This is a genomic window from Rhodococcus sp. G-MC3, assembly GCF_030063335.1.
GTDB lineage: Bacteria > Actinomycetota > Actinomycetes > Mycobacteriales > Mycobacteriaceae > Rhodococcoides.
This window is the reverse complement of record NZ_JASISW010000012.1, coordinates 114434-169760: the sequence shown is the minus strand read 5'-3', so window position 1 is coordinate 169760 and position 55327 is coordinate 114434. Positions and strand designations below refer to the sequence as shown.

Sequence of the window (55327 nt, the reverse complement as noted above, 5' to 3'; positions counted from 1 at the left end):
GGGCCCTGCGGGCCCCCGGGCACCCGATGACAGGAAATACACCCCCCATCGGGCACCGAAACACCGCAGCCCTGCCGCAGGATCCATCACCGACAAAATAATTCAGCAACAGGCTCCCTGGGACGTAATTCCACTCACGTGCGCGAAGCGCCTAACCCAAACGCTGCTTCAGCGCCTCGAACTCGTCCTTGATGCCGGTGGGGAGCTTCTCGCCGACGAAGTCGAACCACTCCTCGATCAACGGGATCTCGGCCTTCCACTCGTCGACGTCGACGTTGAGTGCCTCGGCGACATCCTGCGTGGTGGTATCGAGGCCGTCGATGTCGAGCGCCTCGGGAGTCGGAACGACCCCGATCGGAGTCTCGACGCCGGCAGCCTTGTGCTCGATACGCTCGACGATCCACTTCAGAACGCGCGAGTTCTCGCCGAATCCTGGCCAGAGGAAGCGCTTGTCGTCGCCGCGGCGGAACCAGTTGACGTAGAACACCTTCGGAAGCTTCGACTCGTCGGCGTTCTTGCCGAGGTCGATCCAGTGCTGGAAGTAGTCTCCGACGTTGTAGCCGAGGAACGGAAGCATTGCCATCGGGTCGCGGCGGATGGTTCCCACCGTCCCCTCGGCTGCCGCTGTCTGCTCGGAGCCGACAGTGGCACCCATGAACACGCCGTGCTGCCAGTCGCGAGCCTCGGTGACCAGCGGAACCGTCGTCTTACGACGTCCACCGAAGAGGATCGCCGAGATCGGCACACCCTTCGGATCGTCCCATTCGGCGGCCATGGACGGGCACTGGGCCATCGGCACGCAGTAACGCGAGTTCGGGTGCGCAGCCAGGGAATCCGACTCGGGCGTCCAGTCGTTGCCCTTCCAGTCGATCAGGTGTTGCGGGTCGCCTTCGAGGCCCTCCCACCAGACGTCACCGTCATCGGTCATCGCGACGTTGGTGAAGACGGAGTTGCCCTGGTCGATGGTCTTCATCGCGTTGGGGTTGGAGTCCCAGTTGGTACCGGGAGCAACACCGAAGAAGCCGAACTCCGGGTTTACGGCGTAGAGACGGCCGTCTTCACCGAAGCGCATCCAGGCGATGTCGTCGCCGATGGTCTCGGCGCGCCAGCCCGGGATGGTCGGCTGGATCATCGCGAGGTTCGTCTTGCCACACGCAGACGGGAATGCCGCCGCGATGTAGTACGCCTTGTCCTCGGGCGAAATCAGCTTGAGGATCAGCATGTGCTCGGCGAGCCAGCCCTCGTCGTGAGCCATCGCCGAGGCGATGCGCAGCGAGTAGCACTTCTTGCCGAGCAGAGCGTTGCCGCCGTAGCCGGAACCGAAGCTCCAGATCTCGCGGTCCTCGGGGTAATGAGTGATGTATTTGGTGTCGTTGCACGGCCATGCCACGTCGGCCTGACCTTCGGCCAGCGGGGCTCCGAGCGAGTGCAGCGCCTTGACGAAGAAACCGTCGGTGCCGAGCTTGTCGAGTACCGCGGCACCCATGCGAGTCATGACGCGCATGGAGACGACGACGTACTCGGAGTCGGTGATCTCGACGCCCAGTTTCGGATCGTCGGCACCAAGCGGTCCCATGCAGAACGGAACGACGTACATGGTGCGACCGCGCATGGATCCGCGGTACAGATCCGTCATGAGATCACGCATCTCCGACGGGTCCATCCAGTTGTTGGTGGGACCGGCGTCGATTTCGCGCTTCGAACAGATGTAGGTACGCGACTCGACACGAGCCACGTCCGACGGATCCGAGTTGCCGAGGAACGAGTTGGGCTTCTTCTCGTCGTTGAGGCGAGTGAAGGTGCCTGCGCTCACCAACGCAGTGGTGAGGCGCTCCCACTCCTCGTCGGAACCGTCAGCAAATACGACCCGCTCCGGCTCGGTGAGTTCTGCTACTTCCTGCACCCACGCAAGGAGTTCCTTGTGTTGGGTGGGAGGTGCGGCGTCAGTGCCGTTCAAACCGGGAATGGTCGCTGAGGTCATCTAAACTCTCCTGGGGTGAGCCGGAACCAGATCAATATCCAACGCTGGAGGGCAGTACAGCGGTTGGAACAGATCCGATCATCCCCTCTCGGTGGGGAGCTGCCCGATCACTCGATCCGCGTATACAGCATCATACTGACGACGTCAATTCGAGGACACGGGCGCCGGGTGTCCTGGTCCCAGGTTAACGCCGAGTGACGCCAATCCGGAACCGGGGTGTTGTCCGATTGGTCACAAGAACGATTCAGTTACTGGAAAGTAGGGGTTCAGAGCCTCCCACCTGCCGTGATTCCTTGTGTGGACATTAGAATCTACCGCCCGAAATCAGTCGAAAACGTCACCGGAGGATGTGCGCTCCCACCGTGCCGTTCCGTCTGCGACACGAAAAATCTCCCACGAATCGTAATGGCCGCCACGGCCGACGGCTGTGAACGTATCGATCACACCGTCGCCGTCGACATCCACGGCAACCGTCATTCCGTCCTCGGTGTAGTGAACGCGGGTCTCGGCGTATCCGTCCGCGTCGACATCGAAGACGTCCAGAGATACAGCGTCAGTCGCCAACGCACCGTGCCCGACTAGTTCCGAAGGGTCGGCAGGGCCCGCAGGTCGGGCGGGGTCGGCATCAAGGAAGAACGCGTCGCCGAAGTCCATGGTTGCCGCCCCGATCGTCGAAGTAGTGCAGCGGCCGGATCCCCCGCCTACATGTTCAGACGCATCACGGCCGCGTCCGGTTCCACCGAATGTGGACTACCTCGACGGCACCGCTCGAACGCGACCCCCGAATTTCTCCACTCCCCGGTCGAGTGTCGACAGATCCCTGTCGCACGCGGCAAGAACCGACGCTCGATGGTCCGCGACGGCCCGCAGTTCGGCGTCGAGCCGTTCGAGTTCGGACTCGGCCGCCACCGAAGCCGACAGAGCAGTCGAACGATCCGCGGCAGCGAGCGCCGTCTCCGCCGCCAACATCCGGGCCAACGCGCGTTGTTCGAGAGAGGACTTGGCGCTCGCTGCAGCGTCGGCGACCCAGGTTCGCGTGTGAGCACGGTCGGCGACGAGCCTTCTCGACCGCACCAACCACCACGCGCAGAAGGCACCCAGCACCAGCGATACCGGAATCGCCGCGATGTCGAATGCCGGGACCATCGACAGCGGCGACACCACGATCCTGCCGAGACCGACGCCTGCGGATGCTCCGACGACGATCATCATCTTGTCCTCGACGCCTGTGCGCCGCATCGGCGGATCGAGAGTGACGACAGTCGAGTCGGCCGGCGCGAGCAGGTCTGCCGAGAGTCCGAGGTCGTCATCGATCGCCTGCAGCCGATCGGTCAGCCGCGAGTCGAGACCGGAGACCGTTCGGGCCAGCCGTGCAGACAGATCATCCTGCAGGTGGCCCAAACCTGACCGCTTCGAGGTATCGATGGACTCACGTGCAGCAGAACCGAATTCGCGGATGTGCTCGTCGATGTCGTGGATTGTGTCCGAACGCGTCAACTGCAGGCGGTTTCGGAGCGCCCCCGCACGCTCCGCCCGTCCTCGATCCCGTACGTCGATGAGCCTGGCGCGCTCTGCCCGCAGTCCAACAGTTGCCCCGACGCCCGTCACCGCCCGAGCCTTGTCGACGATCCGCCCCCTGGCGCCTGCCGCGGCGTCGCGTACGGCCGCGTTGTATTTTCGCTCTCGCAGAACATGATCCGATTGCCCGAGCCCTGCCTCGACGAAACGAAGCACCCCGCGAAGCCCGGATTCTTCGGCGAGCGCTGCGCGCATCTTCGGATCGAAGGCGATACGCGCGCGTTCGGCGAGTTTCGCGGACGTGGGAAGAAACGCGACATCGACCGATCTCGGGACGTGCTCGTCGACCGCTTCGGAAACGGCACGCTGGACATCGCGCCAGTTGCGATGGACGTCGATCTTGTTGACGAGCAGGCCGGTGGTGGTGGACTCCAGTACCGGCGCGAGGTCGGCGAGCGCAGCACGGCCCAGCGGTGCGGAAGCATCGAGAACGAACAACACCACCGCGGCCGACGCCGCGTCGGGAGCTCGCCGGACGGCCGCACCCGCCAGAAAATCGAGCTCGTCGGCAACCGCCCCGACACCGGATCCGCTGGTCCCGGTGATGAAGACGCCTGCCGGGGCAGCCCGCCTCCCTGCATCGATCACATCGGCGCCTGCTGTGAACCAGCGCCTGACAACGCTGTCCATGTCGGCCGGAACATCCTTCATGGCGTGCTCAATCTGAGGTAACCCCGCGCGACTGCGAGCGATGCGCGCGCGTGCCCTGGATCGCGGGCGCTCTGCCACCGGTCACGCCACATCTGCACGGCGGGAAGCGACGGTTGTGGGTCTTCCGGTTCGCGCAGCACCCGCAGAGCCGATCGCATGATCGCGACGACCGCCTCGTCGGATGCGAGGTACCGCTCGAACTCGGTCACAAGCGGATATTGAGCGGCCAACTCGGTCAGACGGTGAAGCAATTGCCCCTGCCGGTCCACGTGCACCGCGTCCACTGCACGTCGGACCGCGCGCGCTGCGTCGTCGATTCCGCTCTTGTCCGACAGCAACAGGCGCAAAGTTGCGTCGTCGGTCGCAGGGTTGGCGCGAAGGGCGTCGACGACGAAGCCGATGCCACGGGTCTCGATCGACTCCACCAGCTCGACTCGAACTCGACGAGAAACAGGAAGCGTCGCTCTGAGAAAACGATCCGGAGTCAGTAATGCTTCCGCGCACACGTCGGGAGTCATCTCCGGCGCCGCAGCTCGAAGCGGATCGAACGTATCCGGTCTCCCGCGCATCACGTTCGCTGCGATGGTGCCCATGACCGGATGCACCGTCATACCGACCGCCGCGGACAGCGCCGCGGCGACGGAATCCAGGTCGTCGACCGTATCGGCCTTGGCGAGCACCGCCACGACCTCGGGAGAGGAAGCCAGCACGTCGATGTCGGCTTGTTGCGCCCCGCTCGTCAGCACATGGACGAGAACATCCCCGTCGAGGATCGGATCGGGGGCACGCGGGACATCGATCGAGGCCGTTTCGACGATCTCCACGTCGTCAATACGAAGATCCCGATGCAACTTCAGTACAGCGCGCACCGAGGATTTACCGACGCCGGTTCGACCGGACACCTGGACCCGAACACCGGAGAAACAACGATCCACGGCAGCATCGACCTCACGCCCGAGTTCCGCGTCGCGAATCGAGATCGAATGTGCGATTTCGCGCACCCGCTCCGACGACACTGCGTTCATATGAATCCCCCGTACTTCCCGTCCGAAGCGCTCGAAAACATCCGGTCCCCACCGTCGCGCTGCGCAATTCTGGCACAGGCGACCGACAATGTGTCCGCAGAAGCAGGCGGCTGGCCTGCACGAAAACCTCAAGTCTCAACTTCAACTCGAGACCCGCCTGTCACACACTCGCTCGATGGGCGACAATGGAGCAGTGAACGACGCACCAAGCACTACTCAGAACCTCGACACAGGTGACGCCAAGCCCGAAAATCGGGGGTCACGGCTTTACCCACGAGTGACGAGTTTTCGCTCTCGGCGCGGCGCACTGACAGACGCTCAGCAAACGACTTGGGACTCACTGTGGCCGCGAATCGGCCGTGACGTCGCCGACGACCGCATCGACGTCGACGCCTGGTTCGAACGTTCCGCTCCGACGATCCTCGAGATCGGCTCCGGGACAGGCACCGCAACGACGTTGATGGCCAAGGCCGAGCCGCACGTCAACCTCATGGCCGTCGAGGTCTACCGACCCGGCCTCGCACAGACGCTTCAACAGATCGAACGCGAAGACATCGAAAACATCCGGCTACTGCGCGGCGATGCCATGGATGTGCTGGAGAACATGCTGACGTCGGAGTCGTTGACAGGTGTCCGCGTCTTCTTCCCCGATCCGTGGCCCAAGGTGCGCCATCACAAGCGCAGGCTGCTGCAGGGGCCGACGTTCGCGATGATCGCGGATCGTCTGAAGCCCGGCGGCGTGCTGCACGTCGCCACCGACCATGCCGATTACGCGGAGTGGATCGCCGAGGCAGGGAACGCCGAGCCTTCCTTGACCGTTCTCGACTGGGAATCTCCGATGACACACGAGCGACCTGTCACCAAGTTCGAGGGCAAAGCCCAACTTGTAGGCAGCTCGGTGACGGAGTTGATATGGGGGAAGAGTCCACGATGACGTACACCGGAGATGCTCCCGACGCATTGCTCACCCCCATCCCCAGCCTCGACACGAGTGATTCTCGACACAACAAAACGGTTCTTCTCGTGTGGGATGCCCCGAACCTCGACATGGGTCTCGGCGCCATTTTGGGGGGACGCCCTACCGCTGCATACCGCCCGCGGTTCGATGCGCTGGGCAGATGGCTGCTTCAACGCACCGCGGAACTGTCCGCCGGCGAACCGGCAATCCTCGAACCCGAGGCCACGGTATTCACCAACATCGCCCCTGGCAGCGCCGATGTAGTTCGCCCATGGGTCGAAGCGTTGCGTAACGTGGGTTTCGCGGTGTTCGCCAAGCCGAAGGTCGACGAGGACAGTGACGTCGATGCCGACATGCTCGACCACATCGAACTGCGTAATCGTGGGGGTGGGCTTGCAGGCGTCATGGTCGCGTCCGCGGACGGTCAGGCGTTTCGTGAGCCGTTGGAAAGCATCGCTGCAACAGGCGTGCCCGTGCAGGTGCTCGGATTTCGCGAGCATGCGAGCTGGGCGGTCACGTCGGAGACACTGGAGTTCCTCGACCTAGAGGACATCCCCGGTGTCTTCCGTGAGCCACTACCGCGGGTGAGCCTGGACTCGCTCCCGGACGAAGGCGCATGGTTGCAGCCGTTCCGCCCACTGTCCGCCCTTCTCGTCGGGCGCCAAGGAGTTTCTTAAGTGTTCGCCAGATGGGGAGATCTCGTCTACCGCATGCGGTTCACGGTCATCGGAGTCATGGTGGCCGCCCTTCTGGGGTTCGCAGCGTACGGTGCAGACCTGAACGACCACCTGAGTCAGAGCGGATGGGACGATCCAGGCTCCGAGTCGGCCGAGGCAGCGCGTCTCGCCGACACGACATTCGGGCGTGACAAACAGGGTGACGTGATTGTCCTGTACACCGCGCCCGAGGGCAAAACCGTCGACGACCCCGACTTCAACGCCAAGGTCACCGACAGCCTCAACTCTCTCGTCTCCGATCACCCGGAGCAGATCGAGAAGATCAACGGCACGTACTTCAAGTTGAACGGCGTGGTCAGCGCGAATGCGCTGGCCACCGAGGATCGAACGCACGCGATTGCCAGCGTCGCGATGCTCGGCGCCAACGACACCGAACTGACCAACAACTTTCAGGCCGCGAAGGACGCCTTCTACATCGACGGTGTCGACGTGCAGGTCACCGGACTCCAAGCGGTGGCGGGCGCGCTGCAGTCCACGATGGCAGGCGACATTCACCGTATGGAATTGCTGGCCATTCCGGCCGTCGCAATCCTGTTGTTCTTCATCTTCGGCGGCGTCGTCGCTGCCGCCTTACCACTCATCATCGGTGGTCTGACCGTCGTCGGCGCCAATGGCATCGTGAAGATGTTCACCAACTTCACCGAGATCAACAGCTTCGTAGCGCCGGTGGTCTCGCTTGTCGGCCTCGGGCTCGCCATCGACTACGGGCTCTTCATCGTGTCCAGATTCCGAGAAGAACTAGGGGACGGTTACACACCCAAACAGGCCGTCCGCCGCTCCGTCATGACCGCAGGCCGAACCGTCGTCTTCTCGGCGACGATGATCGTCGCCAGTCTCGGCGGACTTCTGCTGTTCCCGCAGGGATTCCTCAAGTCCGTCGCCTACGGCTCCATCGCCACGGTCGCCCTCGCCGCACTGACAGCGATCACGATCCTGCCTGCGATGCTCGCTGTCCTCGGCACCCGCGTCGATGCTCTCGGTCTGAAGTTCATGCGCAAGACCAAGTCGTCGGAGGAAATCGAGAACGGCGTCTGGGGCAAACTGACTCGGTGGGTCATGAACAACCCGCTCAAGGTCGTCATCCCCATCGTGCTCGGGCTCGTTCTCCTGACTCTGCCGGTCGGCAACATCAAATTCGGCGGCATCAACGAGACGTACCTGCCCCCTGACAACGTGACCCGCCAGGCCCAGAACGAATTCGACGAACTCTTCCCCGGCCAGCGCACCGAACCGATCAAGCTCGTCGTCGAGAACGCACAGGGCGCCAACCTCGGCAGCATCACCAGCCAGGCGAACGGCGCGCCGGGCCTGATCGAGAAGTTCACTCCGAACGGCGCGAGCAAAGACGGCATCATCGTCTTCAAGGCAGGCCTTGTCGACCGGAACGATTCCAAGCCCGCCATCGACTATCTCCGCAGCATCGACGTTCCCGACGGGGCGACGGTGATGGTGACGGGCACCCCGGTCATCGAGCAGGACTCGATCAGCGCGCTGATCGACAATTTGCCGCTGATGGCGCTTCTCGTCGTGTTCATTGTGACCCTTTTGATGTTCTTGACCTTCGGATCTTTGGTGTTGCCCATCAAGGCCGTGCTCATGACGACGTTGGGGCTCGGCGCAACCATGGGAATCCTGACGTGGATCTTCATCGACGGCAACGGCGCAAGTTTCATGAACTTCACCCCAGGGCCGATCATGGCGCCCGTGCTGGTGTTGATCATCTCGATCGTGTTCGGGCTGTCGACCGACTACGAGGTGTTCCTCCTTTCACGCATGGTCGAAGCGCGAGAGAAGGGTGCGAGCACCAGCGAAGCCATCCGCATCGGAACCTCGCATACCGGGCGGATCATCACCGCTGCAGCCCTCATCCTCATCGTTGTGACCGGCGCGTTCGCCTTCTCCGATCTGGTGATGATGAAATACATCGCCTACGGCATGATTGCCGCGCTGATCATCGACGCAACGCTGATCCGAATGTTCCTCGTGCCTGCGACGATGAAGCTTCTCGGCGACGACTGCTGGTGGGCACCACAGTGGATGAAGCGAATTCAACGCAAGCTCGGTCTCGGCGAGACGATCCTCGAGGACGAGTTCATTCCGATGGACGTTCCAGAACTGGCAATGGCGGGCGCGGCCCCTCTGTCCCCAGCGATGCCGCCCAACACCGCTTCACCACACCGTCCCGCGCCGCGGCGCAACGAACCTCTCACCGAGCCGATTCCCGTCGTTGCACCGGTGGGATCCGGTCCGATCCGCGCGACGCACACCGCGCAGGAAAACGCGCGCAGATCTGCAACCGGGAAGCCTGCGCATGCCCCGAAGGACGAGCATTCGATACCCGAGGTGAAGCGCCAGGTGCCTCCTCCCCCGGCGCCCGAGCCCCGACCTGCGGCTCCCGACCCACGACCTGCGGCACCGCAGCCCCGCGAGGCCATGCCGACAAACGGTTCGAACGGCAAGCACCCCATCACGCCCGATCCCCGGTCCATCGAGGGCTGGCTGGCCGATCTGCGAGCGCCGACCGACAAGCCACGCAACGAGCCCGCCCGTTCGGATACTCGACGCGCCGACGCCCAGAGGTCGGAGTCGCAGAGCTCGGAGTCTCAGAGCTCGCAAACCCAGAGTTTCGAGGCCCAGAGTTCCGACAAGCAGGCCCCCGAGAAGACGCCGGAAGATCGGCCCGTCGTCCGCTCGCGAGACGAGTCCGTGTCGAACGGGGCAGCAGCATCGGGTGGAGCCTCGGCTCATACCGGGTACTACCCGCACGGTCGGAACGGATCGAGCAGCACCGGAACCAACGGCTCCAGGTCCAGCCGCAACGGCTCGAACGGCTCTGCATCCAGCAGTTCCAGTTCCACCCCTCGGCCGGGTTACAGCATCGGCGCAGACTCGAGCGGCACTTCGGGCAACTACGAGCGCACCAACAACGGCGGGGTCCGAGGCTATTCGTCGCCGAGCAACAGCACATCGAACGGAACCGGCTCCAACGGCTCGTCCGGCGGTGCCAACGGGAACGCGCGCGACGAACACCCCTCCAGCACGCCCATCAAGCCCACTACATCCAGCTCACCCCGCGCTCGCTACGACATCACAACGAGGAACGCACCCCGCCCAGCGGAGCCGGCTCCTCCCGAGCCCACTGCCGCCGAGCCCACTGCCGCCGAGCCCACTGCGCCTGCCTCCGAACCGACTTCGTCCCGATTGACCGGCCCCGCGCGGGAGCATCGAGAGTCACCGGCACCCCGGTCGTCCCGACGCGGCGCGGACACTCGGAGCGCCGAAGCCAGTGAATCCGACGCAGACAGTGGTCGCCACCGCGGCGGAGACGGTCGTCCAGCGTTGAGCGTCAGTGACCTGCTTGCGCGGGAAAAGCGGAAGTAGTTCGCGTGGGAAGGGCCAGCTCGACAGGCGTCGGGCTGGCCCTTTCGTGTATCGGCAACACAATAGTGCTCACCCGTTGTCCCATGTCACAGTAAAGAGTTGGAACGAGATATCGTCACCACCCGTTGCCTAAAGGACTGTGACAGTCTCACCACCGCAATTCCCACCACCGACATCGAGGAGCCGCTGAGAGTGTTCGCCGCATGGGGAAATATCGTCCATCGTTGGCGCTACACAGTCCTAGGGGTGATGGTCGCCGGACTCCTGGCGATGGCGGCCTACGGAGTCGGTTTCGAGAATCACCTCAGCCAAGGTGGGTTCGACGACCCTGGTTCCGAGTCGGTCGAAGCCGCTGAACTCGCCGACGAGACGTTCGGACGCGACGCCCAAGGCGACGTGATCGTCCTCTACACCGCGCCCGAGGGCAAAACCGTCGACGACCCCGCCTTCACTGCTGCCGTCACCGGCAGCCTGAACACGCTGGTTGCCGCACATCCCGATCAGATCGCGAAGATCAACGGCACGTACTTCCAGGTCGATGGAGTTGTTCGCGCAGCCGCGCTCGCCACCGAGGACAAGCGACACGCCATCGCCAGTATCGCGATCGTCGGCGACAATGACACCGAACTGACCAACAACTTCCAAGACGTCGAGGATGCCTTCCACGTCGACGGCGTCGACGTTCAGGTTGCCGGCTTGCAAGCTGTCGCGGGAGCGCTGCAGTCGACGATGTCCGACGACATCCACCGCATGGAGATCTTGGCCATTCCCGCTGTCGCGGTGCTGCTGTTCTTCGTGTTCGGTGGCGTCGTCGCGGCGGCGCTACCCCTGATCGTGGGTGGCCTGACGGTAGTCGGCGCGAACGGGATCGTGCGTATCGTCACCGGTTTCACCGAGGTGAACACCTTCGTGGCACCCGTGGTGTCGATGGTGGGCCTCGGCCTTGCGATCGACTACGGGTTGTTCATTGTCTCGAGGTTCCGCGAAGAGCTGGGCGACGGCCGCGAAGTAAAAGACGCAGTACGACGAACCGTCATGACCGCGGGTCGCACCGTCACGTTCTCGGCGACGATGATCGTGGCGAGTCTCGGTGGTCTACTGCTGTTCCCGCACGGGTTCCTCAAATCGGTTGCATACGGCTCGATCGCGACGGTTGCGCTCGCGGCGCTGACGGCGGTCACTGTGCTGCCTGCGATTCTCGCGATTCTCGGTAAGCGCGTCGACGCGTGGGGCTTGAAGTTCATGCGCAAGACTCGTTCGTCGGAGGAGATCGAGAACGGCATGTGGGGCAAGCTGACTCGATGGGTGATGCGTCGGCCGATCAAGGTCGCCGTCGCCATCGTCCTCGGCTTGCTGGTGTTGACGATTCCCGTCGGGAAGATCGAGTTCGGCGGCATCAACGAGACCTACCTCCCGCCGGACAACCCGACCCGTGTGGCGCAGACCGAGTTCGACGAACTGTTCCCTGGCCAGCGCACCGAACCGCTGAAGCTGGTCATCTCGGGAGCGGAGGGAGCCTCGCTCGGCCAGATCACCAAGCAGGCCAACCAAGCTCCGGGTCTCATCGAGAAGTTCACCCCCGCCGGCGCGAGCAAGGACGGGATCATCGTCTTCAAGGCGGGACTGACAGACCGCAACGATTCCTCGGAGGCCATCGAGTATCTGCGCGCCATCGACGTACCGGACGGGGCGACGGTCGAGATAACCGGTACCCCTGCAATCGAATTCGACTCCATCGGGGCGTTGGAGGATCGGTTGCCGCTCACCGCTCTCCTCGTGGTGTTCGTCGTGACGCTGCTGATGTTCCTGACTTTCGGTTCTCTGATACTGCCGATCAAGGCGGTCCTCATGACAGCGCTCGGTCTCGGCGCGACGATGGGCATTCTGACGTGGATCTTCATCGACGGTCACGGCGCGAGCTTCATGAATTTCACGCCGGGGCCGATCATGGCGATGATTCTGTTGTTGATCGGCGCCATCGTGTTCGGATTGTCCACGGACTACGAGGTTTTCCTGCTCTCCCGCATTGTCGAGGCGAGAGAAAAAGGCGCAAGCACGACGGATGCGATTGCGATCGGAACCGCGCACTCGGGTCGGATCATTACCGCGGCCGCGCTGATCCTCATCGTCGTCACCGGTTCGTTCGCGTTCTCCGACCTTGTGATGATGAAGTACATCGCCTACGGCATGATCGCAGCTCTCATCATCGACGCCACCGTCATCCGCATGTTCCTCGTCCCCTCGATCATGAAGCTTCTCGGAGACGCAAGCTGGTGGGCTCCGCAGTGGATGAAACGAATTCAACGCAAGCTCGGTCTCGGCGAGACGTTCCTCTGAATCCCTCTGGGCAGCTGGGCATTCCGATCGGGCCCGCAGCGCTAGGCACTCTCGGCGTGGTCGGCTCGATCGGCGCGATCGGCGCGATCGGCGAACACCTTCGCGTACCGGGTTCCACCGAACAGCAGGAGAAGTCCGACGACGATGAAGGCTCCGACTCGAAACAGCCCGTCGAGTGCGACGAGATCGAACAGGAACAATTTGGCCACGGCTGCCGCCGTCAGCGACAGCCCTGCCAACAGTGCTGTGTGAGCATAGATTTCACTGCGTAGTCCGTGGACGAGCAGCGCGACGGCAGCAGCCATCCATTCGATCGTTGCTGCGCAGTGCCCGGCGATGAATCCGGTTTCGCCGCCTAGTGCCGCAACTCCGAGAGCAACCGTCGCCGAGGTGAGTGCATAGAGTGACACCGCGCCTGCCGCGACCCAGCATGTCTGAAGGTTCTTGCCGACGATGGACAGCTCGGAGGCGACGATCACCAGACCGACGGCGATCCCGCTCAATAGTATTCCGGCAATGACCACGCTGAATTGCACGACGGCATAATCGGAGCCGGTCAATGCCTCGGGCGGCGACACGGCCGCGAAGCCGAGCGCCCCAAGAACTGCGAAGGCCGCACCGACCCAGAAGGCGATCTTCGAGGACGACCTGTGTGTAGCAGCGATCAGTGCAGCGGCCACGATCAACAGAGCAAGCGGACGGAGTTCCACCGAAGTCGACACCAGAACAGCCTGCAGGAGAGCAAGAGATCCGATTGCCGCAAGCACGGCACGAGCGTGAACCGGCAACGAGGTGACCGCTGCGATGGTCACCAGGCAGAGGAGAGCGACAGCGCCTTCGACGAGACTCCGTGTCCATCGGTCGAACAACGCGCCCACCAGAAGAACCGGAACCGATGCAGCGGCGAGCATCACCGTGGCCATCAGATCGGAAGCGTTGCGGCGGAGCAATTCTGCCGAGCTCCCGATCGCGAAGACAGCGACGACGGACGAGATCACCAGTAGTTTCAGGGCATCGGCGAAGGTGACGCCGACTGATCCAGCCAGGGCAATTCCGATAAGCGCTGCGATGACGATCGGTACGGTCCGAGCTGCGTTGAGAAACGGCCAGTTCCGCCCGAGCTGCGCGGGGAAGCCTGCGATGAACGTCGCGGTGAAGAAGGCGAGGAGCGGCACGGTGATTCCACCGGTGACGACCGGGGCACAGACGGCAACACCCGACAGAATCAGCGCGGCCATCGGCTGCGAACGCCATGTCACGGCGAGTGCGACGCCGGCGGCAGCAATCCCGAACGCAACGATCAGCCCGATCACGGGCTCCAACCACTCGTAGACGACGGTCACAGCGACCACGTCCAGGTACAAACCCGCAATTCCGGTGGCAGCAATGGAGATACCGCCGACCCGGCCTCCTGATCTTCCGAAGACCCGGTACCCGATGTAGATCAGCGCCAGCGAGAACACCGCTCCGGCTGCGACGCGTAGCTCGGGGCCGAACCACCCGGCCTGCGCGGCAAGGACGAGGAGCATGACGACACCGACGAGCGTCACTCCTGCACCTGCAACCGCGAGCACGCGGCTGATTACGCCGTCGCGCTGCCACCATGGCTGTTTCGGCGCTACAGCCGGTTGTTGCGGCGCTATAGGCCGCACTGAGACCTGCTGCTGAGGTGGGGCCGGCGACCGCTGCGGCTGTACTGGCGGAGCGTGCTCGGACTGAACCGGCCGAACCTGCTGCGTCGGCTGAGGTTCGAATCGTTGCGGCTGGAATTGTTGCGGCTGAGACACAGCCTGCGTAACCGGCGACGTCAACTGCGCCTGCAACGAGCCCAGGTCTGCCGAAACGCGACGCATCTGATCGCTCATCGACGCGAACTGGCCTGCGAGGCCTGCTACCAAGCGGGGATCGATCCCTGGAATTGTCATGCATCGATACTTGCGTCTGGACCCCGCTCGGGTCGTGAGTAGAACTACCCGTCCGGCATGGGTAGTTATTCGAGACGGGTATTTACTCGCGTAACGAGCGTCAGTTCCCGAACATTCTTCGCAGGGAGGTCCCCAGCGGATGCTTGGCCGTGATCGATCCGAACCGGACCTTCCCGCGGACGATCACGTGCAGCGGGCCGATCGGCGGGCCGGTTCGGACCTTGTTGTTGGCGCTGCCGCCGACTGTCTCCACGGCGTTCAGATCGACGGTCGCCTCCGGGGGCACGACGAGTGAGATCGTGCTGCAGTAGTCGTTCACGGTCACCTCGACCACCTGGGTGGACATGACGGCCTGCGTGAAGTCGAGAGTCACCGTCGACATCTTGGACTCGATCGAGAGTTTCGGCGGAACATGCCACGGGCCCTTGCGCGAGACGGTGGACATCGTGCCCTTCACGACATCGCCACCGGCACCGCCGCGCTGGCCGACCTCGTGGCCGTGCGTTCCAGCGGGTGGCCGGGAGTAAAACTGATGCTCGGGGCGGTGCTGCTCGGCGATCTGCATACCGGGCAGGTCGGCGACGACCGAATTGAGCTCCCCGCGGGTTTTAGCTGCCAACGCGGTGTCCATGCGCTCGGTGAACTCCCCCAATGACAGCATTCCCTGCCCCACGGCACGCTGCAACAGTTGCCCCACGTGTTCCTTTTCCGCATCGGATACGCGCAGATTCCTCTCCTCCATGTGATCAAGGATAGGCGGTCCGCAGGAAAGGGGTAGTCACGACGAGTTTCCACGATGTAGAACCGCGAGCATGCCGTCGATGGATGCGGGCCAGCCGAACTGCTCGGCCCGGTCTCGCGCAGCGGTGCGCCGTCCAGCTGCCGGAAGCTCCAACACACGAACGAGTTCCGAGGCGAATCCGTCGGCGGTGTCGTCGAATCGTCCACCGCACGCGGGGGTCACGATGTCCGCCAGTGCGGAAGATTTCGACACCACCACCGCGGTGCCTGCGGCAAGGGACTCCAATGCAGCGAGTCCGAACGTTTCGTGGGGCCCCGGCGCCAATGCCACATCGGCGGAGGCGAGCAAAGATGCAAGTTCCACGCGGGAGTCGACGAATCCGAGGAAGTCGACGGGGAGACCGCGCGCTCGACGCTCCAGCGCCTGCCGGCGAGGCCCGTCGCCTGCTATCGCCAAGCGCACGTTCACACCTGTTTCACGCAGCGCAGCAATGGAATCGATGCTGCGGTCCACTCGCTTCTCCACCGACAGTCTGCCGCAGTGCACCAGTAACCGCTCGGCGTCGCCGTGCCACGGAGATCTGATGTTCGGATGTTTTCGTTCCGGGTGGAACATGTCGAGGTCGACACCGAGGGGGACCTCGCTGATATTGCCTGCGCCGATGCGCTCGAACTCCCGACGCGCGAAAGCCGTCGTGCACACCACCGCGTCGTAGGCATCAGCGGTACGCCGATTCGCCACGTCGGCAAGGGCCCGTGCCGCACCCCTCGGCACGACCTGTCCCAGAAGTCGGTCCAACCGCTCGTGCGAAATCATGACGCTTCCAACCCCACGGCGCGATGCCCACCCGCCCATACCGCGGAGTGTGAGACGGTCCGATACTTCGAGTACGTCGGGACGGAGACCTTCGGTGATGTCGGCGATGGCGCGCGGATCCGCGGCACGGTATCCACCCGCGAAGGGAATCCGGACTGCCGGTTCGGTGATGCGCAGTACCCCCGTCGGAAGAATCTCCTCGGAGGCAACTGCCCCGGGAACGACCAGGACCACCTCGTGCCCTCGGGCCGTGTATCCGGCACCGAGCTGATCCACAGCCGTCCGCAAGCCGCCCGAGCGTGGGCCGTAGAAGTTGGCCAGTTGCACGATCCGCATTTCGATCAGTGTGCAGTTCTCAGGTGACCGATACCCCACAACGGTGCGAACGCCAGGGGCTCCGCGCGCGCTGCGCCTGTCCATTCACGGCCGGAGGCACGAGAAAATGCGTTGTTTCGGTCCGATCGACCGAAACATACCGAGTCCTGCGTTTTTGCTTCCGATAATCCGGGTAGAACAGGTTCTATGCAGACGACCATCGAAGCAACCGGCACGGCCCCCGCGGGGGCCGTGTGGGAGCGTTACATGGACCCCACCGTCTGGTCGTCGTGGGCACCCCAGATAGACGGCGTCGAGTACTCGGAACAACGTCTTACCGCTGATACGACGGGCCGGGTCCACGGGCCGATGTGGTTGCGTGTCGATTTCGAAATCGTCGACGTCGACGAAGCGGCTTGGACCTGGACGTGGAACGCATGGTTCCAATTCCGGCCGCTGGGTTTGACGTTGACGCACGGCGTCGCATCGAGGCCAAACGGGTGTCGAACCTGGGTCACCGTCACCGGTTCGCGCCCATTGATCATCCCGTACGTGCCGGTCGCGAAACTGGCCCTCATGCGGTTGGTCAGACCCTAACTACTCGGTGCGACTGGTGGTCTTCGGATCCGTCGGCGTATCGGTGACATCTTCGGGATCGGGCGTGGGCAACGCCTGATCGTCGCCTGATCCGTCCATGTGATCGTCGAACTCGCGTTGCGCTTCGCCGCGTTCGCCGGCGCTCTGATGAGTGTCGGCGCCCATTCCCTTGGACTTTTCGGTGGGATCGATTGTTGTGTCGACGGGCTTGTCGGTGTCGGTCATGCCCGCTGGGGTGCCCCGAAACACGGCGTCACAAACCACGGCGTCACAAACCCTGCTCGATGACGTAACGGGTCAACTCGACCCGGTTGGCCAGCTGTAGCTTTCGCAGAGTTGCCTGCACATGATTCTCCACTGTCCGGTGGCTCAATGTCAGCTTGGTGGCAATCTGTTTGGCGCTCAGACCTTTTGCGACGAATCGGAGTACTTCGGTCTCGCGCTCGGTCAACGTCGGCCTTTCGTCGGCGTCCTGAGCTTCGGGCGAAGTCGAAATCCGCCGAAACTCTCCGAGCACCAACCCCGCCAGCCCAGGGGTGAACACGGCCTGCCCAGCAGCGGTCGCCCGTACCGCCCCATACAACTCCTCCGCCGACGCACTCTTGACGAGGTAGCCCGATGCCCCCGCCTTGATCGCGTCGAGCACGTCCTCGCGCTCCGCCGACGCCGACAGGACGAGGATTCGACTGTTCGGGGAGCCGGCGAGCACCGCGACTGTGGCCTGCGCACCGTTGCCGTCGGGCAGATGCATGTCCATCAACACGACATCGGGCTGCGTCGCGGTTGCTCGCCGGCCTGCCGCGCCGACGCCGTCTGCGGTCGCAACCACGTCGAACCCGGCGTCCTCCAGGTCGCGGGCGACGCCGTCTCGCCACATGGGATGGTCGTCGACGACCATGATCGACACGGACCTCTCGGTCATTTCTTCCCCTTCGGGACTCTGATTTCCCATTCGGTTCCCGCTCCTTCATCGGTATCGAGAACTGCTGTACCACCCAGCATTTCGACGCGGCCGAGTATCGATTTGGATACCCCCATCCGCCCTTCGGCTTCGGCCTCAGCGAGTCTGCCCAGCGCAATTCCGCGCCCGTCGTCGCGGATGCTGACGACGGTGTGATCCCCCAGATCTTCCAACAGCACATAGGCACGCGCGCCTGGGCCTGCATGCTGCACAACGTTCGACAACGCAGTGGCAACCACCGCCGAAATCTCTTCGGCGTCGAATCGATTCACGAGAACGGGGTCGGGCGGAGTTGACACCGATATGGTCGTACTCGCCTGCGGCCGAAGCAGGCTGCGCAGGTCGACTTCGACACGCGAGGTATCGACCGTGCTCGGCTCGCTCTGCTCCGAGATGAGCATTCTCAGGGCCACCTCCTGCTCACCGGCCAATTCCGCAAGTTCGCCTGCAGCGCCGCCTATTTCGCTGCCGCGGCGACGCACCAAGGCCAGCACCTGCAGGACGCCGTCGTGCACCTGCCTCGCCAGGCGCTCGCGTTCTTCGGTGATCGCCGCCAATCGCGCCGCTCGTTGGAGTTCGGCGTGCGCGCGCTTGGCGGTGTTGCTCGCCAATCCGAGAGCAAGACCGACCGACACCAGCACCGGCGCGGTCGCATCGGTCCATAGGTCCAGGTTCAGCTGGTCACGAACGATGGCGCTGACCACGGACAGCAGCACCCCCGACGCAATACCGCCCTTGGGGCCGAACAGAATTGCGGCCGAAATCACCGCATTGGTGGCCCACAGAGTGGTCGGCAATGTTTGGTGGGTGCTGTACCAGTCATAATCGGCGACGAGCCTGGTCGACGCCATCAGCCCGATCACGACCAGTTGATCGGCCAGAACGACCTTCCACCGCGGGAGCACGGCGTGGGACAGCAGCGACGCCGACAGACCGGTCCATACCGCCATCAACGCGACAAACAACCAGCTCAGCTGCGAGTTGCTGTAATACCCCATCGATGCGATCTCGTAGCTGATCGCGTAGAGGAGGGTGATGAGACGAAACACCTGCGATGCCCGCCACAACGGCGTGACGGCATCATTCATCGGTCGGGTCCTCGACACTGCCGGGCTTGGTGACACTGCCGGGCTTGGTGACACTGCCGGGGTCTTTGAGACTGCCGGGGTCTTTGAGACTGCCCGGGTCCAGCTCACGGTTTCGTGCATGCGGACTGTCCGGTGCCGCCGGGAATCTTGCCATTGCTGGATCGTGTTCTTCGAGTTCCTCGTAGACCTCGTCGGGGTCGTCGGCGAGCAACGAGCGCACCGCCGTGTTGAGAACCGCGACGATCGGCACGGCCAGCAGCCCACCTACGATACCTGCCAGCAGGATGCCTACGGTGATGCCGAGAACCACTGCCAATGGATGCAGTCGCACTGCCCGGCCCAGCAGAAGGGGCTGCAGCACATGACCTTCGAGCTGCATGACGGCGACGACGATTCCGAGCGCGATGAGCGCGGTCAGCAAACCTTTCGTCACCAAGGCGATGAACACTGCGACGAAGCCCGTCAGGAATGCGCCGATAATGGGAATGAACGCACCGATGAACACGAGCGACGCTAGCGGTAGCGCCAACGGCACTCCGAGGATCGCCAGTCCGGCTCCGATTCCGATGGCGTCGGCCCCCGCGACAGCGACAGTCGCGCGGACGTATCCCACGAGCGAACCGAAGCCCTGACTGCCGGCGAGCCGGATGCGTTTTCGTGCGGGCGTCGGCGCGAGTCGGGTGACGAACTGCCAGATCTGATCGCCGCCGTAGAGAAAGAAGATCAGGATGAACAACGTCAGTGCCGCGCCGGTGAGGATCTCGCCGATGACGGTGGCCGTCGTGAGAGCACCCGAGGTGACAGCGGCCTGATTGTCCTGAATGGTCTTGACGAGGTTGTCGCTCGCCGCCCGGATCTGGTCCTGACTTATGTGTAGAGGCCCGTCGGTTATCCATTTCTCGATGTCGTTGATGGACGAGGAGAACTGGTCGCCGAGCTGAGGCAGTCCTTCGATGAACTGCTCGACGACGAACGTCATGATGCCGGCGACCACGCCGATGCTCGCGACGATGACAATCACGACAGCGGGACCGCGCGGGACACCTCGTCGTTGCATCCAGTCGACGATCGGCACCAGCATCGCCGATGCGAGCAGCGCCAAACCCAGCGGGATGATGACTGTGTCTAGGCGAGCGACGGCGTAACAGAACGTCACGAAGCCGGCGAAGATGACCAGCAATCGCCAGGTCCATTCTGCTCCGATGCGGACGAGGGGGTGCACTAGGTCGGCGGGAGTGGAGCCTGCGGAATGACCAGAAGGGGCGGGAGTGGAGCCTGCGGAATGACCAGAAGGGGCGGGAGTGGAGCCTGCGGAATGACCAGAATTGCCAGGAGTGGAGCCTGCGGAATGACCAGAATTACCGGGAGTGGAGCCTGCGGAACCGCCGATCTGGGCACTGGAAGACACGGATGACGCTTCTGCCTGCGGCTCGCGTTCGGTCACCCGCTAAATTTAACCTGTGCTGGCATCTTTCCGAGCGGTCTCGCTCACTCTGAAGAGTCGCTGGCCGCTCTATATGCTCTCGATGTTGCTGTCGAATCTGTTCGGCGCGGTTCTGGTGTTCGCGTTCGTGCGCTATGGCCTGCCTATCGAGGAGTCTCAGTCGATCGTCGCGGACCGTGTTCGCAACGTCTACATTTTCGGCGCCTATCTCGTGTTTGCTGGGTCGATCAGCCTGTATTACGCGGCCCGGATGCTGCGTACGGTCATCAGGTGGCAGTTGCGGGGCGGTCCCCCCACACACAAGGAACAGATGACGGCGCTGCATGCGCCGTTGCGGCAGGCAATCGTCCATCTTGTTTTGTGGGCCGTCGGCGGAATCTTGTTCGTGGCCCTGACGGTCGCCGAGATGCCGTCGCTGTCCATCGCAGTGATCGTTACTGTCGTGATGGCCGCCACCGTGACGTTCGGATTCACCTACATGCTCGGCGAGCGCATTCTGCGTCCCGTTGCGGCGATGGCGCTGAGCGAGGGACGGTTCGACCGATTCATGACGCCCGGGGTCGGGACTCGCATGGCGATGACGTGGGGTCTCGGCACGTTGATGCCCGTCATCGGGATCATTCTGCTGTGCGCAACACAGTTGACGACCGATCTGGTGTTCAGCCCGAACGCTCTAGCTGTCGCGATCATCCTGCTCAGCGTGCTTACGATCGGTCAGGCATTCATCCTGTCGATGCTCACTGCAAGCCAGATCTCCGACCCGATCCGTCAGCTCCGTCGCGCTATCGAGCGTGTTCAACGCGGCGACAACGACGTCGAGGTCGACGTGTTCGACGGCAGCGAGATCGGCAGGTTGCAGGTCGGCTTCAACCGGATGATGGAAGAGTCTGCGGAACGACGCGTTCTGCGCGAGCTGTTCGGCCAACACGTCGGCGAGGACGTGGCGCGGCGCGCATTGCAATTCGGTACCGAATTGGGCGGCGAAACCCGATTCGTTGCGGTGCTGTTCGTGGACATGGTGGGCTCGACGGCAACCGCATCGGAACGGCCGCCGAGTGAAGTCGTCGAACTTCTCAACGAGTTCTTCCGAGTCGTCGTCGACGTCATCGATCAGCACCACGGTTTCGTCAACAAGTTCATGGGCGACGCGGCACTCGCAATTTTCGGAGCTCCACTCGATCGGCCCGATGCGCCGACGGCGGCACTGGCTGCAGCTCGTGACCTGCGGTTCGCACTGGATGACATCACCGGACTCGACATCGGAATCGGTGTATCGGCCGGTTTGGCCGTCGCGGGCAACATCGGCGCGAAGGAACGATTCGAGTACACCGTCATCGGCGACCCTGTGAACGAGGCGTCCCGATTGACCGAATTATCCAAACTGCGCCCCGGGCGGGTGCTCGCTTCGACGTCGGCTCTGTACTTCGCCAGCGACGAGGAACAGGAACATTGGGAACTGGGCGATCAGGTCCAACTCCGCGGCCGACGACGGCCCACCCACCTTGCCTGGCCGGTGGAGCATCCATGAACGCTGCCCGCGGGTGGTTACGCTGTATGCGTGGCCGAACCAAGACCAGATCTCGCGGCCGGTGCTCCACGTAAGAGAAATCGGCTCCGCTGGTTCAAGTGGCTTGCCGGGCTTGCACTGGTCTGCCTGCTGGTGGGCGAAGGAATCTATCTTTGGCCGCGGTTGCACGAGTCCTGGCAGGCTCTGACCGAGATTCATTGGGGATGGCTGGCCGCCTGTATCGCTACCCAGGCCATATCACTGAGTGCTTTCGGTCGAGTTCAGAAGCAACTCCTCGAAGCTGGTGGAGTGCGCATCCGGCAGTCCAAATCGCTGTCGGTCATCTACGGCAGCACTGCGATGGCACTGACACTGCCTGCTGGCCAGGTGTTCTCCACGGCATTCACCTACCGCGAGACCAGGCGATGGGGAGCAAGTCCCGTCGTCGCATCGTGGCAACTCGCGATCTCCGGAGTGATCGCGGCGGCTGGTCTCGCGGCCATCGGCGTCGGTGGGGCTCTCCTCGTCGGCGGGTCCGTCAACACGTTCACATTGATTCTCCCGATCGCAGGCGTCGTCGCGATCGTCCTCGCGGTCCGCTACGTATCGAGCCGTCCCCAATCGATCCGCAACGCGGCGCGGTGGGTGCTGCACAAGGTCAACGACTTCCGGAATCAGCCTGCCGATACCGGCCAGGAGCGCATCGACGAGATCATCGAACAGGTCCAATCGGTACAGCTCGGGAAACGCGACGGCGCACTCACCCTGTCGTGGTCGGCAGTGCACCGCCTCGCCGACGTATCTTGCCTCGGTTTTGCCTGCCTCGCCGTCGGCGCCGACCCTCGGTTGTCGGGGTTGCTGTTCGCCTTCGCCGCAGCCAAGGCCGTCGGATCGGTACCGCTCGCGCCTGGCGGACTCGTCGTCGTCGACGCCACCCTCATCGCTCTGCTCACCAGCGCAGCATCGATCAGCGCGTCGCAAGCTGTCGCTGCAGCATTCGTCTATCGAGGCGTCAGCTTCATCCTCGTCGCGGTCGTCGGATGGATCGTCTTCCTCGTCCTCTTCCGCAAACACCAGCACAAGGATCTCGAGTACGACCTGGAAATGGAACAGCGCGAGACCAAAGAATTGCACCGCGAAGCCACTGCGACCAATGATCTGCCGCAGCCGAAGAACGACAGGTCCGACCCCGAGCCTGCCTGACAGGTTTTCTGTGTTCCCGGGAATAGATGCGGACCCCGGTCCGCTTATGTACTATGAGACTTGAACCTTCAACCAATCAGGGAGTTTTCATGACCACCGCGATCGCATTGCCCGAACTGTCCGCAGGCACCTGGAACATCGACGCCGCCCACTCGACCGTCGGATTCACCGTCCGACACTTGGTCGTGAGCAAGGTTCGCGGCCGTTTCCAGAACTTCAGTGGCTCCATCACGGTCGCCGAGGACGGCACTCCTTCCGTGAACGCCGAGATCGATGTCACCTCCATCACCACCGACAACGAGCAGCGCGACGGCCACCTGAAGACCGCTGACTTCTTCGAGGTCGAGAAATTCCCGACCGCGACGTTCACGTCCACCTCGGTCAAGGCCGACGGCGGCGACTTCATCGTCACCGGCGACTTCACCCTCCACGGCGTCACCAACTCCGTCGACCTCAAGCTCGAGTTCAACGGCGTCAACCCCGGCATGGGCAATGGACCGGTTGCAGGCTTCGAGGCCAGCACCACCATCAACCGCAAGGACTTCGGCATCAGCATCGACATGCCCCTCGAAGGCGGCGGCGCAGTCGTCGGCGACAAGATCGTCCTGAACCTCGATATCGAAGCCGGCCAGGCTTCCTGAGTCGTCACCGATCCACCGAAGAGGCCCACGGCAATTCGCCGGTGGGCCTCTTCTTTATTGTGGAGCACGTGATCAAGCGCAGCCCTGCCATTGCAGCAATCGTCGACCTCGTCCTCGTGGTGATCTTCTGCGTCATCGGTCGACGAAGTCACGACGAAGCCAATGCGGTTACCGGCCTCCTCCACACCGCATGGCCCTTCGTCGTGGGCGCGATCGTCGGTTGGGTGGGAGCTTGGGCCCTTTACCGCGACAAGTTCGACGCCTTCTCGATCGTCCCGACGGGCATCATCGTGTGGGTGTCGACGGTCGTTGTCGGCATGATTGCGCGTGTCGTGAGCGGTCAGGGAACGGCTTTGAGCTTCATCGTCGTCGCCACGATCGTGCTTGGAGTGTTCTTGCTCGGTTGGCGCGGGCTCGCCAAGTTGATACCGGTCCTGAAAAACTGACGCCATCGCCCCGAATTCATGCCCTGAACATGGGACAGTTCACATATGGCCGATGTACAGAACAAGCAGGACACCGCGTTCTTCGGGCAGCCTTTCGCGCTGGCCAACCTTTTCGGTGTCGAGATGTGGGAGCGATTCTCGTTCTACGGGATGCAAGGCATCCTCATCTACTACCTGTACTACTCGGTGTCCGACGGCGGACTCGGTTTGTCCGAGAGTTCGGCGACGTCGATTGTCGGCGCCTACGGCGGCACCGTCTACCTCTCGACCATCCTCGGCGCGTGGATAGCCGACCGTCTCCTCGGCTCCGAGCGCACGCTGTTCTACAGCGCAGTGATGATCATGCTCGGTCATATTGCGCTCGCGGTTCTGCCCGGATTCCTCGGCGTCGGTGTGGGTTTGGTTCTCGTTGCGTTCGGCAGCGGCGGACTCAAGGCCAATGCGACGTCGCTCGTCGGCGATTTGTACGACGAGAACGACAATCGCCGCGACGCGGGCTTCTCGCTCTTCTACATGGGCATCAATCTCGGAGCCTTCGTCGGGCCGCTGCTCACCGGGTTGGCGTGGGACAAGGCCGGCTTCCATGCCGGCTTCGGACTCGCCGCAGTCGGCATGGCGCTCGGCCTGATTCAGTACACGCTCGGCCGCAAGCACCTACACGGGATCGGGGCCGTTCCGCCGAATCCGTTGCCCTCCACCGAGCGCGTCAAGTGGGCGGGGATTGCCGTTGCTGCGATCATCGTCATTGCACTGCTGTCGGTTTTCGGTGCGATCACTGCATCGAACATGTCCGACATCGTCGTCGGAGTGACGATCGTTGCAGCCATCGGCTACTTCGCAATCATTTTGTCCAGCAAACAGATCACCAAGATCGAACGACGCCGTGTCATCTCGTTCATTCCGATGTTCATCGCCAGCGCCGCATTCTGGTCGCTGTTTCAGCAGCAGTTCACCACGATCCCGCTCATCGCCGATTCGGTACTGGACCGCAACCTGTTCGGCTGGGACTTCCCGCCGAACTGGGTTCAGTCCATCAATCCGGTATTCATCATCATCTTCGCAGGTGTCTTCGCTGCGGCGTGGACCAAACTCGGCGACCGACAGCCGTCGACACCCGTCAAATTCGCTGCGGGCGTGTTCATCATGGGCTTGGCGTTCTTCGCCTTCGTTCCCTCGCTCGCTGGGAACAGCATGCCGTTGCTCGCGCTCGTCGGAATTCTGCTGTTGTTCACCTTCGCCGAGTTGTTCCTGTCCCCGGTCGGGCTGTCACTGTCGACCAAGTTGGCGCCTGCCAACTTCCACACTCAGATGGTGGCGTTATTCTTCCTGTCCGTCGCGCTGGGCTCGGCGATGGCAGGAACGCTCGCCGGCTACTACGACCAGGACAATCCGAATCCCTTCTTCTACAGCGTCGGTGGAGCGTCGATCATCGTCGGTGTCGCTCTCGTCGCGTTGACGCCGTGGATCAAGAAGATGATGAGCGGCGTTCGCTAGTTACTTCAACAGCAGCCATACGGCGAGACCGAGGCCGCACAACCCGACGACAATGCGCAGGACCTTCGGTGGGATCACTTTGACCACGGGAGGTCCCGAGTAGCCGCCGGGGAAGGCTCCGAGTGCGAGAGCCAGCGCCGCGAGCCAGTCCACATCGCCGGAGAACGAGAAGATGATCGCGGCGACGAGGTTGGCGATGCCGAGGAAGAAACTCTTCAAAATGCTCGCGCGCCACATGGAGTCCGATGTACAGATCAGCGCCAGCGCCAGAAAGATCACTCCGGCGCCGGCTCCGAAATAGCCACCGTAGATCGCAACGAAGAACAGGGCTATCGGATAGAGAACCGGGAAATCACCGCTGCCGGAAAGCTTTCGGATCTGCGGCTGCATCAATACCGCTACTGCTGCGAATGCCACCAGGAACGGAACGATGGTCTCGAAGGAGCCGTCGGGAGCAGCCAGCAAGATCAGCGCGCCGACGAGACCGCCTGCAGCAGAAACCCCGACGAGCCGATACAGCACTTTTCGGTCCTTGGCGATTTCGCTCGATGCATTGGTGGTTGCACCGACCCCGACCGCCACCAGCGCGACGGTGTTGGTCACGTTGGCCGCGACCGGTGGGATCCCGATCGCCAAGAGTGCGGGATAGGACACCAGTGACGCCAGTCCCGTCACGAACCCGACGAGGCCCGCGAAATAACCGGCGACGACGAGCAGTCCGAATTGGAGCAGAGTCACGAGGGATAAAACTACCCTGCGAAGCGACCCGGACAGTGTCGCTGACGAGGTTGCGGCTACTCGGTAGTGCCGGAATCCATGTCGCGCAGCAGCATCGTGCTCATCTTCACGGCCTGATCGGTACCGTCGGCGTCTTCGATGTAGACGGCGAAGGCCAGGTCACCACGGTTGGCGATGAACCAGCGGTCGTCGCCACTGTTGCCTGCGAATCCGGTGAGTCCAGCGTAGGCATCGAGCCCCTCGTCGTGTGCGGACTTCTGGAACATCTCCCGCAAACGGGCCAACGCATCGGCTGGGATTGCAGACGTTTCCTTGTCCGGGACGGCAGTCTGCCCTGCCACGATCGACGGCAAGGGTACGCCGCCTCGTGAGACGGCAGCGCCCATCTGCGCGAGACCGAACGGCGTCACCGCTGCCTCGGACGACTCGTTGCCGACGGTCCGGAAGCGGTCGATGGAGCTGTTTTCCGACTGGACTTGGCCGGTGAACGCATCGAGACCAGGCATCGAATAGTTGACGCCGAGACCGAGGGCGCTGGCATCGAGGCCGTCGACGGCGAGCAAGTCGGTTGCGCTGCCCGCCGGGTACATCCCCGAAAACGCGATCTGACCCTGTTCGTTGGCATAGCTGTTCTGCGCGGCGGCGACTATTGCGCCCGTCGACGGCGCGATTGCGACGATCGATGCCGAGGTGCCGACGCTCACGACGGCTTCTTCCGCGGCCAACTGGATGCGTGGGTCGAGCGTCGCGTGCAGGTCGGGTCCTGCGGGACCTTGGAAGCCTGCCTGACGCGTCAGCATGCCGTCGGCCCCGACGACGTCGACGGCCCATCCGGCGGTGGCGTCGCGGTTCTGCTGCCAGGCGGTGCGCAGCGAATCGATGACCGGGGACGTGATGCGGCGGTCGCCTGCAATCAACTTCGGTGTCTGCGCGACCACGACGCCTGGTATTGCCCGCAGTTCGTCCTCGAGCACGGCGAAGTCGTCGTCGCGAAGGTTGACGGCGAGGATCGCGCTGCCGGGAGTGGCCGCGAGGTCCGAGAGCAGTGTGTCTGCGGTGATCAGCGGCGCGACGACGTCGATGATGTCGGCGAGCTGCGAGGCGGATGTCGCGGGATCCGGCATCTGCGCAGGATCGAGCAGGATCGCGTTGATCGTCCGCTCGTTCATCAGAACGTTCTGTGCGGAGTCGAACACCGTCGGCGGAGCTGCGTCGGTGCGGACGTATCGTACGGATCCGCCCGGGGGCATTTCGGGTGCGAGCACGTCCGGCTCCCACGCGATTCGCCACCCGACGCTGAGCTTCTTCGCGGTGCCACGGGTCTCGTATTGCCAGTCCTTGCCGTCGCCGAAGTTCCATCCTGTGTCCAGGGTGAAGAAACCGGAGTCGCCGGAGAGGTCGATGAACTGCGCGACATCGACATCGTTCGTCGACGTGCCGTTCGCCGCCAAGCCGTCGAACATCTGGGTCAGGCTGGCGGCTGCCGCGTTGGGGTACGTCGTGAGCGCTGCCGCGGCCTCGACGTCGTGGTTCTCCAGTGCTTTGGCGAACTCGTCGACCAGACGTTCCCCATCGCTCTGCGAGTCATCGAGCGTCCACAGGGCGACGGTCGACGTCAAGACGAGACTGGCCCCCACTGCGACCACGTAGCGGCCACGAATCCGGCGCACGACCGGCGATCCCACAGAACTCATGAGTCACAATATTCACTGTAGTCACACGAGTAACAAGCACGGGATTCATACGCTACGGTCACGATTGAGCTACGGTGCGCTCCGAATCTCACGCAAACGCACGTGCGTTCGGTTGACGCGTCAGGGCCTCAGCGCAAGAACGCCCCCGCCGCCTGCAACGCCGGCGCCGAACTCTGACCGCCCGCAACAAAGACCGCGAACGCCAGATCGCCTTCGATACCGACGAACCAGCCGTGCGCACCCTCGTTGTTCGGGCCGAACTCGGCGGTGCCGGTCTTGCCGAGCAGACCGGGGATGTCCCGCAGCGAGGTTGCGGTGCCCCCCGTCACGGTCTCGCGCATCATCGTCTTGACCTGCTCCGCGACTACCGCATCGACGGGCTTCGTCGCCGTGTTGGCAGTTCCGGGTTGACCACTGACCAGCGTCGGCGGCTTCAGGGAACCGGCCGCGATCGACGACGCCACGAGCGCCATCCCGAACGGGGTCGCCGTCACCTGCCCCTGTCCGATTGCCGACTCGACGCGCGCAGCCGGGGTGTCGGCCACAGGAACCGAGCCGGTGACCGTCGTCAGCCCCGGTGTCACGTAGTCGACGCCGAGGCCGTACTGCAGCGCGGTCTGCGCCAGGCCGTCGGCGGGGAGGCCGACGCCGAGGCGTCCCATCGTCGTGTTGCACGATTTCGCGAACGCGGTGTGCAGCGGCACGTCGCCTAGGTCGAAGTTGTCGTCGTTCGGGATCTGCCGTCCCTCGATGTTCTCGGTTCCGGGGCACGGCAGAACAGTGTCCGGAGTTGCGGTGCCTGCTTCGAGTGCAGCCGAGGTGGTGACCGTCTTGAACGTCGAACCCGGCGGGTAGAGCCCGGTGAGTGCGATCGGCCCTTCGGCGTCGGCAGCCGAGTTCTGCGCAACCGCCAGCACGTTGCCGGTGGAGGGCTGCAGGGCGACGATCGCCGCCTGCTGCGGAAGCGACGCCAGCGCGTTCTCGGCTTTGCGCTGCAGCGAGCTGTCGAGGGTGGTCGCGATGTCGGGCGCGGGGTTCGCATCGATACCCGCGAGCTGCTCGACGGTGCCGTCCGCCTTCGTGGACTCGATGGACCACCCCTTGTTCTCGTCGAGTTGCTGCTGCCACAGCTCGGACACCCCGGTCAGTGCCGGCGAGGCCACCGCGCGATCCGTCGTCAACAGGCGCGTCTGTGGCGCAAGGGTCACGCCGGGAAGTGCGGCAAGCGGCGCCGCAATCGGGTCGAGGTCGGACTGCCGCAGCGCGACGAGAGTGACCGTATTTCCCGAGGATCCTGCCTGCTCGGTTGCGATCGACTGCGCGGTGATCGTGGGCACAATCGGGGTGAGGTACGACGCCACGGCAGCCGGGTCGGCGGTGGCGCCAACGTTGATCAACGTCACCACCTGCTGAGACATCAGTTCTGCACCGGTGCGGTCGAACACCTTCGGGGTGATCAGCGCGTCGGTGGGGGTGTACCGAATGGTGGTGCCGGCAGCGAGGCCGGGCGCCAGGATGGTCGGGTCCCAGTTGATCCGCCAGCCCTGATCCGTCTCGGAGGCCGTGGCGGTGGTGTCGTACTGCCACTGCTTCGGCTCGCCGTCCGGCTCCTCCGTGCCGTCGCCCGTCGTCGAGAAGCGCCAGGTGGCGTCGAACTTCACCGTTCCGCTGTCCTCCGAGGTTGATTCGACCGAGAAATCAGGAGTCGCGGTGACGGTTCCGCTCGCACTGAGTCCGTCGTACAAACCGGTCAACGCGGCGGCGGCGGCCGCGGGGTCTGTCGTCAACGCCGCTGCGGCATCGGCGGACCCACTGTTGATCGCGTCGACGAACTGCGTGGCGGTGGCTGCAGGCTCGGGCGGACCGTCGTCGCCACACCCGGCGAGTACCAGTACCACCGCAGCAACGAGGGCAGAAACCGTGTTCTTCGATGTGCGCACCCGCACGATCATGCCGCACTTGTAGCGCAATCGAGAACTTGGGTGTAATCATGTAATTACGCTTACTTCGCAATCAAAAGGAGACATCATGAGAAAGTTCGGACGACCGGGCGGATGGCAGCAGGCCGACGTACCCGACGCGACAGATGCAACCGAATGGTTCACCGGCAGGCTTCCCGACGACTGGTTCGCTGGTGACGCCACCGTCGAGATCGACCGTGAGGAAATCGTCGTCGTCGGCCAATTGCCCACGCCGGAGGATGCGTCCAGCGCATCGACGGAGGGCCGCATCGCACGATTCCGTGAGAGCACCCGTCAGGACCGAATGCAGATTGCCGACGAGGCCGAGGCACGATACGGCCGCAAGGTCGCCTGGGGTGTCGCCGTCGACGGCGAAGCCGTCCTGTTCACGCACCTCGCCGTTCCGGTGATGACGAGGCTTCGCCAGCCGGAGCGGAAGGTCCTCGACACCCTGGTCGATGCGGGCGTTGCACGTTCGCGCGCCGATGCCTTGTCGTGGGCCGTCAAACTCGTCGGCGAGCACACCCAGGATTGGCTCGGCGAACTGCGCGATGCCATGACAACGGTCGACGACCTGCGCAAGAAGGGGCCGACAGGATAAAGCGGTTGCGCGATTCCCCGAGCCACGTCTAGCCTGGGTATCGCCTTGCTACCAACAGATTCGGAGAGGCCATTGCTCATCTAGAGGTTTTCCTGCCGCTGCGTAGAACCACTGCGCGCCCGCATACCTCTGGAGCAATCATGTCTACTTCGCCCTCCCTTCTCGTATCCGATCTACATTTCACCTGGCCCGACGGCGATGCGGTATTCGACGGACTCGACGCCGCATTCACCAGTGGCACAACGGGTCTCGTCGGTTCCAATGGTGCCGGAAAGTCGACACTGCTCAGATTACTGACCGGTGAGTTGCAAGCGCAGCAGGGCTCGGTGGCTGTGCCCGGCGTTCTCGGCTACCTGCCGCAGGACATCGCTCTTCGCTCCGGACTGCGAGTGGACGAGATTCTTCGCCTGCGAGAAGTGCGAGAAGCACTGCACCGCATCGAGTCCGGTGGTGGTTCCGAACAAGATTTTTCCGTCGTCGGAACGAGATGGGACGCCGAGGACCGAGCGGTGGCGCTGCTCGACAAACTCGGCCTGTCGCACATCGTCGGCGAACGAAAAGATCTCGACCGAGTTCTCGGAACGTTGTCCGGCGGCGAGTCGATGCTGCTCGCACTCACCGCCGAATTGCTCGCCGAACCCGACGTATTACTTCTCGACGAGCCGACCAACAACCTCGATCGTCATGCCAGAGCGAGGTTGCATCAAACCATCGGTGCGTTCGGTGGGGTCGTGATCGTCTGCAGTCACGACCTGGAGTTGCTGGCCACCGTCGACACTATCGCCGAGCTCAGAAAGGACCGTAGCGGACCGAGCGAGCTCCGAATGTTCGGCGGCAACTACGAGCATTACCGATCCGTCATCGACGCCGAGCAGCAGGCCGCACGTGCCGCACTGCACGACGCCAAGAACGATGCCCGGAAGCAGCAACGCGAACTGATCGAGACACGGACGAAGATCGACCGCCGAGCACGCTACGGCCAGAAAATGTTCGAACAGAAACGTGAGCCCAAGATCGTGATGGGAGCTCGCAAACGCGCGGCACAGGAATCGGCCGGGAAACTACGCAACACCCACATCGAGAAGGTCGCCGACGCGAACGCCGCTATGGCCTCAGCAGAGGACCGCCTGCGCGATGACCGTGAGATCAGGATCGAGCTCCCGGCAACGAAAGTGCATGCGGGACAGAAAATAATCGACACCGAAGAAATCGAGATCGTCGGGCCGGAGCGCATCGCATTGATCGGGCCGAACGGCAGCGGAAAGACCACGCTGCTTCGGAAGCTCGATGCTCTCGGCGCCGAGAGTCCGTGGCGATATTTACCGCAACGTCTCGATGTGTTCGACGAATCCCGCACGGTGGCCGAGAACGTAGCCGATGTCGCCGAGCACGCATCGAACGAACAGATCCGCGCACAACTGGCACGCTTCCTGTTCCGCGGAAACGATGCGGACGCAGTGGTGTCCACTCTGTCCGGCGGCGAGAGACTGCGAGCCGCGCTGGCTCGTATTCTCCTCGCCGAGCCGTCGCCGAAGTTCCTGATGCTCGACGAGCCGACGAACAACCTCGATCCGGTCAGCCGTGCGCACCTGACCGAGGCACTCCTGCGCTACGAGGGTGCATTGATCGTCGCGAGTCACGACCTGCCGTTCCTGCGGGACCTGCAGCCGACTCGGTGGATCGAGCTCTGAGGTTCTTCCGTCCACCCCGGCCGGCGCGCCGTCCTGCGCCAGGGTCGATAATCGGGCGATGCCCTTACCGGTAAGCCTCGGCCGCTTGCCCGGGATCGTCACAGCCCGGAACTACCACCGCGAATGGTTGCGCAGCGACATCACCGCTGGACTCGTTCTCACCGCTCTGCTGATTCCGGCGGGAATGGGTTACGCACAGGCTGCCGGGTTGCCTGCCTACGCCGGGCTCTACGCCACCGTTGTTCCGCTACTCGCCTACGCGGTAGTGGGCCCATCGAAAATACTGGTCATCGGCCCTGATTCATCGCTGGCGCCACTGATCGCCGCGGCAATAGTGCCGCTGGCTGTCGCCGACGACCCCGAGAATGCGCTGGCCCTGGCCGGAGTCCTCGGTGTGCTCGTCGGTCTTGTCCTTCTCGTCGGCGGTTTCCTTCGTCTCGGCTTCGTCACAGCGTTGCTGTCGAAGCCCATTCGGCTCGGCTACCTGAACGCGATCGCACTCATCGTCGTCGTCGGGCAATTGCCCAAGCTGTTCGGATTCTCCGTCGACGCGTCCGGCGTCCTCGGACAAACCGTCGAGATCGGCCAGTCGGTGCTGCGGGGCGAGATCGACCTCACCGCTGCCGCAGTGGGTGTCGGCTCGCTCGCCGTCATCCCCATTTTCCGCATGTGGATCCCGCGTATCCCCGGAGTATTGGTGGCGGTGGTGGGGGCCATGATCGCGTCAGCGTTACTCGACCTCACCGACGACATCGACATGGTCGGCGCACTCCCCACAGGGCTGCCGCTGCCGTCGTTCGGCGGTGTCGACTGGGTGGACGTCGGACACTTGATCGGGCCTGCGGCGGCGATCGCCCTCATCGCGTTTGCCGACACTGGTGTGCTCTCCCGAACGTTCGCCGCCCGGCACGGCGAAAATGTGAACGGTAGTACGGAGATGAAAGCGATCGGCGTCGCCAACCTGGCGGGCGGACTGTTCGGTGGTTTCCCCATCTCGGCCAGCGGGTCACGGACACCAGTGGCCGAACAGAGTGGCGCCCGAACACAATTGGCGAGTGTGGTGGGCGCGCTCGCCGTCCTGGCCTTCGTCCTCGTCGCTCCCGGTGTCACCGCCTACCTACCCGATGCAACGCTCGGGGCGGTGGTGATCGTCGCGGCCTCCTCGCTGATCGATGTGAGCGGCCTGGTCCGAATGTGGCGCATGAGCCGAGTCGAATTCGGTCTCGCCGCAGCCGCGTTCGGTGGGGTGGCCCTTGTGGGAGTGCTGCAGGGCATCCTCGTCGCGATCGGGCTGTCCTTTGTCGCAGTCGTCGCTCGGGCCTGGCAGCCGTACCGCACCGAACTGGTCCACACGACCGACCGACCGGGCTTCCACGACATCGAACGCCACCCCGACGGCCGGCGCATCCCCGGCCTCGTACTGGTGCGGTTCGACGCCCCGCTGTTCTTCGCGAACGGTGAGATCTTCAACCAGTACGTGCGCTCGGTGGTGGCCGACGCACCGAGCCCGGTCGAATGGGTCGTCGTTGCCGCCGAGCCGATCACCGGGCTCGACACCACTGCGGTCGACGAACTCGTCGACCTCGATCGAAACCTGGAAGGGCAGGGAATTCGGCTGGCCTTTGCGGAAATGAAGGGCCCCATCAAGGATCGTCTCATCCGTTTCGGAGTGGGCAGCAGGTTCGATACCACTCGCTTCTACTACACCGTCGAGACCGCTGTCGACGCGTTCCACCAGCGACCGGATCAACCGGGAGGAACGCTGCGATAATCGACCGCGTGGACTTCGCTACCAACCCTGCCGATGGTGTCCGAATCGCCTACCAGGTCGTCGGTTCCGGACCGCCGCTGCTACTGGTGCACGGCAGCCTGCTCACGCATACGATCTGGCGCACGTTCGGCTATGCGAAGGCGCTGCGCCCCTCACGCACCCTCATTCTGCTCGACATGCGCGGACACGGTCGCAGCGACAAGCCGCACGACGTCGAGACGTACCGGATGGCGTCCATAGTCGAGGATCTTCTCGCCGTCCTCGACGCTGTCGGCGTCGGGAAGGCAGATTTCTGGGGCTACTCGTTCGGCGGCCGGGCCGGGCTGTCGCTCGCGGCCAGCGCTCCCGAGAGGCTGAGCTCGATCGTGGTCGGGGGCGGCTCGCACGGTCCGCAGCGCGGCGCATTCGATCGCCTGTTCTTCCCCGGATGCGCCGACGTCCTCGCAACTCGCGGTATGGGCGGATTCATCGAGGAATGGAATCGGCACCGCCTGTTTCCGGTCGACGCTGCGACTCGTGCGGTGTTCACCGCCAACGACCCAGATGCCATGGCCGCGTATTTTCGGGCTTCGGACATCGAGCCCGGACTTCCGGACGACGCTCTTCGCGAGTTCGATCTACCGGCACTGTTCTACGTCGGGTCGCAGGACCGCACTCGTCTCGATGACACCCGGTCCGCGTCAGGGCTGGTGCCCGAATCGGAGCTGCACGTCATCGAAGGATTCGACCACTCGACCACTCCCGCCGCCGCCACCGAGGTGATGGCCGTCGTGAAGCCGTTTCTGGCGAGAGTGCACGCCAGAAATAACACGTGAACATCTGAGCAAGTGTAGACAGTTGGCGGTACACTTTTTCGATGGCTGATGCCGACGTTGTCGCGATGCATATGAGCGACGGGATCGTGAACCTCCCGACCTCGCTGCTGTTCGGCGTGATCGCCATCGTGGGCGTCGGTCTCTGTGCGTGGAAGGCTCGATCCGAACTCGACGAGCGGACCGTCCCGATGGCCGGACTGGTCGCGGCATTTGTCTTCGCCGTCCAGATGGTCAATTTCCCCATACTCCCGGGCGTGAGCGGCCACCTGCTCGGTGGTGCGCTGGCAGCCATTCTCGTCGGACCGTTCACGGGAGCGCTCTGTGTCTCGATCGTTCTGGTGGTACAGGCACTACTGTTCGCCGACGGCGGCACCAGTGCCCTCGGCACCAACATCACCAACATGGCATTGATCGGAGTCTGCGTAGGCTACGGAGTTGCGCTGCTGCTGCGTCCGGTACTCCTCGGTAGAAGCACACCGACAGGACGCGCGCTGACCGTAGGCACGCCCGGCGGCCTCGGGGCGCTCGCATTTCTCGCCGCGCTGTGCGGAACCGTCTGTGCCGCCATGGGATTCGTACTCGAGTATGCCCTCGGCGGAAGTGTATCGGGTTCGCTCGGCACCGTCGGCGCCTACATGCTCGGCACCCACGTCCTCATCGGAATCGGCGAGGGCCTGATCACGGCCCTGACAGTGCTGACGGTGGCGCGTGCCCGGCCAGACCTTGTCTACCTGCTGCGCACCGCCCCGAAGCGCCACACGAGCGACGCATGAAAAAATCCCCGACTCGGCGCTTCTACTTCTGCTTCGCGCTCGCAGCTTTGATAGTGGCGGGATTCGTGTCGTACTTCGCGAGTTCGCATCCCGACGGACTGGACTCGGCGACGCTGCGCGGATGCGAGATCACCCGAACGGACACCGGTGCCGAGACCCTTACCGGATCGTGCATCGCGCAAGGCGAAACCGACCATGCGATGACCGGATCATTGTTGGCCGACTACACGGTCGGCGGCCGAGACGGGTTGACCGGTGTCGCTGGGGTCGTCGGAGTTCTCGCCACGTTTGCGTTCGCCGGCGGAGCCTTCTGGTTGATCGCCCGCTCGCGCAGGCCCGCGGCCGGACGAGACGACTGACTCATGGGTGCCGGGCATTACCACCCGCTCTACCGCGAGGGCTCCTCGGCGGTTCACTGCACGCCGGTAGAGGTCAAGATCGTGTGCGCCATCGTCACAGTGCTCGCGATAGTGGCCACGCCACGAGAGATGTTCTGGCCGTTCGCCTTGTATGCGGCTGCGCTGATGTGCCTCTGGCGGTATGCGAACGTCCCGCTGCGGTGGATTCTGCCCCGCATGGTCATCGAGTTGCCGTTCGTCCTGCTCGCAGTACTGCTGCCATTCGCCGAGGGTGGCGCACGCGTATCGGTCCTCGGTGCGTCGTTGTCGGAGCCGGGTCTCTACGCGGCGTGGGGAATCGTCGCCAAAGGAACTCTCGGCGTTGCCACTTCGCTCACGTTCGCCGCCACCACGCATTCGCGCGACCTTCCGCTCGGCCTCACGCGGTTACGCGTCCCCGCTCTGATCACCACGATCCTGGTGCTGATGTTGCGATACATAGATCTTCTTGCGGGAGAAGCCACACGGATGCGCAACGCCCGCCTCTCGCGTGGCGATTCTCCTCGCGTGATTCACCAGGTCGGCGCCACCGCTCGCGGCGTCGGAGGATTGTTCCTGCGCTCGTACGAGCGCGGCGAGCGCGTCCACCTGTCGATGGCATCTCGTGGTTTCACCGGCAGCATCCCCGATATGGCGGGCATCGCGGGCGTGGCGGCCCCCGCCGACTCGAGATCATGGGCGACAGGTTTGATTCCCGCGTACTTCGCAGTTGCCATTGCGCTCGGCGCCTGGGTTGTGTCGTGAATCCTGCCATCGAGGTCTGCGGTCTCACCTTCGTCTATCCCGACGGCCGAGTCGCCATCGACGGCATCGACCTCCACATCGCAGTCGGGGAGCGAATTGCGATACTCGGGCCGAACGGAGCCGGTAAGACCACGCTGATGCTTCAGCTCAACGGTGTGCTCACTGCCACCTCCGGCAGGGTTCGGATCAGCGGTATCGAGCTGAAACGAGCGACGGTGCAAGACATCCGGCGACGCGTCGGCATCGTGTTCCAAGATCCGGACGATCAGCTGTTCATGCCGACCGTCGCACAGGACGTCGCGTTCGGTCCAGCGAATTTCGGCGTCACGGGCGAGGCGCTGACGCAGCGAGTGAAGGCCGCGCTCGAATCCGTCGGAATGCTCGATGAAGCCGACCGCAGCGCAGCGCACCTCTCCGGTGGCCAGCGTCGACGGGTCGCCTTGGCGACGGTACTGGCCTGTGAACCCGACGTTCTGGTGTTGGACGAGCCCTCCGCCAATCTCGATCCCGTCGCGCGGCGGGAACTCGCCGAGACACTATTGACGCTGGACACCACGATGTTGCTGGTCACCCACGACATCCCCTACGCCGCGCAACTGTGCGATCGCGTGGTCGTGCTCGACGAAGGGAAGATCGTCGCTGACGGCAGCGTTCACGACGTGCTGGCAGACCGCGATCTCCTGGGCCGGCATCGTCTCGAACTGCCGTGGGGCTTCTCGCTTCCGCGAACACGAGGCCGCTCGTCGCCGTAAATCTTGAAACTGCGGCAATCTTGAAACTGCGACGTTCTTGAAACTGAGCCGCGAAACGAGTACCACTGACGCGGCGCCGAGCGCACTATGGACTGATGCACGAACTGTCGATCACACAGTGCATCGTCGATGCGGCGTGTGAGCGCGCCGCGGGCCGGACGGTAGCGAGCGTCCGTGTGCAGGTCGGTCGGCTCTGTGCCGTAGTCCCCGATTCGATGCAATTCTGCTTCGAACTGATCACCGAGGGAACCCTGATGCAAGGCGCTCGACTCGACATCGACGAGACGGCGGCCAGTGCCCATTGCCGTGGGTGCGATTCGGATTTCGCGTTGGCCGATTCGATTCTGCTGTGCTCGTGCGGTAGCGCGGATGTCGAGGTGATCTCGGGTCGGGAACTGAGAATTCTGTCTATGGAAGTGAGCTGAACTCATGTGTGCAACCTGCGGATGCGACGGTGACGGCGGACCGGTTATCACCGTGCCTCACGACCACTCACACGAACACACACACGAGCACTCACACGAGCATCCGCACGAACACCCGCACACCGAAACCATCACACTGGAGCAAAAGGTGCTGGCGAAGAACGACCTGCTGGCCGAGCGCAATCGGGGCTGGCTGGCCGGTCGCGGAATCACCGCGTTCAACATGATGAGCTCGCCCGGGGCCGGCAAAACGACGCTACTCGAGCGCACTATTGGACACCTGGGGCAATCGAGGCCCATAGCCGTGATCGAAGGCGATCAGGAGACGCTGCTCGATGCCGACCGCATCAAGGCGGCAGGATGTGCTGTGGTGCAGGTGAACACGGGCTCGGGGTGCCATCTGGACGCGGACATGGTGCGCGGCGCGCTCGATGTGCTCGATCCTGCGGAGGGCTCGCTGCTCTTCGTGGAGAATGTGGGAAACCTGGTCTGCCCAGCGATGTTCGATCTCGGCGAGCAAGGTAAGGTTGTCCTAATTTCCGTCACCGAGGGGGACGACAAGCCACTCAAATATCCACATATATTCGCAGCCGCCGATCTGGTGATCATCAATAAGACCGACCTGCTACCGTACGTCGACTTCAATATGGAAACCTGTGCGCGACACGCGAAGTCGATAAACCCACGACTCGAGATCCTGGCGACGTCGGCAACCGACGGTGACGGAATGGACGCCTGGTACCGATGGATCGCCGAGCATTGATCGCCCTTGCCTCCCATCCTCATTGACACCTTTACCATGCAAGAGTACAAAGTGATATACATCACACAAGCAAGCCGACGGTCGACTCCGGTGATGTAGGGGCATCCCCGCGGCCCCGGAGAGCGGACTTCATGCCCACCAAGGCAGCAGTCGAAGCCGAAAAGGCGCTTATTCACGTGCTGTGGATCAACGCCGGACTCAGTTGCGACGGAGATTCGGTGGCCCTGACTGCAGCCACCCAACCCAGTATCGAAGAGATAGCTCTCGGTGCCCTCCCTGGCCTACCCCAGGTGGCCGTGCACTGGCCGCTCATCGATTTCGAGTGCGGGCCGGTAGGTGGCGCCGACGATTTCCTCGAGTGGTTCAGGAAAGCGGATCGAGGCGAGCTGGAGCCTTTCGTTCTTGTCGTCGAGGGCTCGATCCCCAACGAAGCGCTGCACGACGAGGGCTATTGGTGCGGCTTCGGTAACGACCCCGAGACCGGACAGCCGATCACGACGAGCGAGTGGCTGGACCGGCTTGCGCCCAAAGCCACCGCAATAGTTGCCGTCGGAACATGCGCAACATACGGCGGAATTCACGCCATGGCAGGCAATCCGACGGGTGCCATGGGTGTACCCGACTACCTTGGCTGGGAATGGAAGTCGAAGGCCGGCATACCCATCGTGTGCGTTCCCGGTTGCCCCATCCAGCCGGACAACCTGTCGGAAACCCTGACATACCTGCTCTACATGGCGACCGATCAAGCGCCGATGATCCCCCTCGACGACGCTCTTCGTCCGCAATGGTTGTTCGGTCAGACGGTGCACGAAGGATGCGACCGTGCAGGCTATTACGAGCAAGGCGATTTCGCCACCGAGTACGGCTCCCCCAAGTGCATCGTCAAACTCGGATGCTGGGGTCCAGTGGTGAAATGCAATGTACCCAAGCGTGGTTGGATGAACGGCGTAGGAGGATGCCCCAACGTCGGCGGAATCTGCATCGGCTGCACGATGCCCGGATTCCCCGACAAGTTCATGCCGTTCATGGACGAACCTCCGGGCGGCAAGCTCTCTACCACCGCGTCGGGAATGTACGGGTCGGTGATTCGCAGTCTGCGACATATCACCGGCAAAACGGTCGATCACGAACCGAAGTGGCGTCATCCCGGCCGCACGCTCGAAACCGGCGCCACCCGCACTTGGTGACGCATCACCCAAGTCCACTCCCACACCGAAGCGAGTCCGAAGAAGAGGCCCTCGATGACAGCCACCATCCCCAACCCGTCCCACAAGGCAACCGACGAAGACGGTTTGGTGGAGATGGCATGGGACCCGATCACTCGAATAGTCGGCAGCCTCGGGATCTACACGAAGATCGACTTCAAGAACAAAGAAGTGGTCGAGTGTCACAGTACGTCGTCGATCTTTCGAGGCTATTCCATCTTCATGAAGGGCAAAGACCCGCGCGATGCCCACTTCATCACCAGTCGTATCTGCGGAATCTGCGGCGACAACCACGCGACGTGCTCGTGCTACGCGCAGAACATGGCGTACGGCGTAAAGCCTCCTCACCTCGGCGAATGGATCGTCAACCTTGGTGAAGCCGCAGAATACATGTTCGACCACAACATCTTTCAAGAGAACCTGGTCGGCGTGGACTACTGCGAGAAGATGGTATCGGAAACCAATCCCAGCGTCCTGGCCAAGGCCGAGAACACGCGGGCGCCGCACGAGGGCGAACACGGCTATCGCACCATCGCCGACATCATGCGCTCACTCAATCCGTTCACCGGTGAGTTCTATCGCGAGGCACTCGTCGTGAGCCGCTCCACCCGAGAAATGTTCTGTCTCATGGAGGGTCGACATGTCCACCCCTCGACTCTCTATCCCGGCGGTGTCGGAACTGTAGCGACAATTCAGTTGATGACCGACTACATCACTCGTCTGATGCGTTACATCGAATTCATGAAGAAGGTCGTGCCCATGCACGACGACCTCTTCGACTTCTTCTACGAAGCACTTCCCGGATACGAAAAGGTAGGGCTCCGAAGGACGCTGCTCGGTTGCTGGGGTTCGTTCCAGGATCCCGACGTGTGCAACTTCGATTACAAGGACATGACCAAATGGGGACGAGCAATGTTCGTCACCCCGGGAATCGTCGTGGACGGCAAGCAGATCACCACCGATCTGGTCGACATCAATCTCGGCATCCGGATCCTGCTCGGCTCCTCCTACTACGATGACTGGACCGACCAGGAAATGTTCGTCAAGAACGATCCGCTGGGCAATCCTGTCGACCGTAGGCATCCTTGGAATCAGCACACCAATCCCAAGCCTCAGAAGCGCGACATGGAGGACAAGTACAGCTGGGTCATGTCGCCGCGCTGGTTCGACGGCAAGGAGCATCTGGCCCTCGACACCGGCGGCGGACCGCTTGCGCGCCTGTGGAACACCGCCCTTGCCGAGTTGGTGGACATCGGCTACGTCAAGTCGACCGGGCACAGCGTGCAGATCAACCTACCCAAGACTGCCTTGAAAGGCCCGGTCAGCTTCGAGTGGAAGATCCCAGAGCACGGTAGCAACACCATCGAGCGCAATCGGGCCCGCACCTACTTTCAGGCCTACGCTGCGGCAGCGGCATTGCACTTCGCCGAGAAAGCACTCGTGGAGATCCGCGCCGGCCGCACCAAAACGTGGGAGAAGTTCGAGGTACCGGACGAAGGTATCGGATGCGGATTCACCGAGGCGGTACGCGGAGTTCTTTCCCACCACATGGTTATTCGCGACGGCAAGATCGCCAACTACCATCCCTATCCGCCCACTCCGTGGAACGCCAATCCGCGGGATTCGTACGGCACCCCCGGCCCGTACGAGGATGCCGTACAGGGTCAGCCGATCTTCGAGGAGAACGATCGAGACCATTTCAAGGGCATCGACATCATGCGCACCGTGCGCAGTTTCGATCCGTGTCTGCCGTGCGGGGTGCACATGTATCTCGGCGACGGAAAAACCCTGGAGAAGCTGCATTCACCCACCCAATCCGTCACCGGTGAGTGACGGAGGCGCGCATGGATACCGATGCCCAGAGGGGTGCACCGGACGAATGGCGAACCGCAGGTGAGCGTATCGACGCCCTCATCGACGGCCTCTCGACCGGCGGCGCACTCGCCCGCGAACGTGCCGAACAACTCGTCCGGGAGGTCGCCGACCTCTACGGCGAGGCGCTCGCCCGCATCCTGGCTTCGGCCGGTCCGCAGCATAGAGCGCACATGGTGGACGACGATCTGATTGCCAGCCTCCTGCTCGTGCACGGGCTGCATCCGGACGACGTCGAGACTCGCGTACGCAATGCCCTCGACGGCGTCCGCCCGTACCTCGGCTCCCACGGCGGCGACGTCGAGTTGATCGGCGTGCAGGACGGCGTCGTGACTCTGCGATTGTTGGGTAGCTGCAAGAGTTGCCCCTCGTCGTCGGTGACGTTGGAACTGGCGGTCACCGATGCTGTCCAGGCCGCGGCTCCGGAAACCACCTCCATCGAAGTCCGCACCACGGACCCGGCGGCTGTGAACGGCGCGGCTGTGAACGGCGCGCCTCTGGACAGCGGTTCGTCCGGGGCACTGGCCTCGGGTTCACTGTTCTCGACCGAATCGCTGATGGCGAAAGTGCACGCCCACTCCGCGGCGGAAGGTACCTGGTCGGCGGTACCCGAACTCGCTGACGGTGAACTCGGCGGATTCAGCGTCGCAGGTACCGCGCTCGTCATTGCTCGCATCGGCGAGCACCGCTACGCCTACCTAGACAGGTGCCCTCGCTGCGAAGGTAGCTTCGCGGGCGCCGCGATGGCTCGGCGCGCCGGCCGACCCGTCGGTGATGCGGTGTTGCGATGCCCCACGTGCCGGGCTCACTACGACGTACGGGGAGCCGGCGCCGGGTTGGACGATCCCGGGCTGCACCTCGATCCGTTGCCCGTGCTTGTCAAGGACGGCGTGCTGTCGATAGCGATTCCTGCCCCGCCGGTGGGAGCGCCGTCATGAGCGGCCCGCTGGGGGCGCTCAATCGCATCACACGTTCGAAGCCGACGGCACCGGTGGGCGAACGCTGCGAGATGTGCGCCGAACCGATCCGCGACGAACACCAGCATGTGGTCAATACCCAAGCGCGTCAACTGATGTGCGTGTGTCGAGGCTGCTATCTGTTGTTCACCGACGCGAGTGCCGAGTTACGGTATCGTGCTGTTCCCGATCGGTATGTATCGTTTCCGGAGTTCGAACTGGGCCCGGGTCAATGGGACGAACTCGAGATACCGGTAGGCCTCGCTTTCTTCTTTCGCAATTCAGCGCTGGGAAGGACTGTCGCGTTCTATCCTGGCCCCGCCGGGGCCACCGAATCGGAGTTGCCGCTCGAGGCATGGGACAACGTCGTAGGGGCCAACCCGCAACTGTCTCTCCTCGCCGACGACGTCGAGGCCCTGTTGATTCGAACGGCCGGCGACATCACCTGTCATATCGTTCCCATCGACGCCTGTTACCAGTTGGTCGGCACGCTGCGGACGCTGTGGCGCGGTTTCGACGGTGGCCAGGACGCGCACCGCGAGATCGACAGCTTCTTCGCTGCCGTGGAGGCCCGCAGCCGCCCGGCACCAGGTGTCAGCCGCCCGGCTCCAGGTGTCAGCCGCCCGGCACCGGCCGCCACCTCGGATGCAGCATCATGACGCAGCTGTCGTTCTCCGTGATCGACATCGTCCCCGAAGAGTATGCGGTGACGCCCAATCTGACTGTGCAGCTGCGGATCGAGGAGACCACGGGCGCCACGATTCACGCACTGGCGTTGCGATGCCAAGTACGGATCGAACCGCAGCGCCGGCGCTATACCGATGCCGAGGCTGCCGCGATGGTCGATCTCTTCGGTGGGCGTGAGCGTTGGACGTCGACGCTGCGCTCGTTCCTGTGGATGCAATGCAGCACTGTGGTACAGGGCTTCTCCGGGGCATGCGAAGTCGACCTCCCGATGCCGTGCACCTACGACTTCGAAGTCGCGGCGTCGAAGTATCTGCACGCACTGGAGGAAGTGCGTGACGGCCATGATGCGAGTATTCCGATCGAACTGCTCTTCAGCGGCACCGTATTCACGAAAGGCACGAGCGGATTCGGCGTGCAGCAGATTCCGTGGGACCGGGAGTGCTCGTTCGAACTTCCAGTGCGGGCATGGCGGCGGTTGGTGAACATGCATTTTCCCAACACGGGCTGGATTCGGCTCGACCGAGATACCCTCGACGCACTCGCCTCCTACCGGTCCGAACGGGGAATGACCGGGCTCGACGACGCCGTCGTCGACCTGGTACGGACGGCACGTATCGCGGTCGGCGAGGTAGCGGGATGACAGCGCACAGCGATCTCGAGATCGCCAGGACCATCGCCGATGCCGTTCTCTACGAGGGCTATCTGCTCTACCCGTACCGGGCCAGCTCGCAGAAGAACCAATCGCGCTGGCAGTTCGGTGTGCTCGGGCCCATCGGAGCAGCGGCAGCGGGCCTCGGCGAGGAATCGACGATGTCGACCCAGTGCGTGGTAAGCGGCCACGGTTCCCTCAGCGTCACACTACGATTTCTTCAATTGCAGGTTCGGAGCATCGAGAAATGTTCCCCGGAATCGACATTCACCGAGGTATCCGAGATGACCATCGGATCGAACCGGTGGCTCAGCTGGGACGAGGCCATCTCGCAGGAGATAACACTCGATCGGTACGCACTGACCGATCTCACAGAACCACAGTATGTTTCGGTCGAGATACCCGGAGGGCGCGATTGCGAATTCATTCACACCGACGACGGCACAGTCGCGGGAAGAATCGTGCGCACCCGCTGGCCGCTGACAGCACGAGTATCGCTGCGTTGCGTACGAGTCGGCAAATTTTTCAGGCTCGAGATTGCCGTCGACAACGTCCATCGTGAAGAGAATCCGAACAAGGACAACGCCATCCGACGCTCCTTCATCGGCGCGCATCTGGTGATCACCTGTGAGGATGCAGCATTCGTATCGTTGCTCGAACCTCCCGACGACGCTGCCGACGTCGCCGCGTCGTGCACCCAGAGTCGGTGTTTCCCGGTGTTGTCCGGTGCGCCGGGCGCCACCGACGTCGTACTCGCCTCGCCGATCATCCTGTACGACTATCCGGAGATCGCGGCGCAGAGCGATGGGGCATTGTTCGATTCCACCGAGATCGACGAGATCCTGACGCTGCGGATCATGACAATGACCGACGACGAGAAGGCTCAGGCTCGCGCCACCGATCCGCTTGCGGCACAGATCATCGATCGGTGTGAGGCCATGTCCCCGGAATCGTTGCAGCAACTACACGGCGTGCTGCACGATCCGGGCGGGATGGGTGATCCGGGCGGTATCGGTAGTCCCGAGGGCCTGATACCCGAACTGCCCCAGGGTGTTCCGTGGTGGGATCCCGAAGCCGATACCGCTGTTCGACCGGATGTCGATGCGGTGCTCGTCGACGGTGTTCGGGTGTCGAAGGGCTGCCTCGTCCGTTTACGGCCCTCACGCAGAGCCGACGCGCAGGACCTCTTCTCGGCCGGCCGCACTGCGCGGGTCGCGACGGTCCATGCCGATGTCGACGGTGATATCCACGTCGGCGTCACGCTGCTCGACGATCCGGCGGCGGATCTGCACGACTGGTACGGCCGGTACCTCTATTTCGCGCCGGACGAAATCGAGCCGCTCGAAGCGCAGGTCAATCGAAAGGAGAGTCAGCCATGAACATGGTGGGAACGTTGACGACCGCAGTGGTCGGTGTGCTGGTGCTGGGTGCGGCATTCGTCGGAGTTCGATCGATCCCCGACATCAAACGGTACCTACGGATGCGCCGGATGTGACCGGCACGCAGATCCTCGTCGCAGGCATCGGCAACATCTTTCTCAGCGACGACGGATTCGGTCCTGAAGTGCTGAGAAGGATGGGCGGTCGGTCGCTGCCTGCGGGTGTGCGCGCGGTCGACTACGGCATCCGGGGTATGCATTTGGCCTATGACCTTCTCGGTAGCGCCGAACGGGCAGCCCCACAGGCTTTGATCATCGTCGACGCCGTGCCCGATCGCGGCTGCCCAGGTGCACTTCGCGCCTTCGACGTTGCCGCACCGGACCTCGAAGGTGGCGCGTTCGACCCGCACGGCATGGACCCAGGGTCGGTCCTCGTCTCGCTCGGTGCACTCGGCGGCGAACTACCCCGTACCGTTGTGGTCGGCTGCCAAGTCTTCTCCGTCGAAGACGGAATCGGATTGTCTCCCAACGTCATTTCCGTTGTCGACGATGCCGTCGACCTGGTCCTCGACACCGTCGAATTGCTTATCACGGAGTCACAGATGGGCCCGTCGCCAAGGACCGAAACATTTAGCGCCCGCGCATCTACCGCAGATGTGAGGGGTTGAGGGCCGTGTGCTTGGGAATCCCGGGTCGGGTAGTAGGCATGGTGGAGGGCTACGGCAACCAACTCGCGCTCGTCGATGTCGTCGGCGAACTTCGCAAAGTCAACATCGGCATGATGCCCGAGGACGTGTTCACTGAAGGCGACTGGGTCATCATCCACATGGGATTCGTGGTGGAGCGGACCGACGCCGACGGCGCCGAGAGAGCAATGGCCGGACTCGAATTGATGGGTCGGGCTCGGGAGGATCCGACGCCATGAGAGCGCGCAGACGGTTCGAAGTGAGCGGCGTCGTACAGGGGGTCGGGTTTAGGCCTTTCGTCTACACGACGGCATCGGAACTTTCGCTCTCGGGCAGCGTGGGCAACAACAGTTGCGGCGTCGAAATCGAAGTGGAAGGTGAACCTGCTGCGCTCGACGCATTCGAGTGGCGTCTGCGACAGCGCCCACCGGTGTTGGCGCTGGTGGAATCGATTGTCGTGACATCGCTGTCGACGCAGGGCGGGAACGGCTTTCACATTGCCGACACGCGGCGCGCCGACGGTGGCCGGACCCTTGCGTCACCCGATGTCGCCATCTGCCGCGATTGTCTGGTCGAGCTGGCAGACCCGACAAACGCGCGGTACCGGCATCCGTTCATCACCTGCACGAACTGCGGCCCGCGATTCACGATCATCACCGATCTCCCCTACGATCGCGCATCGACGACCATGGGGGCGTTCTCCATGTGCCCTCGATGTGCAATCCAATATCAGGACCCAAGCGATCGCCGATTTCACGCCCAGACCATAGCGTGTCACGACTGCGGTCCCACGCTTCGTTTCACCGATGGCTCGGGCACCCACTACCTTCGCGAGGACGCTCTGCGACACGCTCGTGCACTGCTGATGGGTGGCGGCATTCTCGCAGTCAAAGGAATAGGCGGATTCCATCTGGCGTGCGACGCGTCCAATGCCACTGCGGTACAGACCCTTCGCAGTCGCAAACAGCGGGGCGACAAACCTTTTGCGGTCATGGTTCGCGACATCGAGTCTGCCCGCGCATTGGCGACGCTCGGCGCCGAGGAGGAGGCGCTGCTCGACGGCGTCCGCAAGCCCATCGTGCTGGTGACACAACGCGACGACATCGACGAAAATCTTGCTCGATCGGTCGCGCCCGGTAACCGCGACATCGGACTCATGCTCGCGTACACGCCTCTTCATCACCTGCTTCTCGGCCTCGCGGGTGACGAGCCCGGACCCTTCGCGCTTGTCATGACATCCGGAAACCTCGGAGGCGAGCCGATCGTTCACGACAACAACGACGCACGACACCGGCTCATGTCACTGACCGACGCCTGGCTCGATCACGATCGCGGCATCGTTCTCTCCTGCGACGATTCAGTAGCACGTGTTGTCGACGGCGCCGAGCTGCCCGTACGCCGTTCACGAGGATATTCCCCGCTGCCACTGACACTCCCGTTCGACGTACCGGCTTCGCTGGCGGTCGGGGCAGATCTCAAGAACACGATGTGTGTCGCCGAAGGACGGTACGCATGGGTGAGCCAGCACATCGGCGACATGGACGACCTGGCGACGCTACAGACCTTCAGCACCACGGCAACGCACCTACAGACACTCACCGGCGTCACTCCTGTTCAGCTGATCGCCGATGCGCATCCCGGCTACCGATCGTCGATGTGGGCGCAGCGACATGCAGGTGGCCGGCCGATGCGTACCGTGCAACATCACCACGCACACGTTGCCGCCGTCATGGGTGAACATGGCCTCGACGGATCCTCCAAGGTCCTCGGCTTCGCTTTCGACGGAACCGGATACGGTCCTGACGGCGCCGTGTGGGGAGGAGAAGTACTCGTCGCCGACTACAAGGAGTATCAGCGCCTCACACACCTGAGCTATGTACAACTCGCCGGTGGCGATTCGAGTGTCGAGCGTCCCTATCGAATGGCTCTCTCGCACTTGCATGCTGCGGGCATCGATTGGTCTGCCGATCTGCCCAGCGTGAATGCGTGCCCACCCCGCGAACTCGCAGCGCTGTCCCACCAACTCGATACCGGTTTCGGATGTGTCCCCACCTCGAGCATGGGCCGATTGTTCGACGCCGTCGCCTCCCTCGTCGGAGTCCGTCATGTCGTCGAGTACGAAGCTCAAGCAGCCATCGAGCTCGAGGCCCTCGCCCGCGGCGTCGACTGCGGCGGAGTGCGATACGAGTTCGCACTACCCAACACCATCTTCAACGCCATGTCCGACGGCGGCACCGATAGTGAAACCGTCGATTGCGCTCCCGTCATCAGGGCGGTAGTCACCGATATTCGGGCAGGCGTTCCTGCGGCCGTCGTTGCCGCTCGCTTCCATGATGCGGTAGCTACTGCGGTGGTACACATCGCCGAGGCAACCCGGGCGTCGACCGGGCAGGTGACCGTCGTACTCACCGGCGGTGTCTTCCAGAACGCGCTCCTGCTCTCCTCCACCGTGCAGGCACTGCGTGCTTCGGGATTTGTAGCGCTACGACCACACCGGCTACCGCCGAACGACGGGGGCCTCGCGCTGGGCCAGATTCTGATCGGATGTGCCTCGTGAAAGGAGCAAGACGATGTGCCTGGCTGTACCTGGAAAGATCATGAGTTTGGAGGATCGCGACGGCACGCTGATGGCCGAAGTCGACTTCGGCGGACTACGCAAGGAAGTTTGCCTGCAATACATCCCGGACGCGGTGCTCGGCGAGTACGTAGTGGTGCATGTCGGTTTCGCGATCCAGCGACTCGACGAGGTGTCGGCACTGAAGACACTGGCGGAATTCGAGCGGATGAACATCCTCGAGGAGGAGTTCGGTGACGGGTTCGCCCGCGCGGCGCGAGCAGCAGGCGTCGAGCCGGAAGCCACCGACACAAGCACAGGAGCGCGATCATGAAGTATCTGGACGAGTTCAGCAATCCCGAGCTGGCAAAGCGCCTACTCGATCAGATTCACGCTGCCACTACGAAGCCTTGGGCAATCATGGAGGTGTGTGGCGGACAGACACATTCGATCATTCGGCACGGGATAGACCAGCTGCTACCCGATCAGATCGAGATGATTCACGGTCCCGGCTGCCCGGTATGCGTGACACCGCTCGAGATCATCGACAAGGCCCTCGCGATCGCCGCGCAGCCGGGCGTGATCTTTTGTTCCTTCGGCGACATGCTGCGGGTACCAGGGAGCACACAGGATCTTTTTCACATCAAGAGTGCGGGCGGCGACATCCGCGTCGTCTACTCACCTCTCGATGCGCTGACCATCGCGAAAGACAATCCGGATCGAGAGGTCGTCTTCTTCGGCATCGGATTCGAGACCACAGCACCTGCCAATGCGATGACGGTGTACCAAGCCAAGAAGCAAGGGATCAAGAACTTTTCACTGCTCGTCTCGCACGTGCTCGTGCCGCCTGCAATCGCAGCCATCATGGAGTCGCCGACGTGCCGGGTTCAGGCTTTCCTCGCGGCAGGCCACGTGTGCAGTGTCATGGGCACCGGCGAGTACCCACCACTCGCCGAAAAATACAAAGTTCCCATGGTGGTCACCGGTTTCGAGCCGCTGGACATCCTGGAGGGGATCCGGCGCACTGTACTGCAATTGGAATCGGGCCGGCACGAGCTCGAGAATGCGTACCCTCGCGCGGTGACTTCGGAGGGCAACTCACCCGCGCAGGCAATGCTGGCCGAAATCTTCGAGGTAACGGATCGGACGTGGCGCGGAATCGGCATGATTCCGAAAAGCGGTTGGCAGTTGTCGCGGGCCTACCTCGATTTCGATGCAGAGCTCCGCTTCTCGGTGTCCGACATCCACACTGCGGAATCGTCGATCTGTCGGTCGGGTGAAGTGCTGCAAGGCCTGATCAAGCCCAACGAGTGTGCGGCATTCGGGAAGGAATGTACTCCGCGGAATCCACTCGGAGCCACCATGGTTTCCTCCGAAGGCGCGTGTGCCGCCTACTACCTCTACCGTCGTCTCGAGCAGCCCGCGGCGGCGAGTCATGCGTGAGCACGCCTCGCCCGTGGCCGCGGCGATCGACATCGAATCATGGGTGTGCCCAGCGCCGCTGCGTGATTCACCGAACATCGTCATGGGTCACGGCGGCGGTGGAGCGCTCTCCGCAGAGCTGATCGAGCATCTCTTCCTCCCGGCGTTCGGTTCCGCGGCGGACGCCGGCCTCGGAGATTCAGCGGTGCTGACCCTCGGCGGCGCAAAGTTGGCGTTCTCGACCGACTCGTACGTCGTGAAGCCGATGGTCTTTCCCGGCGGAACGATCGGGGATCTCGCTGTCAACGGAACGGTCAACGACCTTGCCATGTCCGGGGCGCGACCGATGGTGCTGTCGACGGCCTTCATCCTCGAAGAGGGCACTGCGCTTGCCGACATAGCTCGTATCGCAACGGCCATGGGAACGGCAGCCCTCGCGGCCGGTGTGACCCTCGTGACGGGCGACACCAAAGTCGTCGACTCGGGTCACGGGGACGGCGTCTTCATCAACACGGCGGGCATTGGCGTCATCGACGACGGGGTGGACATCAAACCCCAACGCGCCTCGGTGGGTGACGTCGTGATCGTCAGCGGCGACATCGGAGTACACGGCATCGCCGTCATGAGTTGTCGAGAGGGTCTGGAATTCGGTACCGAGGTGCTTTCGGACTCTGCGCCGCTCAACGGACTGGTGGCCGCGATGGTTGCGACCGGCGCCGACATACACACTCTGCGCGATCCCACGAGGGGCGGCGTGGCAGCAACTCTCAACGAAATCGCGAAGGCTGCCGGGGTTGGAGTCGCGATCGTCGAGGGCGCGTTGCCGATTCCGAGCGCCGTACGCGACGCATGTGGCGTTCTCGGACTGGACCCCCTCTTCGTCGCGAACGAAGGCAAGCTTCTCGCATTCGTTCCACGCACCAGCGCCGATCGGGTACTCGAAGCAATGCGTGCTCACCCACTCGGAGCCAATGCAACAGTCATCGGCGAGTGCGTGCAGGATCACCCCGGCATGGTGGTGGCACGCACAACGTTCGGGGCGAGCAGAGTCGTCGATCTTCCACTCGGCGAACAACTTCCTCGAATCTGTTGATGGCGATGCCCGTGCGATGACGAACGATATCGATGCCGGACAGCGTGGTCCCGTGCTGTTCAATCGCTACGCCTACCCACCCAACGAACTCGGATACTGCGGACCGGATGGATCGGCGGATCTTCTCGCTCGCCTCAGTTCCGGCGTCGGGGACATGGACCTACGCGCTAGAGCCCGTGGTTTCGACGGCGCCTGGCCATACCTGGAAACCCTGGCGACAACACTGAGCGCTGCTGATTCCCTTCCTATAGATCCACTTGATGCCGAGGTGGTACATGCCTACTGGGTCGGCAGCGATCTCACGTCTTCGGTCGACCCGAAGACGTTGATCGATCGGTTGCGAGTCGATTTCGCGGGGCAGAGCGGTGGCGTGGTGCACGACATCGACTTCGACACGGACTGCATGGCACACCACAGCTTTCATGTTTTTGCCGTGTACCCGTGGCTCCGGTTGCTCCCCCGCGGCGCCGACGTCCCGCTCGCAGTCCTTCAGCAATGCCGAGTTCGTTGGGGCACCGTCGTTTCGGTGAGCGACGAATACGTGGATCTACTGTCGGAGCCGTTGCAGTTTCTGGGTGGCACCCTCTCTCTCGGTGCTCCGGTAGCCGAGACTGCCCGATGGAGTTCGGCGGGCCGTTCTCTACTTGCCAGGCCCAACGTGGGCGATCTGGTCTCGCTGCATTGGGATTGGGTATGCGATCGCATCGACGCCATGGATGTGCATCACCTGCAACGCTGCACCGACGCGTCGATCAGCGTCGCGAACCGCGCCTTGCAGTCGATGTGAGCTCCAACAGGCTACTTCAACTCGGGCATCTGATCGTCACGCCATTCGCCCGGCAGCACCTGACCCGACTCCTCGCGCGCCCGCAGTTCGACGCGGCGGATCTTGCCCGAGATCGTCTTCGGTAGTTCGAAGAATTCGATCCGTCGCACTCGCAGGTACGGGGCGAGGTGTTCGCGGGCGTACTTCAAAATCTCGAATGCCGTCTCCTCGTTCGGCTCCCAGCCTGCCGCCAGCGCCACGTAGGCCTTCGGTACAGCCAGCCTGGTTTCATCGGGAGCCGGTACGACGGCGGCCTCCGCCACGGCCGGATGCTCGATCAGCACGCTCTCTAGCTCGAACGGCGATACCTTGTAGTCGGACGCCTTGAACACGTCGTCGGTGCGGCCGACATAGGTGATGTAGCCGTTCTCGTCACGCGATGCGACGTCGCCGGTGTGGTAGTAACCGCCCGCCATGACTTCTTGGTTTCTGGCCGGGTTGTCGAGGTACCCGGTCATGAGATTGAGCGGGCGGGTGCTCAGATCGAGGCAGATCTCTCCCTCGTCGGACGGTTCACCCGTCACCGGGTCGATGATGACGACGGCAACACCGGGCAGCGGACGGCCCATCGAGCCGAACTTCAGCTCGGCCCCCGGTGTATTCGCTACCAGCGCAGTGGTTTCCGTCTGACCGAAACCGTCGCGGATGTTGAGTCCCCACTGCTTCTGTACGTGCGAGATCACCTCGGGATTGAGAGGCTCGCCTGCGCCGATCGCTTCCCTCAGCGCGCCTTTGCCGCCGGAGATATCAGCTTGAATCAGCATGCGCCACACAGTCGGTGGCGCGCAGAACGTCGTCACCTTCGCTCGTCTGATCTGTTCGAGAAGAGCTGCGGCATCGAAACGTCGGTAGTTGTAGATGAAGATGGTTGCCTCGGCGAGCCACGGCGCGAAGAAACAGCTCCACGCATGCTTCGCCCAGCCAGGCGAGCTGATGTTCAGATGAATATCACCCGGCTTCAGACCGAGGAAATACATCGTGGAGAGATGTCCGACGGGGTACGACACCTGCGTGTGCTCGACGAGTTTCGGCTTACTCGTCGTACCGGAGGTGAAGTACAGCAGAAGGCGGTCGTCGGGCGCGGTGACCGACTCGAACGGCTGGGCATCGGCGATGTCGTAGGCGGCGCTGTAGCGTGTCCAGCCGTCGACGTCGCCGATCGAGATCTTCAGATAGTCGCCGGGGACATCGTCGAACTTCGGAGCATCGGCCGGATTGACGATTACGGCCTTCGCCTGCCCGCGCTCGACCCGATCGGTGAGGTCGGCCGACCCGATGGCCGTGGTCGTCGGCATCAGGACGGCACCGAGCTTCATGACGGCCAGCATCGATTCCCACAGTTCGACCTGGTTGCCGAGCATGAGGACAACGGAGTCGCCGCGGCCGATGCCGAGGGATTGGAGCCAGCGTCCGACCTGATCGGACCGGCGGGCCATGGCGTCGAAGCTGTACTCGGCTTCGGAACCGTCCTCTTCGACGATCCACAGTGCGGTTCCGTCGTTACCGCGTGCGAACCCGTCGAACCAGTCGATCGCCCAGTTGAACGTGTCTGCGAACGTGGGCCACTGGAAGTTGGCGACGGCGGCGTCGTAGTCGCCGTGGGCATCGAGGAGTAGATCTCGTGCTTTCTTGAATTCCGCTGACATGGTGACTCCCTGTTGTGGCGCGCGTCTCACTCGAGTCAACGTTATGTCCACGGAAAATCAGGCGCTACCCCCGAACGGGGGTAGCGCCTCGTGAGTGGAAATACGTCCCCGGCGACGTACTTCCGCTCACGTGCGGGCGCAGCCCGCCTAAATCCGCTCGCCACTCTCCGGGTGGAACAAATGCACGTGCCCGTCGAGCTTGGTGAGGCCGATGCTCTGCCCGATCTTCGCGGGCGCGCGGACGGCCGATCGCGCAACGAGCGAGACCGGACCTCCGTCGAGCCCCTTCACCTTCGGGTCGTCCAGATGCGCATAGACGTACGACTCGCTTCCCAACTCTTCGATCAGATCGACGTGAGCGGCGAATCCCGAACCGTGCTCGATGCCGAGCTGTTCGGGGCGGAGCCCGATGGTGACGGTGGAGAGCTTGGCACTCGACAGCGCGGAGAGCGCACCACGTTCGAGCGGCAACGTCGCGTCACCGATCTGCACGCCATCGGAGTTGATCGGCACTGTCATCAGGTTCATTGCAGGCGATCCGATGAATCCGGCGACGAACGCGTTGACGGGGTTGTCGTAGAGGTCCGTCGGGCTGGCGAACTGCTGCAGCTTGCCACCGCGCAGCACTGCAACACGGTCACCCATCGTCATGGCCTCGACCTGGTCGTGCGTGACGTACACGGTCGTCGTGCCGAGCCGACGTTGCAGCGCCGCAATCTGCGTACGCGTCTGCACGCGCAGCTTGGCGTCGAGGTTCGACAGCGGCTCGTCCATGCAGAACACCTGAGGTTCACGAACGATAGCGCGGCCCATCGCAACCCGTTGGCGCTGACCGCCGGACAGCTTGCCGGGCTTGCGGTCCAAGTACTCGGTGAGATCGAGGATCTCGGCAGCTTTGGCGACCTTCTGTTTGCGCTCCTCAGCGGAGACTCCGCGCATCTTGAGCGCAAAGCCCATGTTTTCACCGACGGTCTTGTTCGGATAGAGCGCGTAGTTCTGGAACACCATCGCGATGTCGCGATCCTTGGACGGCACACCGACCATGTTCTTGCCACCGATCTCGATGGCGCCACCGTCGATGTCCTCCAGTCCGGCGAGCATCCGCAGCGCGGTGGACTTGCCCGAGCCGGAAGGTCCGACGAGTACGACGAATTCGCCGTCCTGGATGTCGAGGTCGAGGGCATCGACCGCGAGCGTGTCGGCGCCTTCATAGACGCATGATGCTTTCTTGTACGCAATTGCAGCCATGACGAATCTCCTGAAGTTATTTGATGGCGCCGAAGGACAGACCGCGCACGAGCTTGTTCTGCGCGACCCAACCGGCAAGGACGACGGGAAGTGCTGCGAGCGTCGCAGCGGCGGACAGGCGAGCCCAGTACAGGCCCTCTCCGGTGATGAAG

51 protein-coding genes (1 of these 51 only partly in view) are annotated in these 55327 nt (G+C 63.2%); 34 read left to right on the top strand and 17 right to left on the bottom strand.

Annotated features, from left to right (window positions below; genetic code table 11):
- Positions 1-151: 151 nt before the first annotated feature.
- From QMK17_RS15520 to QMK17_RS15505, 4 genes are all read right to left on the bottom strand, one after another.
- Entirely contained in the window at positions 152-1981 is a 1830-nt protein-coding gene (locus QMK17_RS15520; RefSeq protein ID WP_283510161.1) for a phosphoenolpyruvate carboxykinase (GTP), read from the bottom strand.
- 324 nt (positions 1982-2305) lie between these two features.
- A complete protein-coding gene (locus tag QMK17_RS15515) occupies positions 2306-2635 on the bottom strand; it encodes a DUF6802 family protein (protein WP_283510160.1) in 330 nt (109 codons plus the stop codon).
- Between the two features lie 96 nt (positions 2636-2731).
- Positions 2732-4210, bottom strand: coding sequence for a hypothetical protein (locus tag QMK17_RS15510; RefSeq protein ID WP_283510159.1), 1479 nt, complete (start codon positions 4208-4210; stop codon positions 2732-2734).
- Complete coding sequence (locus tag QMK17_RS15505; RefSeq protein WP_283510158.1) at positions 4207-5235, bottom strand: hypothetical protein; 1029 nt, start codon at positions 5233-5235, stop codon at positions 4207-4209. Before QMK17_RS15505 ends, QMK17_RS15510 begins: the two co-directional genes overlap by 4 nt.
- 175 nt (positions 5236-5410) lie before the next feature.
- Between QMK17_RS15505 and trmB the strand changes: the two genes are divergently transcribed.
- The 4 genes from trmB (at position 5411) to QMK17_RS15485 (ending at position 12648) form a co-directional block, all read left to right on the top strand.
- Complete coding sequence (gene trmB, locus QMK17_RS15500) at positions 5411-6169, top strand: tRNA (guanosine(46)-N7)-methyltransferase TrmB (RefSeq protein ID WP_283510157.1); 759 nt, start codon at positions 5411-5413, stop codon at positions 6167-6169.
- Positions 6166-6870: an NYN domain-containing protein gene (locus tag QMK17_RS15495; protein ID WP_283510156.1), complete on the top strand. Its 705-nt coding sequence runs from the start codon at positions 6166-6168 to the stop codon at positions 6868-6870. The genes trmB and QMK17_RS15495 overlap by 4 nt, the downstream gene beginning before the upstream one ends.
- A complete protein-coding gene (locus tag QMK17_RS15490; protein ID WP_283510155.1) occupies positions 6871-10311 on the top strand; it encodes an MMPL family transporter in 3441 nt (1146 codons plus the stop codon).
- A 192-nt stretch (positions 10312-10503) separates the two neighbouring features.
- On the top strand, positions 10504-12648 hold the full coding sequence (locus tag QMK17_RS15485; RefSeq protein WP_336620156.1) for an MMPL family transporter: 2145 nt from the start codon (positions 10504-10506) through the stop codon (positions 12646-12648).
- Between the two features lie 41 nt (positions 12649-12689).
- On the opposite strand, the gene QMK17_RS15480 is transcribed toward QMK17_RS15485, so the two are convergent.
- The 3 genes from QMK17_RS15480 to QMK17_RS15470 form a co-directional block, all read right to left on the bottom strand.
- The gene (locus QMK17_RS15480) at positions 12690-14573 is read right to left on the bottom strand and encodes a DUF2339 domain-containing protein (RefSeq protein WP_283510153.1); all 1884 of its coding nucleotides are present in this window, start codon (positions 14571-14573) and stop codon (positions 12690-12692) included.
- 100 nt (positions 14574-14673) lie between these two features.
- Positions 14674-15315 (bottom strand): DUF1707 SHOCT-like domain-containing protein, encoded by a 642-nt coding sequence (locus tag QMK17_RS15475; RefSeq protein WP_283510152.1) that lies wholly within the window; start codon positions 15313-15315, stop codon positions 14674-14676.
- Between the two features lie 36 nt (positions 15316-15351).
- Positions 15352-16467, bottom strand: a complete 1116-nt coding sequence (locus QMK17_RS15470) for a glycosyltransferase (RefSeq protein ID WP_283510151.1) — start codon at positions 16465-16467, stop codon at positions 15352-15354.
- 186 nt (positions 16468-16653) lie between these two features.
- Between QMK17_RS15470 and QMK17_RS15465 the strand changes: the two genes are divergently transcribed.
- A complete protein-coding gene (locus QMK17_RS15465; RefSeq protein ID WP_283510150.1) occupies positions 16654-17043 on the top strand; it encodes a MarR family transcriptional regulator in 390 nt (129 codons plus the stop codon).
- Here QMK17_RS15465 and QMK17_RS15460 read toward each other — a convergent pair whose 3' ends face one another.
- From QMK17_RS15460 to QMK17_RS15445, 4 genes are read right to left on the bottom strand one after another with little or no spacing between them, the layout of a single operon-like run.
- Positions 17044-17268 carry an autophagy-related protein 2 gene (locus QMK17_RS15460; protein ID WP_283510149.1) on the bottom strand — a complete coding sequence of 75 codons (225 nt, stop codon included), beginning with the start codon at positions 17266-17268 and terminating at the stop codon, positions 17044-17046.
- Positions 17269-17311: 43 nt separating this feature from the next.
- The gene (locus QMK17_RS15455; RefSeq protein WP_283510148.1) at positions 17312-17965 is read right to left on the bottom strand and encodes a response regulator transcription factor; all 654 of its coding nucleotides are present in this window, start codon (positions 17963-17965) and stop codon (positions 17312-17314) included.
- Positions 17962-19092 (bottom strand): MacS family sensor histidine kinase, encoded by a 1131-nt coding sequence (gene macS / locus QMK17_RS15450; RefSeq protein WP_283510147.1) that lies wholly within the window; start codon positions 19090-19092, stop codon positions 17962-17964. The genes QMK17_RS15455 and macS overlap by 4 nt, the downstream gene beginning before the upstream one ends.
- On the bottom strand, positions 19085-20314 hold the full coding sequence (locus QMK17_RS15445) for an AI-2E family transporter (protein WP_283510175.1): 1230 nt from the start codon (positions 20312-20314) through the stop codon (positions 19085-19087). Before QMK17_RS15445 ends, macS begins: the two co-directional genes overlap by 8 nt.
- Positions 20315-20609: 295 nt before the next feature.
- Here QMK17_RS15445 and QMK17_RS15440 point away from each other — a divergent pair, with 295 nt between their 5' ends.
- The 5 genes from QMK17_RS15440 (at position 20610) to QMK17_RS15420 (ending at position 25827) form a co-directional block, all read left to right on the top strand.
- Positions 20610-22064, top strand: a complete 1455-nt coding sequence (locus QMK17_RS15440) for an adenylate/guanylate cyclase domain-containing protein (RefSeq protein WP_283510174.1) — start codon at positions 20610-20612, stop codon at positions 22062-22064.
- 30 nt (positions 22065-22094) lie between these two features.
- A complete protein-coding gene (locus QMK17_RS15435) occupies positions 22095-23246 on the top strand; it encodes a lysylphosphatidylglycerol synthase transmembrane domain-containing protein (RefSeq protein ID WP_283510146.1) in 1152 nt (383 codons plus the stop codon).
- An 89-nt stretch (positions 23247-23335) separates the two neighbouring features.
- Entirely contained in the window at positions 23336-23887 is a 552-nt protein-coding gene (locus QMK17_RS15430; protein ID WP_283510145.1) for a YceI family protein, read from the top strand.
- Positions 23888-23955: 68 nt separating this feature from the next.
- Positions 23956-24333 (top strand): DUF3054 domain-containing protein, encoded by a 378-nt coding sequence (locus tag QMK17_RS15425; RefSeq protein WP_283510144.1) that lies wholly within the window; start codon positions 23956-23958, stop codon positions 24331-24333.
- Between the two features lie 45 nt (positions 24334-24378).
- A complete protein-coding gene (locus tag QMK17_RS15420; protein ID WP_283510143.1) occupies positions 24379-25827 on the top strand; it encodes a peptide MFS transporter in 1449 nt (482 codons plus the stop codon).
- Here QMK17_RS15420 and QMK17_RS15415 read toward each other — a convergent pair whose 3' ends face one another.
- From QMK17_RS15415 to QMK17_RS15405, 3 genes are all read right to left on the bottom strand, one after another.
- Positions 25828-26565, bottom strand: a complete 738-nt coding sequence (locus tag QMK17_RS15415) for a sulfite exporter TauE/SafE family protein (protein WP_283510142.1) — start codon at positions 26563-26565, stop codon at positions 25828-25830.
- A gap of 56 nt (positions 26566-26621) precedes the next feature.
- The gene (locus tag QMK17_RS15410) at positions 26622-28259 is read right to left on the bottom strand and encodes an NTF2-like N-terminal transpeptidase domain-containing protein (RefSeq protein WP_283510141.1); all 1638 of its coding nucleotides are present in this window, start codon (positions 28257-28259) and stop codon (positions 26622-26624) included.
- Between the two features lie 128 nt (positions 28260-28387).
- A complete protein-coding gene (locus tag QMK17_RS15405) occupies positions 28388-30211 on the bottom strand; it encodes a penicillin-binding transpeptidase domain-containing protein (protein WP_283510140.1) in 1824 nt (607 codons plus the stop codon).
- Positions 30212-30287: 76 nt separating this feature from the next.
- On the opposite strand from QMK17_RS15405, the gene QMK17_RS15400 reads away from it, so the two are divergent.
- From QMK17_RS15400 to QMK17_RS15290, 24 genes are all read left to right on the top strand, one after another.
- On the top strand, positions 30288-30821 hold the full coding sequence (locus QMK17_RS15400) for a hypothetical protein (protein ID WP_283510139.1): 534 nt from the start codon (positions 30288-30290) through the stop codon (positions 30819-30821).
- A gap of 140 nt (positions 30822-30961) precedes the next feature.
- A complete protein-coding gene (locus QMK17_RS15395; RefSeq protein WP_283510138.1) occupies positions 30962-32512 on the top strand; it encodes an ABC-F family ATP-binding cassette domain-containing protein in 1551 nt (516 codons plus the stop codon).
- Positions 32513-32570: 58 nt separating this feature from the next.
- A complete protein-coding gene (locus QMK17_RS15390) occupies positions 32571-34283 on the top strand; it encodes a SulP family inorganic anion transporter (RefSeq protein ID WP_283510137.1) in 1713 nt (570 codons plus the stop codon).
- A gap of 8 nt (positions 34284-34291) precedes the next feature.
- On the top strand, positions 34292-35098 hold the full coding sequence (locus tag QMK17_RS15385) for an alpha/beta fold hydrolase (RefSeq protein WP_283510136.1): 807 nt from the start codon (positions 34292-34294) through the stop codon (positions 35096-35098).
- A 65-nt stretch (positions 35099-35163) separates the two neighbouring features.
- Complete coding sequence (locus QMK17_RS15380; RefSeq protein WP_283510173.1) at positions 35164-35871, top strand: energy-coupling factor ABC transporter permease; 708 nt, start codon at positions 35164-35166, stop codon at positions 35869-35871.
- Positions 35868-36230 (top strand): PDGLE domain-containing protein, encoded by a 363-nt coding sequence (locus QMK17_RS15375; protein WP_283510135.1) that lies wholly within the window; start codon positions 35868-35870, stop codon positions 36228-36230. The genes QMK17_RS15380 and QMK17_RS15375 overlap by 4 nt, the downstream gene beginning before the upstream one ends.
- 3 nt (positions 36231-36233) lie before the next feature.
- Positions 36234-37013 (top strand): cobalt ECF transporter T component CbiQ, encoded by a 780-nt coding sequence (cbiQ, locus tag QMK17_RS15370; RefSeq protein ID WP_283510134.1) that lies wholly within the window; start codon positions 36234-36236, stop codon positions 37011-37013.
- A complete protein-coding gene (locus QMK17_RS15365) occupies positions 37010-37765 on the top strand; it encodes an energy-coupling factor ABC transporter ATP-binding protein (protein WP_283510133.1) in 756 nt (251 codons plus the stop codon). The genes cbiQ and QMK17_RS15365 overlap by 4 nt, the downstream gene beginning before the upstream one ends.
- A 95-nt stretch (positions 37766-37860) precedes the next feature.
- Positions 37861-38190: a hydrogenase maturation nickel metallochaperone HypA/HybF gene (locus QMK17_RS15360; RefSeq protein ID WP_283510132.1), complete on the top strand. Its 330-nt coding sequence runs from the start codon at positions 37861-37863 to the stop codon at positions 38188-38190.
- Positions 38191-38194: 4 nt separating this feature from the next.
- Entirely contained in the window at positions 38195-38953 is a 759-nt protein-coding gene (gene hypB / locus QMK17_RS15355; protein ID WP_283510131.1) for a hydrogenase nickel incorporation protein HypB, read from the top strand.
- Between the two features lie 131 nt (positions 38954-39084).
- Positions 39085-40140, top strand: coding sequence for a hydrogenase expression protein HypE (locus tag QMK17_RS15350; RefSeq protein WP_283510130.1), 1056 nt, complete (start codon positions 39085-39087; stop codon positions 40138-40140).
- Positions 40141-40194: 54 nt separating this feature from the next.
- Positions 40195-41991 carry a nickel-dependent hydrogenase large subunit gene (locus QMK17_RS15345; RefSeq protein ID WP_283510129.1) on the top strand — a complete coding sequence of 599 codons (1797 nt, stop codon included), beginning with the start codon at positions 40195-40197 and terminating at the stop codon, positions 41989-41991.
- An 11-nt stretch (positions 41992-42002) separates the two neighbouring features.
- Positions 42003-42968 (top strand): NifU family protein, encoded by a 966-nt coding sequence (locus QMK17_RS15340; protein WP_283510128.1) that lies wholly within the window; start codon positions 42003-42005, stop codon positions 42966-42968.
- Positions 42965-43645 carry a DUF5947 family protein gene (locus tag QMK17_RS15335; RefSeq protein ID WP_283510127.1) on the top strand — a complete coding sequence of 227 codons (681 nt, stop codon included), beginning with the start codon at positions 42965-42967 and terminating at the stop codon, positions 43643-43645. The genes QMK17_RS15340 and QMK17_RS15335 overlap by 4 nt, the downstream gene beginning before the upstream one ends.
- Positions 43642-44313: a DUF6084 family protein gene (locus tag QMK17_RS15330; RefSeq protein ID WP_283510126.1), complete on the top strand. Its 672-nt coding sequence runs from the start codon at positions 43642-43644 to the stop codon at positions 44311-44313. The genes QMK17_RS15335 and QMK17_RS15330 overlap by 4 nt, the downstream gene beginning before the upstream one ends.
- Entirely contained in the window at positions 44310-45701 is a 1392-nt protein-coding gene (locus QMK17_RS15325) for a hypothetical protein (RefSeq protein WP_283510125.1), read from the top strand. Before QMK17_RS15330 ends, QMK17_RS15325 begins: the two co-directional genes overlap by 4 nt.
- Complete coding sequence (locus QMK17_RS26495) at positions 45698-45817, top strand: DUF6893 family small protein (RefSeq protein WP_442972771.1); 120 nt, start codon at positions 45698-45700, stop codon at positions 45815-45817. The genes QMK17_RS15325 and QMK17_RS26495 overlap by 4 nt, the downstream gene beginning before the upstream one ends.
- Positions 45814-46368, top strand: a complete 555-nt coding sequence (locus tag QMK17_RS15320) for a hydrogenase maturation protease (RefSeq protein WP_283510124.1) — start codon at positions 45814-45816, stop codon at positions 46366-46368. Before QMK17_RS26495 ends, QMK17_RS15320 begins: the two co-directional genes overlap by 4 nt.
- Before the next feature lie 5 nt (positions 46369-46373).
- On the top strand, positions 46374-46625 hold the full coding sequence (locus QMK17_RS15315) for a HypC/HybG/HupF family hydrogenase formation chaperone (RefSeq protein WP_283510123.1): 252 nt from the start codon (positions 46374-46376) through the stop codon (positions 46623-46625).
- Positions 46622-48943, top strand: coding sequence for a carbamoyltransferase HypF (gene hypF / locus QMK17_RS15310; protein WP_283510122.1), 2322 nt, complete (start codon positions 46622-46624; stop codon positions 48941-48943). Before QMK17_RS15315 ends, hypF begins: the two co-directional genes overlap by 4 nt.
- Before the next feature lie 13 nt (positions 48944-48956).
- Positions 48957-49274 carry a HypC/HybG/HupF family hydrogenase formation chaperone gene (locus QMK17_RS15305; protein WP_283510121.1) on the top strand — a complete coding sequence of 106 codons (318 nt, stop codon included), beginning with the start codon at positions 48957-48959 and terminating at the stop codon, positions 49272-49274.
- Positions 49271-50383 (top strand): hydrogenase formation protein HypD, encoded by a 1113-nt coding sequence (hypD, locus tag QMK17_RS15300; RefSeq protein ID WP_283510120.1) that lies wholly within the window; start codon positions 49271-49273, stop codon positions 50381-50383. Before QMK17_RS15305 ends, hypD begins: the two co-directional genes overlap by 4 nt.
- Positions 50376-51455 carry a hydrogenase expression/formation protein HypE gene (hypE, locus tag QMK17_RS15295; RefSeq protein ID WP_283510119.1) on the top strand — a complete coding sequence of 360 codons (1080 nt, stop codon included), beginning with the start codon at positions 50376-50378 and terminating at the stop codon, positions 51453-51455. The genes hypD and hypE overlap by 8 nt, the downstream gene beginning before the upstream one ends.
- 16 nt (positions 51456-51471) lie before the next feature.
- Positions 51472-52242: a DUF6390 family protein gene (locus tag QMK17_RS15290; RefSeq protein WP_283510118.1), complete on the top strand. Its 771-nt coding sequence runs from the start codon at positions 51472-51474 to the stop codon at positions 52240-52242.
- 11 nt (positions 52243-52253) lie between these two features.
- Here the strand turns inward: QMK17_RS15290 and QMK17_RS15285 are convergent, their stop codons facing one another.
- From QMK17_RS15285 to QMK17_RS15275, 3 genes are all read right to left on the bottom strand, one after another.
- Positions 52254-53927, bottom strand: coding sequence for an AMP-binding protein (locus tag QMK17_RS15285; protein ID WP_283510117.1), 1674 nt, complete (start codon positions 53925-53927; stop codon positions 52254-52256).
- 147 nt (positions 53928-54074) lie between these two features.
- Positions 54075-55175, bottom strand: a complete 1101-nt coding sequence (locus QMK17_RS15280) for an ABC transporter ATP-binding protein (protein ID WP_283510116.1) — start codon at positions 55173-55175, stop codon at positions 54075-54077.
- Positions 55176-55191: 16 nt separating this feature from the next.
- Positions 55192-55327: the 3' portion of a carbohydrate ABC transporter permease gene (locus QMK17_RS15275; protein ID WP_283510115.1), read on the bottom strand. The gene runs 734 nt beyond the window's last position; 136 of the gene's 870 nt are visible here — the last part of the coding sequence; its start codon lies off the right edge, out of view; it ends in the stop codon at positions 55192-55194.

Coding starts and splice junctions, on each gene's coding strand:
- QMK17_RS15520 (WP_283510161.1), bottom strand. CDS start 1,981: ATGACCTCAGCGACCATTCCCGGTTTGAACGGCACTGACGCCGCACCT.
- QMK17_RS15515 (WP_283510160.1), bottom strand. CDS start 2,635: ATGGACTTCGGCGACGCGTTCTTCCTTGATGCCGACCCCGCCCGACCT.
- QMK17_RS15510 (WP_283510159.1), bottom strand. CDS start 4,210: ATGAAGGATGTTCCGGCCGACATGGACAGCGTTGTCAGGCGCTGGTTC.
- QMK17_RS15505 (WP_283510158.1), bottom strand. CDS start 5,235: ATGAACGCAGTGTCGTCGGAGCGGGTGCGCGAAATCGCACATTCGATC.
- trmB (WP_283510157.1), top strand. CDS start 5,411: ATGGGCGACAATGGAGCAGTGAACGACGCACCAAGCACTACTCAGAAC.
- QMK17_RS15495 (WP_283510156.1), top strand. CDS start 6,166: ATGACGTACACCGGAGATGCTCCCGACGCATTGCTCACCCCCATCCCC.
- QMK17_RS15480 (WP_283510153.1), bottom strand. CDS start 14,573: ATGACAATTCCAGGGATCGATCCCCGCTTGGTAGCAGGCCTCGCAGGC.
- QMK17_RS15475 (WP_283510152.1), bottom strand. CDS start 15,315: ATGGAGGAGAGGAATCTGCGCGTATCCGATGCGGAAAAGGAACACGTG.
- QMK17_RS15470 (WP_283510151.1), bottom strand. CDS start 16,467: ATGCGGATCGTGCAACTGGCCAACTTCTACGGCCCACGCTCGGGCGGC.
- QMK17_RS15465 (WP_283510150.1), top strand. CDS start 16,654: ATGCAGACGACCATCGAAGCAACCGGCACGGCCCCCGCGGGGGCCGTG.
- QMK17_RS15460 (WP_283510149.1), bottom strand. CDS start 17,268: ATGACCGACACCGACAAGCCCGTCGACACAACAATCGATCCCACCGAA.
- QMK17_RS15455 (WP_283510148.1), bottom strand. CDS start 17,965: ATGACCGAGAGGTCCGTGTCGATCATGGTCGTCGACGACCATCCCATG.
- macS (WP_283510147.1), bottom strand. CDS start 19,092: ATGAATGATGCCGTCACGCCGTTGTGGCGGGCATCGCAGGTGTTTCGT.
- QMK17_RS15440 (WP_283510174.1), top strand. CDS start 20,610: ATGCTCTCGATGTTGCTGTCGAATCTGTTCGGCGCGGTTCTGGTGTTC.
- QMK17_RS15430 (WP_283510145.1), top strand. CDS start 23,336: ATGACCACCGCGATCGCATTGCCCGAACTGTCCGCAGGCACCTGGAAC.
- QMK17_RS15420 (WP_283510143.1), top strand. CDS start 24,379: ATGGCCGATGTACAGAACAAGCAGGACACCGCGTTCTTCGGGCAGCCT.
- QMK17_RS15410 (WP_283510141.1), bottom strand. CDS start 28,259: ATGAGTTCTGTGGGATCGCCGGTCGTGCGCCGGATTCGTGGCCGCTAC.
- QMK17_RS15405 (WP_283510140.1), bottom strand. CDS start 30,211: ATGATCGTGCGGGTGCGCACATCGAAGAACACGGTTTCTGCCCTCGTT.
- QMK17_RS15400 (WP_283510139.1), top strand. CDS start 30,288: ATGAGAAAGTTCGGACGACCGGGCGGATGGCAGCAGGCCGACGTACCC.
- QMK17_RS15395 (WP_283510138.1), top strand. CDS start 30,962: ATGTCTACTTCGCCCTCCCTTCTCGTATCCGATCTACATTTCACCTGG.
- QMK17_RS15390 (WP_283510137.1), top strand. CDS start 32,571: ATGCCCTTACCGGTAAGCCTCGGCCGCTTGCCCGGGATCGTCACAGCC.
- QMK17_RS15380 (WP_283510173.1), top strand. CDS start 35,164: ATGCATATGAGCGACGGGATCGTGAACCTCCCGACCTCGCTGCTGTTC.
- QMK17_RS15375 (WP_283510135.1), top strand. CDS start 35,868: ATGAAAAAATCCCCGACTCGGCGCTTCTACTTCTGCTTCGCGCTCGCA.
- cbiQ (WP_283510134.1), top strand. CDS start 36,234: ATGGGTGCCGGGCATTACCACCCGCTCTACCGCGAGGGCTCCTCGGCG.
- QMK17_RS15360 (WP_283510132.1), top strand. CDS start 37,861: ATGCACGAACTGTCGATCACACAGTGCATCGTCGATGCGGCGTGTGAG.
- hypB (WP_283510131.1), top strand. CDS start 38,195: ATGTGTGCAACCTGCGGATGCGACGGTGACGGCGGACCGGTTATCACC.
- QMK17_RS15350 (WP_283510130.1), top strand. CDS start 39,085: ATGCCCACCAAGGCAGCAGTCGAAGCCGAAAAGGCGCTTATTCACGTG.
- QMK17_RS15345 (WP_283510129.1), top strand. CDS start 40,195: ATGACAGCCACCATCCCCAACCCGTCCCACAAGGCAACCGACGAAGAC.
- QMK17_RS15340 (WP_283510128.1), top strand. CDS start 42,003: ATGGATACCGATGCCCAGAGGGGTGCACCGGACGAATGGCGAACCGCA.
- QMK17_RS15335 (WP_283510127.1), top strand. CDS start 42,965: ATGAGCGGCCCGCTGGGGGCGCTCAATCGCATCACACGTTCGAAGCCG.
- QMK17_RS15330 (WP_283510126.1), top strand. CDS start 43,642: ATGACGCAGCTGTCGTTCTCCGTGATCGACATCGTCCCCGAAGAGTAT.
- QMK17_RS15325 (WP_283510125.1), top strand. CDS start 44,310: ATGACAGCGCACAGCGATCTCGAGATCGCCAGGACCATCGCCGATGCC.
- QMK17_RS26495 (WP_442972771.1), top strand. CDS start 45,698: ATGAACATGGTGGGAACGTTGACGACCGCAGTGGTCGGTGTGCTGGTG.
- hypF (WP_283510122.1), top strand. CDS start 46,622: ATGAGAGCGCGCAGACGGTTCGAAGTGAGCGGCGTCGTACAGGGGGTC.
- QMK17_RS15305 (WP_283510121.1), top strand. CDS start 48,957: ATGTGCCTGGCTGTACCTGGAAAGATCATGAGTTTGGAGGATCGCGAC.
- hypD (WP_283510120.1), top strand. CDS start 49,271: ATGAAGTATCTGGACGAGTTCAGCAATCCCGAGCTGGCAAAGCGCCTA.
- hypE (WP_283510119.1), top strand. CDS start 50,376: ATGCGTGAGCACGCCTCGCCCGTGGCCGCGGCGATCGACATCGAATCA.
- QMK17_RS15290 (WP_283510118.1), top strand. CDS start 51,472: ATGACGAACGATATCGATGCCGGACAGCGTGGTCCCGTGCTGTTCAAT.
- QMK17_RS15285 (WP_283510117.1), bottom strand. CDS start 53,927: ATGTCAGCGGAATTCAAGAAAGCACGAGATCTACTCCTCGATGCCCAC.
- QMK17_RS15280 (WP_283510116.1), bottom strand. CDS start 55,175: ATGGCTGCAATTGCGTACAAGAAAGCATCATGCGTCTATGAAGGCGCC.